Origin of the sequence: Actinokineospora cianjurensis (genome assembly GCF_003663795.1) — a bacterium.
GTDB classification, from domain to species: Bacteria; Actinomycetota; Actinomycetes; order Mycobacteriales; family Pseudonocardiaceae; genus Actinokineospora; species Actinokineospora terrae.
Map to the genome: position 1 here is coordinate 115344 of NZ_RCDD01000009.1, position 57671 is coordinate 173014.

The window sequence follows — 57671 nt, forward strand, 5'->3', positions numbered from 1 at the left end:
GCCGGGCCGACTCGGCTTGCAGGTCCGCTGTGGACAGTCCAGCCGCGGCGGCGTTGTCGAGCAGGAAGTCGAGCTCGGCGATGCTCTTGGCGCGGGTCTTCAACGTGCCCTGGGCGTGGCTCCACTGGTTCTCGTACCACCCGGTGTACTCCACCACCGCGTCGTCGTCGAGCAGCCTCCCCAGGTCGGTCTTGCACCTCGGGCACGGCTCCAACTCGGTGTAGACCCGACCAACCCAGTCCCCGACCCGCGGCCCCCGCGCCCTGGCGATCCCGGTCTTCTTGATCGCGCCGATCTCCGCGTGATCCCCGCCGTGAGCGCTCCACGAGGTGACCGGAGCCGTCTCCGTCCCATCGGGCTTCGTCGGGTACGCCACCGCCACGTTCGCCTCGGACCCCAGTTGGCCCGCGCGGAGCCGGTGCGCGTCATCGTTGTGCGTGACCGGCCGCAAAGTGTAGCGCTGCACGGGCGCGGGCACCGTCACTCCCGACACGGCCCGCGCGGCTGCCCGGTTCCCCACCAGGCGTTGCAGATCGATCAGACCGCTCGCGCGCCGCACACCGGGTGGCCGGGGGAGCGGACGCCGCACCTGCTCCACCTCGCCGCCGCACCGCTGAGCCATACGGCCGATTATCGGCCCGCCGACCGTCCGAGCCAAGCCGCACCCGCCACAGGGGACGTTCGGGCAACCCTGGTTGCCCACAAGGGCAATTGCCGGTTCAGGAGGGGAGTTTGACGCGGAGGGCGTAGACGCGGGTTACCTGCTTCTCCTTGTTGTTGTTGTCGCTGATCAGGTACAGCAGTCGCGCGCCGTTGGGGTCCTCGGGGCGTACGGCCATGCCTTCGACGTTGTCCAGCAAGGGGTTCGGCTGGCGCTGTTTGGCGGTGACCTGACCGGGGCTGCCCGCCGGGCAGTTGGCGAGGTCGAACAGGAGGGTGCGCCGGACGAAGGTGTCGGCCGGGTTGTCGGAGAGCACGTCGTCCCTGGTGACGTCCGGGGCGCCGTCGAGGCGGACGTCGAAGATCCGGATGGAGTTGCCGAGGCCGTCCACGTACTGCCGTTCCAGGGCGAGCAGTCGGTTCTCTCCCACGACGGCGAGTTCTGCCAGGTAGAGGCCGGAGTCGGTCTCGTAGGCGTACTGGTAGTCGGTCGTGTACGCGCCGCCCGCCGTGCCTTGGTAGCGCTGGATCCGAAGCCGGTTCCGCCCCTGGGTGTCGCCGTCGCCGCTGAGCGGGGCCTCCCAGCCCGCGTAGAGGTACTTGCCGTCGGGGGTGGCGGTCAGCGATTCGATGGTGCGGCCGTACTGGGCGGTGCCGAGCGGCGGTTCCAGCAATCTCTCCGGCACCGCGATCGGCGGGCCCACCTCGCGACCGGTGTCGATGTCGTAGCGGCGGATGGTGGGGCCCTTCTCGGAACTCACCAGGAGGGTCTTCTCGCCGCGTTCGACCACCAAGCCCTCGCCGTCGAACCCGTCGGGATACAGCTTGTTGGCGGGATTGCGCAGAGTTCGACCGACCTCGGCGGAGACGGTGAGGTGTTCCGGATCGTTGAGGGCAAGGGGGAAGACCCGGCCGGGGTTGTTGTCGGCCAGGGCGTAGCCCTTGGAATCACCGGTCATCGCGAGCGCCGACAACCCGGTCACCGACTCGCCGCTCACATCAGTGCCGTTGAGCTGGTCGGAATAGCTGAGCAGCGTGGTGTTCGCCGAGCACGGACCACCCGCGGCCACCGGGTTGAGTTCGCGCACCAGGTCGATCCCGGGCCGCACGGCCATTCCCACGCCGATACCCACCACGGTCGCCGCCGCGATCACCAGTGCCCGCCGAGCCAGCCCGCGCCGCGGGGGTGGCGGCTCGACGGCGGCAGGCAGCGGGATCCTCGCGGTGTTGCGCGTGAAGGGCACGTCGCCGACCTGGTTGCGGTCCTGCTCCTGCGGTTCCGGCCTGCTGTCGCGCCGCAGCCGCCGTCGCACCTCCCGGAAGACGACCCCCAGGCTGAGCGTCGGGTCGGGTTCCTCGGGGATGCCGTCGCGCAGGACGTCCACCAGTGCCGCCGTGAAGACGGTGCACTTGTCGGGGTCCGGTGCGAGGGCCTTGCGGTTGGGCGCCGCGGAGCACATCAGGTACGAGCCGCGGACGTCGTCGACACCCGCGTCGGCGCGCATGTCCTCCACCGCCTGCGACATCGCGCCGTCCATCGCGACACCGCTGTAGCAGCAGTCAAGGATGACGATCACGCGCTGCGCGTGGCGACTCTGCGCTATCGCCTGCTTGACCGCCTTGTAGCGGACCGAGGTCTCCGGCTGGCCCGGCACCGAACCCGGCAGGGCGAGGTAGAGTTCGTTCTCCTCAAGGTCTTTCAGGCCGTGCCCGGCGTAGTAGACGATCAGCGTGTCGGTCGCCAACCCGGTCATCTCGCGGATCGGCCGGATCAGTTCCGCGGGCGTTCGCGGGTGGTGGACCTTGCGGATGCGGTCGGTGTCGATGCCCCAGACCTTGTCGTCGGTCAACACGTCGTAGAGCTGCTCGATGTTGTTGTACACCGCGCGAAGTGACGGCAGGTCGTCGTTGTCGTACCGGTCGACGCCGATGAGCACGCAGGCGGAGTTGGCCGGATCGATCCGACCGACCAGCTTGCCGTTCACCGTCGCGGGATCGGGCTGGCGCTGTGCCGCCTCGGAGCCGTGCAACGCCTCGAACACCGCCCTGGCGTTGTCCCGGTACTTCTCGGGGACGACGAGCCTGATGCTCGTGGGCCGGTTGAGCTCGTCGCGCCAGGCCCGGACGGCGACGGCCAGTTGGCCGACCCCCACGACCGCGGACACCGCGGCCAGCACGACCTCCGCCGCGCCCAACTCGCCCGGCCGCACCGGTTCGCGCTGCAGGAGCACCCTGCCGTGCTTGCGGAGGTTGTCGTCGTCGGCCAGGTGCAGGGAGAGGGTCCGCAGATCGTCGTGCGGTCCGCCGTCGTCCGATCCTGCCTCGAACCTGAACTCGATGGTGTCCAACTTCTCTCCAGAGAAGGTCGACGTTACGGGTTTCCCGCGGGCGACCCACTATCCACGGATCCGCTGTGCGGCACCGGCGGAGTGGAACCTCGTCGCCCGTCGTTCACCTCCGCGACCGGGTCGGGTCACCTGGGCCCCGCGGTGATACGACGTACGGTCCCGGTGTGCGGCCGGTGATCACCCGCCGCTACCCTGGTGCGCGAGTCGGGGTCGTGATGCGGTGCGCGACGGAGGAAGTGGACGTGAACCAGGTCCCGCGGCAGGCCGAACCCCACGAGCCGCTGGGGAGGTGGACGGCGGGCTTCGGGTCGTTCGCCGACCTCGCCGGGATCAGCCTGCTCTACAGCGTCGGCTGGCTCGGCGGCGTCATCGGCGGGGCGATCGGGACCCTGCTGGGTGTCGTCCGCCTGGTGCAGCTCCGGGGCCGCCCGCTGGGCAGGTCGATCATCGCGCCGGTGGCCGTCATCGCGGTCGGCTGCGGCGCCCTGGCGTTGAGCGCAGGCCACTACATCGCGCCCGAGCAGCAGGCGGTGGCCAGTGTCGCCGCGCCGGTGACCTCGACGCGGGCGACCCCCAGCACCCCACCCACCGACCTCGCGGGCGGTACGTCCACCACCGTCGACACCCCGCCGCCGGACGCCGCGAGCACGCCGGAACCCTTCTACAGCGGGCAAATCCGACTCACCCTCGAACAGGGCGTCAACCTCGACAGCGGCCCCCGCAAAGCCACCGACGCCACCGGCCCCAGCGGCGCGTCCGACCTGTACTTCGGCCGCAGCACCTCCACCCTCTACGCCAACGGCGGCGACCTCTTCAGCGACAGCGGCCCCGACAAGGACGCCTACGCCGACTGCCGCAAACTCCTCAAGGACCAGACCGCGGGCTCCTCACACGGGATCGCGATCGTCGGCCTGAAGTTCTGCTTCCTCACCTCGGAGAAGAACCTCGCCTGGATCCGCGTCAACGAGTCCAACACCGTCGGCGGCGCCGCAACGGACAACGTGGTCGTGGACGTCAAACTGTGGACCAACCCCCAGCCGTGACCGGCTCCGCCGCCGCTCACCCGGACGTGGTGTGCGGGGTGGGGGGTGGGCAGGCTAGTTTGCTCGGGTGAGTCTCCTTGATGACGTGGCCGAGCGTGATGGCTGGCGGTGTTGGGTGTGTGATGAGGCGGTCGACGCCGGGATGTCGGTGAACGATGCGCGGGGGCCCAGTGTCGACAGCCGGACGGCGGACCGGAAGGCCAAGGTCGCCGAGCGGCTCGCGCACCGCGGCTGCAACACCCGCAAGGGTGCGGTCAAGGTGGTCATCGCCTGGCCGGAGCGCCTGCACGTGGTCGAGCCCGCGCCGCTGATCACCGTCGCCGGGCGGTTGGAGCGCAAGGGCGGCCGCGAGATGGTGGCCCGCTGCCCGACCAAGCAGGACGCCCAGGAGACAGCGGAGTGGCTCGTCGACCGCTTCTCGCGCCTGGTACCCGACCTACCGGTGACCGCCACCATCGAACCGGGCGGCGGCCAGTTCCTCGTCATCCTGGCCACCGGCAGGCGCTGACCACTGTCCTGTGTGGACGCTGGTGCGGTGTCACCGGTTGGTTGCCCTCGCCGAGGCGGCATCCCGGGCATGTCCGCACGTTCGAAGCAATCGTGCACGCCCGTGCTCTCCAGCGGGGGACTCGAAGCGCATTCCCAGCCCCGGCCCCGGCCCTGTCCGCCAGGGCGCAGGTGTCCTCAAGGCCCGCCAGCAGGCGCCCCAAGAGCACTACCGCGACGCGACTCGCAGGTGGCCGGGGGAGCTCCGGTGTGCTTTCGCTCAGGCATTCGAGGCACCACCACGGGGCGCCGCCCAATCCTCGCGGAGTGTGTTGGTAGGGCGTCGCAGGACTAGGTGGTGGGAGTGTTGTCGACGGTACGCGCCTGCAGGTGATCCTGCCGATCGTCCTTTACTGGGCATCGGGCTGGCCGTTACCCCAAACTCGGGAGGACCGCGGCGGTGATTCGGCCTTCGCGGTAGCGCTCTCGCCCTGCTGCCCGCGGATTGGCGGTGGACCAGGTGACCGACGACATGAGCAGGTTCCGCTTCCGGTACATCGGACTGGTGCTCCTCGTGCGCAGCGGCGACGAGTTCGTCCTGATGCCCCGGGGTATCACCGCGACCTCGGATCGTCCGGTCTTCGTCGTGCCGAAGGACGGGGTTCGGGTCGACCTCGGGACGCGGCGATCCGTTCCCTGAGCGCGCGGGTCAGAGGTGGACGTCGTGGCGGGAGGGGGCGTTGAGTTTTCTGCGGACCTTGACCACGTATTCCTCGACGGTGCGGCGGGAGAGGAAGAGGGCTTGGGCAATTTCGCGGTTGGTGTGGCCGCCCGCGAGGAGGCGGGCCACGTCTTGTTCGCGGGGCGACAGCTCGGTGCCGTAGCCGCGGCGGCCGCGGCGGGAGGGGGTGGCTGTGCCGGTGCCGCGGATCCGGTGGCGGCAGCGGGCGGCGTCGACGGTGGCGCCCAGGGAGTCGTAGGACCGGGCGAGGGCGTCGAACACGGCGGTGTCGGTGGGGGAGTCGCCCTCGTGGAGTTCGGCGAGTTGGGTTGCGCGGTAGGGCAAGCCGAGGCCCTGGTGCAGGTCGATGGCCTCGCGGTACAGGTGTGAGCGGTCGGCTGCCTCCGCCAGTCTCGCACGGCACCCGGCCAGCGCTGCCCAAGCCAGTGGGGCATCAACACCTTCAAGGCCCGCAGCGGTCTCCGCCACCAGCAGCCGAGCGGCATCGACGCGCCCGCCCGCCAGGTAGAAGTCCACCGCCTGGGGCAGGATGTCGCCCGACCACGCCCACGCGCCCTTGCGCCGCAACATCGTCACGCCGCGTTCCACGTGTTCCCCCGCCGCGGCGGACTCGCCGCGGCTGAGCAGCATGCCCGCCATCCCCCCGGCCGCCGAGATGCCCACCGGGAAGGTCTGGGTCCCGGCCGCCGCGAGGAAAGCGCCCTCGGCCCGGACCCAGTCACCGCGCGCCGCCGCGAGCCAACCCAGGGTGAGGTTCAGGTCGGCGGTCAGCAGCAGGTTCGCGTAGTTCCCCACCAGGCGGTCGATCCGTTGCTCCAGGCCCGACCACCGCCCGCTCAGCCAGTCGAGCCGGACCGCCGTCGCCTCGGCCGTCCCGACCACATAGGACGCGGCGACCTGCTCGGCCAGGGAGATCCCGGTGCGCAGGAACTCCCGCGCCCGCCGGTAGTGCCCGATCCACGAGCACGCGTCCGCCAGGTTGCAGTGCGCCCGCGCGAGGTGGTGGATCTCGTCCGCGTCGTGGACGTCCGAAGGGGACGGTAGCGCGGCCACCCGGTCCCAGGTGCTCGGGTCGCCGACGATGAGCCGCCCGCCGAGCGTCGTGGCGAGCATGGCGGTGCGCAGGGCCAGCGTCGGCAGGGTCTCGATGATCCGCTCCACCCGGCCGAGCGAGGTCTGGTACTCGGCGATGGACGCGGTGCCCAGGTACGGCCCGGCCATCGCCGCCAGCCCGCGCACGGTGCGTTCCGGCTGGTCACCGAGCAGGTCGATGGCCTGGGCGATCTCCTCGGCGCCGCGGTCGACCTCCCCGGTCTCGCGCTGCAGCAGCAGGCCGAACCACAGGTGCACCTCGCCCCGGACGTCCGGCGCCAGCCGCGGGTCCGACAGCAGGGCCTCGACCCGCGCGGTCAGCGCCCCGCCGGGCAGCCCGGTCAGTGCGTAGCCGCACAGCTTGGTGGCCAACCGGTTCGCGTCCTCGGCGCTGATGCCTGGGTCGACCAGCACCTCGGAGAGCAGGTCGACCGCGGTGGCCGCGTCCTTGGCCTCCTCCGCGGCCTCGGCGGCGAGTTCGCTGTACCGCAACCACTCGCCGGTCATGCCCGCTGCCCTGGCGTGCGCGGCGAGCCGTCCGACCGGCCTGTCGTCCAGAGTGGACAGGACGGCCACCGCCCGCTCGTGCAGCTCCCACCGCCGCGGGCCGGGCAGCGCGGCGCGCACCGCGCGCTTGGCGGTGTCGTGCCGGAAGCCGTACCTGTTCGGTGCCTTCTCCACCAGCACGCCGGACTCCACCAGCGTGACCAGGTGCTCCGCCTCCGCCTTGCCCGCCACCGCCGCCAGGATGTCGACGGACTCCGGCACGTCCAGCACCGCGGCGGCCTCGGCGATCGACCGGGCCGCCACGGGGAGGGTCCCCATCCGGTCCCGCACCGCGTCCGCCACCAGGACCGGCACGTCGATCCCGGCCAGGGCCGCCCCGTCGGCGCGCACGTCACGCACCGGATCGGGCAGCGCACGCACCGTTTCCTCGACCACGAACGGTATCCCCGCCGTCTCGCGCAGCAACGCCTCGGCGAACGGCACGGACGTCACCGCGGCCCCCACGAGCCCGTCGACCATCGCCCGCACACCCGCGGCGCCGAACGGGCGCAGGACCAGGTTGACCCCCATGACCCCGGGCGGGACGTGGAACGCGTGGCCGAGCGGCGCCCCGGTGGGCAGGTCCTCCCGCCGGTAGGTCGCCACGACGGACAGGCCGGGCGGCGGGTTGCCCAGCACGAACCGCAGCACCTGGCGGGTCTCCTCGTCCGCCCAGTGCAGGTCCTCCAGCACGAGCACGGTCGGCCCCAGGCAGCGCAGCAGCTCCCGCACGGCCCGGAAGACCCGGTGCCGCTCGGCCTCGGGATCGCCGAGGGCGCGCGGCGCTGGCGGCAGCCGGTCGGCCAGTTCGGGCAGGTGGTCGCGCAGCGCGCCGGTCACCGGGCCGGGTTCGTCGAGCCGGTCGCCGCACTGGCTCAGGCAGTCGAGCAGCACCCCGTACGGGAACGGGTCGGCCAGCGGCTGGCAGGTGCCCAGCACGACCTGCGCGGCCCCGTCCCTCGCGGCCGCGGCCAGCTCGGTGACCAGCCTGGTCTTGCCCATCCCGGCCTGGCCCTCGACGAACACGGCCGACGGGGGGTGCCGCACCGCGCCGAGCAGCGCGGTCAGCTCCGCGTCCCTGCCGACCATCGGCGTCGCGCTCGACCGGAGGTAGAGGGGCGTCCCGCGGCCATCACCCATGCTCGCTCCCGTCGGTGGTCCACCCGTAGCCGGAATGCCAGACAGAGTAGGTCTACGAGCGTGGCACCGTAACCCCTCCGACGGCGGCGGTCGCGGCACGCACGATCCCGTACCCATACGGGTCCTGGCCACGCTTGTTCCCCTTCCGCCCAGGCCGAAGGGTGATTCCCGAGCGGCCCGATGCCCCAAACACCCTGCCGAGGCCGCTCGAAAGCACGATGGAGGAATCGATGCAAGAGCGCAGGACGCGATGGATATCGAGCCTGTTCGCTGTCGCGGTCGCCGCCGCGGCGGTCGCGACGACCACGGGCGTTGCCGCGGCGCAACAGGCCGAGGCGGATGTCGTCCAGGCCAAACAGCACTACTCCGGGCAGTACATCGTGGTGCTCAAGAACGGTGCCCGCGCCGCGGCCGAGGGCCAGGCCGCCTCGCTCGCCCAGCGCTACGGCGGCCAGGTGAGCGACACGTACTCGGTCACGCTGAACGGCTTCTCGGCCCGAGGGCTCACCGAGCAGCAGGCGCGGCGCCTGGCGGCCGACCCGTCGGTCAAGACCGTGTACCAGGACGGCACCACCAGGGCGACCGACGACCAGCTCAACCCGCCGTCGTGGGGTCTGGACCAGGTCGACCAGCGGACCGCCACCCTGGACAAGAAGTACACCTACCCGAACTCGGGTGAGGGCGTCACCGCCTACGTCATCGACTCCGGCGTGTATGCCGCGCACTCGGAGTTCGAGGGCAGGGCGAGCTACGGCTACGACTTCCTCGACAACGACACCGACGCGACCGACTGCTACTTCCACGGCACGCACGTGTCGGGCACGATCGCGGGCAAGACCGTCGGCGTGGCGAAGAAGGCCAAGATCGTGGCCGTGCGGTCGCTGGACTGCAAGGGCTCCGGCCCGGACTCGGCCACCGTCAGCGCCATGGAGTGGGTGGCCAAGAACGCGGTGAAGCCCGCGGTGGTCAACCTGAGCCTGGGCATGGACACCGTCGGTGTCGGTGACGAGCAGGCCAAGGCCATGGTGGCCAAGGGGATCGTGGTCGCGGTGTCCGCGGGCAACGCGGGCCAGGACGCCTGTGGCGTCAGCCCGGCCCGTGTGCCCGAGGTGATCACCGTGGGCTGGTTCAACAAGGACCGCACCCGCGGCGGGAACTACGGCACCTGCGTCGACCTGTTCGCCCCCGGTGGCAACATCTACTCCAGTGACCACACCGGACAGTTCCGCAACGCCAGCGGTACGTCCATGGCCTCCCCGCACGTCGCGGGCGCCGCGGCGCTGTACCTGTCGGCGAACCCCAGCGCGACCCCGCAGCAGGTCAGCGACGCGTTGGTGCGCAGCGCCACCCCGGACCTGGTCAGCAACCCCGGCACCGGCTCGCCCAACAAGCTGCTCTACGTCGGTGACATCGGTGGCGGGACCCCGCCGTCGCAGTGCGGTGTCAAGACCAACGACGACGACGTGGCCATCCCCGACGCGGGTACGGCTGTCGGCAGCTCCGTGAGCCAGAACGCCTGCCCCGGCAAGGCATCCGCCACGCTCGCGGTGCGCGTGGACATCGACCACGGCTACACCGGTGACCTCGCCATCGACCTGGTCGGGCCGAGCGGGACGTCCTACCCGCTCAAGAAGTCCGGTGACGTCGGCGAGTCCGGCGGTGTCCACAAGAGCTTCTCCGTCGACGCCTCCCGCGAGGACGCGAACGGCACCTGGAAGCTCTCGGTCCGCGATGTCTACAAGTTCGACGCGGGCACGCTCACCGGTTGGTCGATCACGTTCTGACTGTCCCAGCTAGGCAAGAACCCTGTCTTCGAAGGAGAACGATGAGGAAACGACAGCTCGCCGCAGCAGTCACGCTGGCCATGGCCGCCGTGACCGTGGCGATCACCACGAGCGCCGGTGCCGCGCAGACCGAGCGCATCAGCATCGCGGCGAACCCGACCGCCGACCTGCCCGGCCCGGACGCCAGCGCCCAGATCGTCAACGGGACCAAGACCACCGTCAAGGAGCACCCGTTCATCATCGCGGGCATGCGCGTCGGTGGCGGTGGCCCGCAGGGGCAGTCGTGCACGGCGTCCGTCGTCGGCAAGCGCAAGATCATCACCGCCGCGCACTGCATGATCGACGCGGTGGGCGACAAGAGCTACATCTACGGTGACGACGACCTGAACACCCCTGGCGACGAGACCTTCCGCACCAAGCTGGCCTCGTTCAAGACCCACCCCAACTACAGCGGCAACGGCGGCTGGAAGACCGGTTACGACGTCGCTGTCGTCACCACCGCCGACGACCTTCCGGTGCCGGAGGCCCAGTGGGCCAAGGTGGCGGGCTCGGGCGACACCGCGCTGACCGCGCCGGGCAAGTCGGCCCTGTCGCTCGGCTACGGCAAGACCTCGTCGAGCGGTGGTTCCGGTGAGCTGCGCAAGACCACGCTGCCGATCAACGACCCGTCCGGCTGCAACGTGTTCGACATCAAGGTCAACGGCGACCTGATGGTGTGCTCGGGCTTCAACGACGGGCGCACGGCGAACTGCTCCGGCGACAGCGGCGGCCCGCTCATCGTGGACGGCGTGATCGTCGGCGTCTCCTCGTGGGGCTCCAGCAAGTGCGACCGCTACAGCATCTTCGGTCGGCTGACCAACGCGATGGGCGACTGGGCCCGCGGCGAGATCGGCGGCACCACCCCGCCCGGCGACGGCACGTTCTCGGTCGCGCTGTCCCCGGCGACCGGCAAGGTGGACGCGGGCAAGTACCTGTCCACCAGCGTCACCACCAAGGCGGGCGACCAGGGCGCGGAGAAGCTGGACCTCAGCGCCTCCGGCCTGCCCACCGGCGCCACCGCCACCTTCCAGCCCGCGTCGGTCAACTCCGGCGACGTGGCCAAGCTGACCCTGCAGACCGCCGCGACCACCCCGTCGGGCACCTACAAGGTCACCGTCACCGCCAAGGGCACCTCCGGCTCCAAGGCCGCCGAGTACACCCTCACCGTCGGCGACGGCGGCCAGCCGCCCACCGGCAGCCTGAAGGTGACCGTCGCCCCCAACGCCGCCACGGTCGGCCCCGGCGGCTACGCCAACGCCACGGTCACCATCACCGGTGGCACCGGCGCGGTGAAGCTCACCGGCACCGGCGGGCTCTCCGGCCCGATGTTCTCCCCGGCCACCACCAGCAACGGCACCTCGCGGATGACGGTCGCGGGCCCGTACCAGCGCGGCACCCACAAGGTGACCATCACCGCGACCGACAGCACCGGCAAGACCGGCTCTGCCGAATACACCATCACCGTCCGGTAATCCCGGGCTGAAATACTCCTCGCAGGGACCCCTGGAGCCCGTGACCGCCTCGGCGGTCACGGGCTCCACGGGATCGTTCGACGCTTGCCCGGGGTACCCCGCCCAGTTCCTCGGAGCGAGCGAATGGTGCGACCGCCCACGGTGGTCACCGGTCGTGCGTGCGGCTCTTCCGCTTGTCGAACGTCTGACGGACATCGGTTTCGTGGTAGAGCTTCTTGCCCGCCACGGTGTTGCGGCGCCACTTCTGCTCGCTGGCGAGCCGGTACACGCTGCCGGGTGGGATCCGCCAGAGCTGGGAGATGCTCCCGACGCTGAGCCAGCGCGGCGAGGGCCGATCGTCCATGCTGCCGCTGAGCTGGAGCCAGTGCCGTTCCGGCCACCGGTGCGCGACCTGGGTGCCGCAGATGATCTCCGTCGACGGTGCCGCGCCCGGCCGCACCGTCGCGACGAGCGTCCCGTCGCAGCCCGGTTCCACGCAGGGGCCGACGGGGATCCGCCGCGCCCGCTCGGGGGAGATCACGCGCCGCGCCGAGCGGGCCAGTTCCGCGACCTCCCGGCAGAACTCGGCGGCCGTCGGGGACGCCACCAGCCAGCCCACGTGCCTGCCGAGGAATTCGACGAGCGGGCGCACGGCCCGCCGCGGTGCGGCGACCTTCCTCGCGTCGACGACGAGCCCGCTCCAGGAACCGAGCACGCCGAGCATCGAGGCGCGGACATCGGCGGCCGCGGTGTTGAAGGGCATGCCCGGCATCGGCCCACCGGAGGTCCGGTCCCTCGGTTGGGTCGACCCACCGAGCAGGGCGCCGCACTCGTCGTACAGCGCGGGCAGTCCCAGCAGCCCGGCGGCGAGGGCGACGCGGCACTCCCGGCACAGGCGGTACCCCGTGGTCACCGGTCCCCGCCGGTCGTCCCCGCCGACTCTGTTGTCACAGCCGCCCGCAGCGCACTCGGCACTTTCCGCGATAGGACGATCGGTGTGTCGGTTCACCTTTTGTTCCCCCATTTCTCGCTGTCGTCACACTAGTGAGGGCGTCTGTGCTGGACAAGCGATCACCTGGTGGGTGTGTGGAGTTCACCTTTCTCTGACATGCCTGCGAGCAGTTCTGTGATTCGACGGCACTCGGGACCAAACTTCACAGAGATCTGCAGGTGTGGACTTGCGAAGTACGGCGGCGAAGAAGAAGGTGGTTAGTGTGGCGCGGTACCGATGTCCCGAACGGGATCGGTGCGCCGTGGCGGCGGAACACACGGCCCGCACGCCGTCGAACCCGTCTGTGGAGCCGCTGGACGCCGCTGTGCGGCGGGTATCGCCCCGCGCTCGTGATGGCACCCGTGATGAACGCCTGCGCCGTCCGGGGTGGTGCCACGTTCGACGTACCGGTCCTTCTCCAGGGAGGCAGGGATTATGCACAACACGAAGCAGCGCATTCTCGACTTGGTGGCGGAGTACCACCGCGAGAACTCCGAGAAGGAGTTCGTCCCGGGGACTTCGCCTTTGTTGGCTTCGGGGGCGGTGCTCGCCGAGCAGGACCGCGTTGGCCTCGTCGAAGCCGCTCTGGAGATGCGCATCGCCGCCGGGACGAGTTCACAGCGTTTCGAGCGCAGGTTCGCGCGGTACTTCGGCCTGCGCAAGGCCCACCTCACGAACTCGGGTTCCTCGGCGAACCTGCTCGCACTGAGCGCGCTCACCTCACCGCAACTGCAAGACCGGCGACTCGTCCCCGGTGACGAGGTGATCACCGCGGCGGCGGGGTTCCCGACGACGGTGAACCCGATCCTGCAGAACGGGCTCGTCCCCGTGTTCGTCGACGTGGAGTTGGGCACCTACAACACCACCCCGGACCGGGTGGCCGCCGCGATCGGCCCGCGCACCCGGGCGATCATGTTGGCGCACTCGCTCGGCAACCCGTTCGAGGTCCGGGCGATGGCCGAACTCGCCGAGCAGCACGACCTGTTCCTCATCGAGGACAACTGCGACGCGGTCGGCTCGCGGTACGAGGGCAAGCTGACCGGGACGTTCGGCGACCTCGCGACGGTGAGCTTCTACCCGGCGCACCACATCACCATGGGCGAGGGCGGGTGCGTGCTCACCGACAACCTGGCGCTGGCGCGACTGGTCGAGTCGATGCGGGACTGGGGCCGGGACTGCTGGTGCGAGCCGGGGGAGGACGACAAGTGCCTGAAGCGGTTCGACCAGCAGTTGGGCACGCTGCCGCCCGGCTACGACCACAAGTACATCTTCTCCCACGTCGGCTACAACCTGAAGTCGACGGATCTGCAGGCCGCGCTGGGACTGGCCCAACTGGACCGGGTGGACGACTTCGGCTCGGCCAGGCGCCGCAACTGGAGTCGGATGCGCGCCGCGCTCGACGGTGTGCCCGGCCTGCTGCTGCCAGAGCCGACACCGGGAGCGGATCCCAGTTGGTTCGGGTTCGTGCTCACCGTGCTGCCGGAGGCGACCTACTCCCGCCGCGAACTCGTGGCGTTCCTGGAGTCCAGGAAGATCCACACGCGGCGGTTCTTCGGCGGGAACCTGACCAGGCACCCGGCCTACCTCGACACCGGGCACCGCGTGCACGGTGAGCTGACCAACAGCGACATCCTCACCGAGAGCACCTTCTGGGTCGGTGTCTACCCGGGGCTCAGCGTGGAGATGATCGACTACATCATCGAGTCGATCACGGAGTTCGCCGTGCGGCGTTCACCTGCCGCGGCGATGAGCTGACCGGACGGGTGAACCTGTCATGAAGGTTGTCGAGACCGCCCTGCCCGGCGTCTTCCGCGTGCGCCCCGACGTGATCGTCGACGAGCGCGGCGGGTTCTTCGAGTCCCTGCGCACCAGCGAGTTCGAACGGATCACCGGGGCGGTGTTCGCGCCGCGGCAGATCAACTACTCGGTGTCGAGGAGGAACACGGTGCGGGGCATCCACAGCGTGTCGATCCCGCCCGGGCAGGCGAAGTACGTCACCTGCGTGCGGGGTGCCTTGCGCGACTTCGCGGTCGACCTCCGGATCGGCTCGCCGACCTTCGGTGACCACGTCGTCACCCTGCTCGACCCGGCATCGAGTTGGGGTGTGTACATCCCCGAGGGAGTTGGCCACGGGTTCGTGACCCTGGCTGACGACACGTGCATCTGCTACGCGCTCTCCACCGAACACGTGCCGGGTACGCAAATCGACATCAATCCGTTCGACTCCGAACTGGCCCTGCCCTGGGGGTGCGTCGAGCCGCCCTTGATCTCCGCGAAGGACGCTCGGGCGCCGAGTCTGGCCGATGCCCGGTCGGCGGGCGTGTTGGCCGAGTGGATGGCGCCATCTCCGGACGCCGGTTGAGGTTCGCTGATAGGGAGGTATCCGAGTGTTTCGCGACTTGTCGGAGTTCTACGCGTGGTTTTCCGAGCGCAACAAGAACAACCAGTACGAGGTTCACCGAATGCCGCTCGAGGACATGGACGGCTGGCAGGTGGCCGAGGACACCGGCGACATCGCCCACCGCAGCGGCAAGTTCTTCTCGGTGCGCGGTGTCGCGGTCAGCACGGACCACCGGGACACGACCGACTGGACGCAGCCGATCATCGTCCAGCCGGAGATCGGCATCCTCGGCATCATCGTCAGGGTGGTCGACGGCGCCGTCCACTGCCTGATGCAGGCGAAGATGGAGCCGGGCAACATCAACCTGCTGCAGCTCTCGCCGACGGTGCAGGCCACGCGCAGCAACTACACCCGGGTGCACCAGGGATCCCCGGTGCCCTACCTGGAGCACTTCGCCGCCCCGCGACCGGGTGGCGCGGTGTTCGACACCCTGCAGTCCGAGCAGGGGTCGTGGTTCCTCAACAAGCGCAACCGGAACATGATCGTCGAGGTTGCCGAGGACATCCCGGTGCACGACGACTTCTGCTGGCTCAGCTTCGACCAGGTCACCGTGCTGCTCAAGGTGCCCAACCTGGTGAACATGGACTCCCGCACGGTCCTGTCGGGAATCCCGTTCTTCTTCTCCGGCAGCTACGGCGATCGCGTCAGGCTGGCTGCCGGGAGCGGTGTGCCCGGCGGTGCGTTGCACTCCGTCGAGCACCTGCTGAGCTGGTTCACCGAGATCAAGTCGCGGTACTCGCTGAGCCGGGCACCGGTGCCGCTGCGGGACGTGCCCGGCTGGACGCGGTCCGGCGGGGTGATCAGTCGCGCCGACGGGAAGCACTTCACGGTGATCGGTGTCGATGTGCGGGCCAGCAACCGCGAGGTCGGCCGGTGGTCGCAGCCGTTGCTGGAACCCACCGGGCGCGGGGTCATCGCCTTCATCGGCCGGTTCATCCGGGGCGCGTTCCACATCCTGGTGCACGCGCGCACGGAAGCGGGCACGAACGACGTCGTCGAAATGGCGCCCAGTGTCAGCTGCATCCCTTCCAACTACGACGGACTGCCTCCCGCACAGCGCCCGCGCTACCTCGATGTGGTGGAGTCGGCGCAGGACCAGGACATCCTCGTCGACGTCGTGCACTCCGAGGAAGGGGGACGGTTCTTCCACGCGGAGAACAGATATCTGGTCATCGACGCCGGTGACGGATTCGGCCTCGACGCGCCCGATGACTACTGCTGGATGACGGTGGACCAGTTGACCGGCTTTGTCCGGTATGGAAACCACGTCAATGTCGCGGCCCGGTGCCTGCTCAGTTGCCTGATCGGCGAGCCTGCGGCGCTGGCTGCCGCGAGTTCCTGAGTGCGGACGACCGGCCGCGGTGTCGGAGCGCAAGATTTGACTATTCCCTGACCTGGCCCTGTCGACGTCCTGAATGGGTGGCGTTGACATCGGCGAGGTTTTCGAAGAAGCTGGTTGCTAGCGTCCTCGAACTGTGTCGATTGGCCAGCGGGGATATCCGGCAGTCGGTTCGGTGATGATTCCCATTCGATTCCGGGTGAATCCGGCATGGTGATCTCGACCGGCGCCGCGGCGCCGCGGTGGACGTCGGCGAGGGGCCGGGCCGCCACGGGCCGAGCGCCGGTTCAGCGCCTTCCCGGATCCGACTGTCCCGACAAGGAGATGGTGATGCACAGCACGTTGATCGTGGCCCGACTGGAACCGGACTCGGCCGAGCAGGTAGCGGGCCTCTTCGGCGCGTTCGACGGCACGACGATGCCGCACCGGATGGGAACCAGGCGGCGGCAGCTCTTCTCCTACCGCGGCCTGTACTTCCACCTGCAGGACTTCGACGGTGACGACGGCGGCGAGCGAATCGAGCGAGCGCGGACCGATCCCCGGTTCGTCGCCATCAGCGACGACCTGAAGCCGTTCATCACGCCCTACGACCCGGCCACCTGGCGCACTCCGGCCGATGCCATGGCCGAGCGCTTCTACCACTGGACCGCGCGGTGAGTGCGCACCGCGGCAGGAGGGTCGTCATCACCGGCATCGGGGTCACCGCGCCAGGTGGCGTCGGTGTCAAGAACTTCTGGAGCCTGCTGACCGATGGTCGAACCGCCACCCGCAGGATCAGCTTCTTCGACCCGACCCCGTTCCGCTCGCAGGTCGCGGCGGAGGCCGACTTCGACGCCGAGTCGCTCGGGTTGAGCGCCCAGCAGATCCGGCGGATGGACCGGGCCGCGCAGTTCGCCGTGGTGACCGCGCACGAGGCGGTGGCCGACAGCGGGCTCGACCTCGCGGGCATCGACCCCTACCGGGTCGGGGTGACCATCGGCAGCGCGGTCGGCGCCACCACGGGGCTGGACGAGGAGTACCGCGTCGTCAGCGACAGCGGCAGGTTGGACCTGGTCGACCACACCTATGCCGTTCCGCACCTCTACGACTACCTGGTGCCCAGTTCGTTCGCCGTCGAAGTGGCGTGGGCCGTCGGCGCGCAGGGCCCCGCGACCGTGGTGTCCACCGGTTGCACCTCCGGGCTGGACGCCGTGGGGTACGCGACCGAGCTGATCCGCGAGGGTTCGGCCGATGTCATGGTGGCGGGCGCGTCGGACGCCCCCATCTCGCCCATCACGGTGGCCTGCTTCGACGCGATCAAGGCGACCACCTCGCGCAACGACGACCCGGAGCACGCCTCCCGCCCGTTCGACCGCACCCGCGACGGGTTCGTCCTCGGCGAGGGTTCGGCCGTCTTCGTCCTGGAGGAGCTCGACAGCGCCAGGCGCCGCGGCGCGCACGTCTACGCGGAGGTCGCGGGCTACGCCACGCGCAGCAACGCCTTCCACATGACGGGCCTGCGCCCCGACGGGCGGGAGTTGGCCGAGGCGATCCGGGTCGCCATGGACGAGGCCCGGCTCGGCCCCGAGCAGGTCGACTACGTCAACGCGCACGGCTCGGGCACCAAGCAGAATGACCGGCACGAGACCGCCGCGTTCAAGCGCAGCCTCGGCGAGCGCGCCCACCGGGTGCCGGTCAGCTCGATCAAGTCGATGGTCGGGCACTCGCTCGGCGCCATCGGCTCGATCGAGATCGCGGCCAGCGTGCTCGCGATGGAACACGGGGTCGTGCCGCCCACCGCGAACCTGCACGTCCCCGACCCCGAGTGCGACCTGGACTACGTGCCGTTGACCGCGCGCGACTGGCGGACCGACGCCGTCCTGTCCGTCGGCAGTGGTTTCGGCGGGTTCCAGAGCGCGGTGGTGCTGGCCCGCCCGGACAGGAGACCCGCGTGAGCGCCGCCGCCGTCAGGACCGTCGTCACCGGCCTGGGGGTGGCCGCCCCCAACGGGTGCGGCGTGGACACCTACTGGGCGGCGGCTCGCGACGGGGTCAGCGGCATCGGCCGTGTCTCGCGGTTCGACCCGGCGCGGTACCCGGCCCGGCTGGCCGGGGAGATCAGCGACTTCGTCGCCGAGGACCACCTGCCGGGCAGGCTGCTGCCGCAGACCGACCGGATGACCAGGATCGCCCTGGCGAGTGCCGACTGGGCGCTCGCGGACGCGGGCGTCGACCCGGCGCAGCGGTCCGAGTACGACATGGGCGTGATCACGGCGAGCTCGTCGGGGGGATTCGAGTTCGGGCAGCGGGAGCTGCGGGCGCTGTGGAGCAAGGGGAGCCGCTACGTGAGCGCCTACCAGTCCTTCGCCTGGTTCTACGCGGTCAACAGCGGCCAGATCTCCATCCGCAACGGCATGCGCGGCCCGAGCGGGGTCGTCGTCAGCGACCAGGCGGGTGGACTCGACGCGATCGCCCAGGCGCGGCGGCAGATCCGCAGGGGCACCGGGCTGGTGCTCTCGGGGGCCGTCGACGCCTCGATCTGCTCGTGGGGCTGGGTCGCGCAGATGGCGGGCGGCAGGCTGAGCACGAGCGGGGACCCGCGGCGGGCGTACCTGCCCTTCGACGCCGCCGCACGCGGGCACGTGCCGGGTGAGGGCGGGGCACTGCTGGTCCTCGAGGACCTGGCGAGCGCGCGAGCCCGGGGGGCCAAGACCCTCTACGGGGAGATCGCCGGGTACGGCTCGACGCTGGACCCCAGACCGGGCAGCGGTGGATCGCCCGGCCTGGTCAAGGCGATCGAGCTGGCACTGGCCGACGCGGGCACGGCCCCCGCGGAGATCGACGTGGTGTTCGCCGACGCGGCGGCCATCCCCGAACTGGACCGCGTCGAGGCCGAGGCGATCTCCCGGGTGTTCGGTCCGCGGGCAGTACCGGTCGCCGCCCCCAAGACGATGACCGGGCGCCTCTACTCCGGCGCGGCACCGCTGGACGTGGCCGCCGCGGTCCTGGCCATCCGCGACGGGGTGATCCCGCCCGCCGTCGGCGTCGTCCCCGACCCCGGGTACGACCTGGACCTGGTGGTCGGTCGGCAGCGCGCGGCGACGATCCGCTCCGCGCTGGTGATCGCCCGTGGACACGGCGGCTTCAACTCCGCGCTGGTGGTCCGCGCCGTCTGACCCGCCCCGCAGTGACCACCCACCGAGAGGAAGGACAGCCACCATGTCTGCCACCGAGTTCACCGTCGACGACCTCAAGCGCATCCTGCGCGAGGGCGCGGGCGCGGACGAGGGTGTCGACCTCGACGGCGACATCCTCGACACCGACTTCGACTCGCTCGGCTACGAGTCGTTGGCCCTGCTGGAGACCGGCAGCCGCATCGAGCGGGAACTCGGTGTGACGCTGGACGACGACGCACTGGTCGACGCCAGGACACCGCGTGCCCTGATCGAGGTCGTCAACGGCGCGCTGGTGCCCTCCGGCATCGCGTGATCCCCCGGGGCCCGCCGCGCCGGTGACCGGCGACGCGGGTGACCGGCCCACCCGCCGCGCGGCCCGACCCGGGCGTAGCCCACCGCAGCAGTCAGGAGACAGCATGACCGAACAGGTCCAGAAGGTCGCCATCGTGACCGGTGCCACCAGCGGGATCGGTCTCGCGGCGGCCAGGCTGCTCGGCAGCCAGGGCCACCGCGTGTTCCTGTGCGCCCGCACGCCCGACGGGGTGACCCGCACCGTCGAGGAGTTGGTCGCCGAGGGGCTCGACGTCGACGGTGCGCCCTGCGACGTCCGCTCGCCCGCCGACATCCACCGCTTCGTGCGCCAGGCCGTCGACCGCTACGGCCCGATCGACGTGCTGGTCAACAACGCGGGCAGGTCCGGTGGCGGGGTCACCGCGGACATCGCGGACGAACTCTGGTTCGACGTCATCAACACCAACCTCAACAGCGTCTTCCTGATGACCCGCGAGGTGCTCAACACCGGCGGCATGCGGCACAAGAACCGCGGTCGGATCATCAACATCGCCTCCACCGCGGGAAAGCAGGGTGTGGTGCTCGGCGCCCCGTACTCCGCCTCCAAGCACGGTGTCGTTGGTTTCACCAAGGCGCTCGGCAACGAACTGGGCCCGACCGGCATCACCGTGAACGCCGTCTGCCCCGGTTACGTCGAGACCCCGATGGCCCAGCGCGTCCGCCAGGGTTACGCGGCCGCGTACGACACCACTGAGCAGGCCGTCCTGCGGACGTTCGAGGCGAAGATCCCGCTCGGCCGCTACTCCACCCCCGACGAGGTCGCGGGTCTGGTCGGCTACCTGGCCTCGGACACCGCTGCCGCGATCACCGCGCAGGCGCTCAACGTCTGCGGCGGCCTGGGCAACTTCTGACCTTTCGCGGAGAAGAGGACCGATGACCGATCGCCTGGTCGAGCACGAGATCTCCATCGGGGCCCCGGCCACGACCGTCTACCGGTTGATCGCGGAGGTGGCGAACTGGCCCCGGATCTTCCCACCCACCATCCACGTCGACCACGTGTCGCGCGGCGCCGACGAGGAACGCATCCGGATCTGGGCCACCGCCAACGGCGAGGCCAAGAGTTGGACCTCGCACCGCGTCCTCGACCCGGGCGCGTTGCGGATCACCTTCCAGCAGGAGGTGTCGAGTCCGCCGGTCGCGGCCATGGGCGGCACGTGGATCGTCGAGCCGTTGTCCGACAGGGCTTCCCTGGTCCGGCTGCTGCACCGGTACCGGGCGGTCGACGACGACCCCCGGAGTCTGCAGTGGATCGACGAGGCCGTCGACCGCAACTCCCGCACCGAACTGGCCTCGCTGAAGCACAACGTCGAACTGGCCGACGGCGCCGCGGCGATCACCTTCTCCTTCGAGGACACCGTCGAGGTGCACGGCCGGGCCGAGGACGTCTACGACTTCGTCAACGACGCGGGGCGGTGGGCCGAGCGGTTGCCGCACGTGGCGGACGTGCACCTGGTCGAGGACACCGGCGGACTGCAGACGCTGGAGATGGTCACCCGCGCCAACGACGGTTCGACCCACACCACCAAGTCCTACCGGGTGACCTTCCCGCACCACAGGATCGCCTACAAGCAGGTCGTCCTGCCCGCCCTGATGGTGCTGCACACCGGCTGCTGGACCTTCACCGACACCGAGCGTGGCGTCGCCGCGTCCTCGCAGCACACGGTTGTCCTCAACACCGACAACATCGCCCGGGTGCTCGGTCCCGACGCGGGCGTCGCTGATGCCCGCGACTACGTCCGCGCCGCCCTGAGCGCCAACAGCCGGGTCACGCTGGCGCACGCCAAGGAGTACGCGGAGAAGGCGGCCGGGCGGTGAAGGCGGCGGCGGACCACCCCGGACCGGCGGGTGATCACCAGCGGCGCGTGACCGGTGCGCTGCCCTGGCCGCGGCGGGAGGGATGAGGCGGTGCGGACGCGGGTAGTGGTGGTGGGTGCGGGCCCGGTGGGCCTGATGCTCGCCGGTGAGCTCCGCCTCGGCGGGGTGGACGTGGTGGTCCTGGAACGGTTGTCGGCTCCGACGACCGAGTCGCGGGCGTCGACGCTGCACGCCCGCACCATGGAGATCCTCGACCAGCGCGGGCTGGTCGAGGCGCTCGGGCCGGTGCCGGGCGACACGAGCGGGCACTTCGGCGGGATCCGACTGGACCTCGGCGGGCAGGACAGCCGGTTCCGAGGCAGGTGGAAGGTCCCGCAGGCCGATGTCGAACGAGTGCTGGGCAGGTGGGCGGTCGGACTCGGCGCGGTCGTGCGCCGCGGTCACGAACTGGTCGGCCTGCGGCAGGACGGGTCCGGGGTCGATGCCGAGGTGGTCGGCCCGGGCGGTGCGGTCCGGATCCGGGCCGACTACCTCGTGGGGTGCGACGGCGAGGACAGCGCTGTCCGGCGGCTGGCGGGCTTCGCCTTCCCCGGCACGGAAGCGACCCGGGAACTGCTCCGCGCCGATGTGGCGGGCATCGACGTCCCCGACCGCCGGTTCGAACGCCACGAGCGCGGTCTGGCCATCGCCAACCGCGGACCGGACGGGGTCACCCGGGTCATGGTGCACGAGTTCGGCCACGCCGTCGCCGCACGGTCGGGGGAACCGGACTTCGCGGAGGTCGTCGCCGCGTGGGCGCGGGTCACCGGCGAGGACATCGGTGCGGGCAGGCCGATCTGGGTGAACGCGTTCGGGAACGCCCGCAGGCTGGTCGAGCGGTACCGCGTCGGCCGGGTGCTGCTCGCCGGGGACGCCGCGCACGTGCGGTTGCCGGTCGGCGGGCAGGCCATCAACCTCGGCCTGCACGAGGCCGCGAACCTGGGGTGGAAGCTGGCGGCGCAGGCGCGTGGCCGGGCACCTGCCAGCCTGCTCGACAGCTACCACGACGAGCGGCACGCCGTCGGCCGCCGGGTGCTGGCGGCCATCGACGCGCAGACCACGTTGTTGCTCGGCGGCGCCGAGGTCGACCCGCTGCGCGCTGTCGTGGCCGAGTTGCTCGACCACGACCCCGTGGTCGAGCACCTGGCTTGCGTCGTCGGAGGACTCGATGTCCGCTACCCGGACGAGAGTGACACCCCGCTGCTCGGTGCCACGGTGCCGCACTGGGAGCTGACCACCGAGTCCGGCCCGTCCAGCACCGCGCTGCTGCTGCACACCGGCCGCGGGGTGCTGCTCGACCTCGCCTCCTGCCTGCCGCGGGGAGTGGCCGCCGGTTGGGCGGACCGGGTCAGCGTGGTCTCGGCCACGACGCCGGGCGGTCCAGGGGCCTGCCCGCCCCACGAGCCGGGCGGCACCCCCGTCCGGGCGATCCTCGTCCGCCCCGACGGCCACGTCGCCTGGGTCCGCGGCGGCAGCACCCGACTGCACGCCGCGCTGCACCGCTGGTTCGGCGCCCCCGACGCGTGAGCGGGAAGGCCGGGCCTGCTGGGCACTGGTCGACGGGGACGTCATGAGTCCGGCCCGCAACCCGAGGAGGAGACCTGGATGGAAACCACAGTCGACGCCGAGGTCGTCATCGTCGGTGCCGGGCCGACCGGGCTCATGCTCGCGGGGGAGTTGCGCCTGGCCGGGGTCGATGTCGTCGTGCTGGACCGGCTGGCCGAGGCGAGCACCGAGTCGCGCGGCCTCGGCTTCACGCCGAGGACGATGGCGGTGTTCGCGCAACGCGGACTCGTCGACAGGTTCGCCGCGCTCGACGTCGCGCTGCGGACGACGACCCGCGGGCACTTCGGCGGGCTGCCGCTGGACTTCGGGGTGTTCGCCGCGGCGTGCCCCGCCGTGGTGAACCTGCCGCAGGTCAACACCGAGGCGATGCTGCGCGGCTGGGTCGCCGACCTCGGCTGCGAGGTACGCCGGGGCCACGAGGTCGTCGGCGTGACCGACACCGCGGCCGCGGTCGAGGTCCAGGTCGACGGGCCGGGCGGGCGGCTCGGGCTGCGCGCGCGGTACCTGGTCGGGTGCGATGGCGGCCGCAGCACGGTTCGGGTTCTGGCCGGGTTCGACTTCCCCGGCACCCCAGCGACCCTGGAACTGTTCCTCGCCGATGTCCGGGGGTGCGACATCCGGCCCCGGTTCATCGGCGAGTGGCTGCCCGGCGGCGTCGCGATGGCCGCTCCCCTCGGGGGCGGCGTCGACCGGGTGGTGGTCTGCGAACGGGGCGCACCCCCGCGAAAACGCGCCGAGCCGCCCGCGTTCAGCGAGGTCGCCGCCGGGTGGCACCGGCTCACCGGCGAGGACATCAGCCACGGCAGGCCGGTGTGGGTGAGTGCCTTCGGCGATGCCACCCGGCTCGCGACCGAGTACCGCAGGGGGCGGGTGCTCCTGGCAGGCGACGCGGCGCACGTCCACCTGCCCGCGGGTGGTCTCGGCATGAACACCGGTATCCAGGACGCCTTCAACCTCGGCTGGAAGCTCGCCGCGGTGGTGCGCGGCAGGGCTCCGGCCACGCTGCTCGACACCTACCACGATGAGCGGCACGCGGTGGGCAAGCGGTTGCTGGACAACACCCGGGCCCAGGGGCTGCTCTTCCTCGGCGGCGCCGAGATCCAGCCGCTGCGCGACCTCATCGGCGAGCTCACCCACCACGAGGTCGTGCACCGCCACCTGGCGGGCATGGTCAGCGGACTGGAGATCCGCTATCCGGTCGGTCCCGGTGCGCACCCGCTGCTCGGGCTGTGCGTACCCGATCTCCCGCTGGAGCACGGCGCCGCGGCGACCTCGGTCTTCCCGCTGCTGGGCGCGGGACGCGGGCTCGTGCTGGACCTCGCCGAAGACGAGTCGCTGCGGCGGTCGGTTCGCCCGTGGACCGATCGGGTGGACGTGGTGACCGCGCGGCTGGTCGACGGCGGCTCGATCCCGAAGGTGGACGCCGCGCTGGTGCGACCGGACGGGCACGTGGCCTGGGCCGCCCCCGGCGGGCAGGAGGAGTTGTCCGAGGCGCTGGGCCGCTGGTTCGGCCCCCGCACAGCTGAGAGCAGGGAGTGAGGACATGTCGCACGACACGGGGCTGCTGCGCGTGCTCATCGACCGGTTGGCCATCGAGGAGCTCCTGGACCGCTACCTGGCGGGCCTCGACGAAGCCGAGTTCGACGACACCTGGGCGCGGTCGATCTTCACCGAGGACGGGAGGTTCGAGTTCCCGGTCGGTGGCCACGCGGGCGTGACCGGGATGGCCGGGTTCACCGCCGCGATGATGGGCAAGTGGCGGCGGACCCACCACCTGGGCGCCTGCCACCTCGTCGAGCTCGACGGGGACCTGGCGCGGGTGCGGGGAAACCTGATCGCCACCCACCTGCACCCCCAGTCGCCACCGCCGGAGCAGCTGCCGAGAGGCCGGGCGCCCGAGCCGTTCCAGGTCGGGGACCGCTTCGAGGGCGAGGCCCGGCGGACCGACGCGGGCTGGCGCTTCGCGCGACTCGCGTTCGAGGTGGTCTGGAGTCGCGGCACCCCGCCGGGACACCTCGACACCCACCACAGCCAAGGGGCACCCACATGCGGATCCTGATCGCGGTCGCACCGCTCACCGCCCACCTGTACCCCAGCGTCCCGCTGGCGTGGGCGCTGCAGGGCGCCGGGCACGAAGTACGGGTGGGCAGCAACACCGGCCTGGTCGAGCAGATCACCTCGGTCGGTCTCACGGCGGTCGGGATCGGCGAACGCGGCTCGCCCCCCGCCCCGGTCACCGACGCGGAACTGGACCGCTTCACCGACGTGCTCGGGTTCGAGGCGGGCTCCGAGTTCGACCGGCTGTGGCGGGCGACCCGCTACTACATGGCGGCCGCGTACAAGCGGTACCACCCGGACGGGCAGGGGCGGCAGGAACTCGTCGACAACCTGGTCGGGTTCGCCCGGGGGTGGCGACCGGACCTGGTGATCTGGGATCCGGCGTGTCCGGCAGGCTCGGTCGCGGCCCGCGAGTGCGGGGCGGCGTCCGCCCGGCTGATGTGGGGGCCGGACTACTCCGCCTGGGTCCGCGGGCAGTGGCTCGACCGGCGCGAGGACCCGGTGGCCGCCGTGGGTGCGGACACCGATCCGCTCGCCGAACTCCTGGCGCCGGTGTTCGGGCGGTTCGGCCACGACCTCACCGACGACATGGTGTTCGGTGACTTCACGGTGGACCCGTTCCCCTCCCAGCTGCCCAGACCGCGGGGGGTGCGCGTGGTCCCGATGGGCTGGGTGCCCTACGCCGGGGCTGGTCCGGTGCCGGAGTGGCTGACGCGGCCGCCGGAGCGGCCACGGGTCTGCCTGTCGCTCGGCGTCACCGGGCGCGCGGTGCGCGACGGCGGGGACGACAGGGTGGCGGCCGTGTTCGAGGCGGTGGCCGACATGGAGGTCGAGGTGGTCGCCACGGTCAACGCCGACCAACTCGGCGGGAACCTCCCCGTCCCCGCGAACGTGCGGATCGTGGACTACATCCCGTTGACCCAGGTGGTACCGACCTGTTCGGCGATCATCCACCACGGCGGTTTCGGCACGTTCTTCGCCGCCGCCGCCCACCGGGTGCCCCAGCTGATCGTGATGGAGGACCTGGGCAGCGCGCTGCGCAGCACCCGCTACCTGGAGACCATGGGGGCGGGGGTGACCCTGCACTCCGACGGCCTCACCGCGGCCGACGTGGCCGCGCAGTTGTCCAGGTTGTTGACGGAGCCGTCGTTCCGGGATGGCGCGGCCGCCCTGCGGGCGGACATGGCGGCCGCCCCCAGCCCCGGTGAGCTCGTGCCGGTCCTGGAGCGGCTGGCCGCGCGGTACCGCGGCCAGGGCGCCGGATGACGCGCGCGGTCGGGTCCCGCGGTGCCGGGCGCGCGGTGGGCGATGGTGCCGCGGCGGCCGTGCGGATCGGCGTGCTCGGCTGCGCCGACATCGCGCTTCGCCGGATGCTGCCCGCTTTCGCCGCAGGCGGGGGTGTCGAACTCACGGCGATCGCCAGCCGGGACCCGGTCAAGGCCGCGGAGCAGGCAGGCAGGTACGGCGTCCGCGCCCTGCCCGGCTACGCCGAGTTGCTCGACCTCGACGACGTGGAGGCGGTGTACGTCCCGCTGCCCGCCGGACTGCACGCCGAGTGGGTGGCGGCGGCCCTGCGGGCAGGCAAGCACGTGCTCGCGGAGAAGCCGCTCACCACGGACGTGGCGCTGACCGAGGCACTGCTGGACGAGGCCGCCGCGCGCGGCCTGGTGCTGATGGAGAACGTCATGTTCGTGCACCACGCGCGGCACGCCGAGGTGCGACGCCTGGTGGCCGCGGGCGCGATCGGCGAGCCGCGGTCCCTGCACGCCGCGTTCGCCGTGCCCACCCGGACGGACGGCGACATCCGCTACCGGCCCGAACTCGGTGGTGGCGCCCTGTGGGACGTGGGCGTGTACCCCGTCCGGGCGGCACTGCACCTGCTCGGTGCCGACCTGCGGGTGGCGGGCGCGGTGCTGTCGGCTGGTCCCGGTCGAGAGGTGGACACCTCGGGGGCCGCACTGCTGGCGACCGCGTCCGGGGTGACCGCGCAGCTCACCTTCGGGATCGAGGACGCGTACACCTCGGCCTACCAGGTGCGCGGCAGCGAGGGGCACATCACCGTGGACCGGGCGTTCACCCCCGCGGCCGACCACGTCCCGACACTGCGGGTGACCCACGGGTCCGTGGTGCGCGAACTCCGGCTCGCGCCGGACGACCAGGTCGGCAACACCGTGGGCGCGTTCGCGCGGGCGGTGCGCAGCGGGGTCTTCCACGACCCGGATTGCCTGCGGCAGGCCCGGTTGCTGCACGCGGTGCGCGTCGCGGCCACCACCGAGGGCTTGACCTCTATCTAGCTTGAGGTTGTACCTTTCGTGGCCGATCGACTACGCGAGGAGACTTGTTGAGCGGCAACGACGAGATGGCGGCCGCGGCACCGCGGGCGACCCGCAAGCAGTGGCTGGGGCTCGCGGTCCTCGCGCTCCCCACGATGCTCATCGCGATGGACCTGACGGTGCTGCACCTGGCACTGCCCACGCTCACCGCCGACCTGCGGCCGAGCAACACCGAACTGCTGTGGATCGTGGACGTCTACGGGTTCCTCATCGCGGGCTTCCTCATCCCGATGGGTGCGATCGGGGACAGGATCGGCCGCAGGCGGCTGCTGCTGATCGGCGCGGTCGCGTTCGGGGCCGCCTCGGTGCTCTCGGCGTTCGCCACGGGCGCGCCGATGCTCATCGCGGGCAGGGCGCTGCTGGGCGTCGCGGGATCCACGCTGATGCCCTCCACCCTCTCGCTGCTGCGGGTCATGTTCCAGGATCCCCGGCAACGAGGTGCCGCGATCGGCGCCTGGACCGGCTTCTTCGGCCTGGGCACGGTGATCGGCCCGCTGCTGGGCGGGGTGTTCCTGGAGTTCTTCTGGTGGGGCTCGGTCTTCCTGATCGGCGTCCCGATCATGCTGCTGCTGGTGGTGGTCGGCCCGCTCGTGCTGCCGGAGTACCGCGACAGCACAGTCGCCCGTCCTGACTCGATCAGCGTGGCCATGTCCGTCGTCGGTGTCCTCGCCCTCGTCCTCGGCCTCAAGTGGATCGCCGCGGGCGGCCTCGGGGGCGGGTCGGGCACCGCCATCGCGCTCGGACTGGTGCTCGCCGTGCTGTTCGTCCACCGGCAGGGCAGGCTGACCCACCCCCTGGTGGATCTCGGGTTGTTCCGCGACGGCGCGGTCGGCGTCGGTCTCGCCATGCTGGTGCTCGCCACCCTGCTCCTGGCCGGGTCGCAGTTCCTCGTCATGCAGTACCTGCAGTTGGTTCGGGGGTTGTCCCCGATCCAGGCCGGGCTCGCGTCGCTGCCGATCATGGTCGGGATCACGATCGGCGCCATGGGCGGGCCCGCTCTCGTCGGACGCCTGGCGCTGCGCACCGTGCTCGCCGCCGGGTGGGTGGTGGCAGCCGTGGGAATGGTGCTGGTGAGCCGGGTGAGCGGAGCACCGGACCTGGTGCTCGCGGTGGCGGGCACGGCCGTCGTCGGTCTCGGTCTCGGTCCCACGATCTCGATGGGCACCGGGGTGATCGTGGGGGCCGCTCCGCCGCAGCGGGCCGGTTCGGCGTCGGCACTGGCCTCGACGAGCACCGAACTCGGTAGCGCGCTGGGGATCGCGGTGCTCGGCAGCGTCGCCTTCGCGGTGTACCGGACGGGTCTGGCGGGCGGCCTGCCCGCGTCGGTGGGCGCGACGGCGGGGGAGACCCTCGCCGCCGCCGTGGACGTCGCGGGCACGTTGCCCCCCGCGGAGAGCACCCGACTGCTGTCGGCGGCCCGCGCCGCCTTCGTGCACGGCTTGGTGACGACCGGGCTCATCGGGGCGGCGATCGCCGCGCTGTCGGCAGTCGCGGTCGCGTTCTTGCTGCGCGCGCCCCGGACGCCTGACGCCCCGCCCGCGACCGGGGTGGACAACTCGGAGCGGTCCCTAGCGGAAGCAGAAGACTGAGGAGAGAGAGTGGACATGGTGCTGGACACGAGTTCCTCCGCCGACGCGCCCCAGACCCCGGTAGGGGTCTGGCGGGGCGTCGTGCGCCACGACGGCCAGACGGACGACTACACCATCTCCTTCGCCCAGGACGGCACGATCGCCTTGCGCACCTCCGCCACCGTGGGCACCGGGACCTGGGTCGCCGGGCAGGCGGGTCGGTTCACCTACGCGCTCACCGAGACCTTCACCGAGGCGAGCGGTCACGCGGGGCGGATCCAGGCCGAGGTCGAGTCCCGGATCGAGGGTGCCGCGATCAGCGGCGCGGGGACTGCCAGGATCTACTCCGCCGACGGCGCCCTGGTGCACACCACCAGGGCCGAGATCACCGGCGAACGAGTCGGCGCCCGACCTGCCGCCTGGCACGAGGTCGGGTGAGCGGGGCTCCCCGCCGAGCCCCCCGCGCGCCAGTCGATGTGGGAATCCGGACCGTCACCGGTCCCGATTCCCTTTTTTTGTCGGCACTTCCACACCCGATCATCCGGGAACCCCTGCTGCTGCTCGGGTCTGGTGGAGTCGACCGCGTGAACTCTTCCGCACCAACCACATCACGACCCCCGTCGTCGACGGGGGTGAGAGGGGCAGGGACATGGCACTGTCTACAGCGGCACCGACGGGACTGGCCGAGGTCGCCGAGCTGGCCGGGGCGCAGGCCGCGCGGGCCGACCTCGAGCGCGGGGTGAGCGCGGAGGTGATCCGCGCGCTGGTGGACGTCGGGTTCGCGCGGTGGCGGGTACCCGCCCGCTGGAAGGGCGACGACCGCAGCCACGCGAGCCTGACCGCCGCGGTGGCCGCGCTGGGGGAGCAGTGCCCCTCGACGGCGTGGCTCGCCAGCGTCGCCGCCTACTCCGCGCGCTACGTCGGGTGCCTGCCGGAGCAGGGGCAGGCCGACGTCTGGGCGGACGGTCCCGACGCGCTGGCGGCGATCGTGTTCAAGCCGCTCGGCTCGGTGTCCCCGGTGGCGGGCGGGTTCCGGCTCACCGGCGCGTGGACCTACGTCAGCGGCGTCGAGCACTTCGGGTGGGCGTTGGTGACAGGCCCGGCACCCGGTCCCGGGTCGGCCGGGCAGCCGGTGCGGCTCTTCGCGATCCCGAGGCAGGACTACACCTTCGAGGACACCTGGGCCTCCCTCGGTATGCGGGGCACCGGCAGCCACACGCTCGTCCTCGACGACGTGTTCGTGCCCGAGCACCGCGTCTGCCTGCGCGAGGACGCGATGCGCGGCGCGATGGTCGGCCTGCCGGGGCACACCCAGCTGTCGAACCCCGCCGTGAGCGGGCTGATGTTCGTCAGTCCCGTGCTGGGTGCCGCGCGGGCGGCGCTCGCGATCACGGCGAAGTTCGTGGCGATCGCCCCGACCGGTCCGCGAGCGGGGGCGGCCCAGCCGTACCAGGTGGACTTCGCCAGGGCAGCGGGGGAGATCGACGCCGCCCAGTTGCTGCTGGAGCGGGCGGCCGCCGTCGCGGACGGCAGCGCCGTGCCGCCGCAGCTCGCCCGCCGCAACCGCCGGGACTGCGCGATGGCACTGGAGCTGCTGGTCGCCGCGACCGATCGGCTGTTCCGGATCGGGGGCACCAGGGTCCAGGAGGACGGGCACCCGCTGCAGCGGTACTGGCGGGACGTGCGCTCGGTCGCCAGCCACGCGGTCATGCAGTTCGAGCCAGCGGCGCTCGATTTCACCCAGGGCCTGATCGCGACGTCCTGAAGGAGCTGGGGATGATCCTGGTAACCGGAGCCACCGGGCACGTCGGCAGGCCGCTGGTGGACCAACTGCTCGCCGCGGGCAGGCGGGTGCGGGCGCTGAGCCGCGACCCGGCCGGGGCGCGACTGCCCGCCGGGGTCGAGGTGGCCGCCGTCGCCGACCTGCCGCTCGGGGGCATCACGTCGGCCTTCCTCGTCATGGCCGCGTTCCCCGGGGGTGTCGCGGAGCCGATCGCCCGGATGCGGGCGGCGGGGGTGCGCCGCGTCGTCGCCCTCTCGTCCTACTCGGTGCTCGACGAAGACCCGGAGAACGCGATCGGCGTGCGGCACCGGGAGATGGAGCGCCTGGTCGAGCGGGCCGGGGTCGAGTGGACCTTCCTGCGGCCCGCTGGCGGGTTCGCCGCGACCGCACTGGAATGGGCCGAGGGGATCAGGACCGACGGTCTCGCGCGGTCGCCGTTCCCGGACGCGCGGACCGCCCCGGTCCACGAGCGCGACATCGCGGCCGTGGCCGCCCGCGCGCTGCTGACCGACGACCTCGTTGGCGTGGCGCCGCTGTTCAGCGGTCCCGAGTCGCTGAGCTACGCCGACCGCGCCCGGATCATCGGTGAGGTCATCGGTGAACCGGTCCGCATCGCGGAGCTCACCCCGGAGCAGGCGCGGCAGGAGTGGCTCCGCGCGGGCATCCCCCCGCACGCGGTGCGAGCACGGTTGGGGATGTTCGCGAAGCTGGTCGGCCGCCCGCACGAGATCTCCCCGATCGACCAGTTCCTCGGCAGGCCCGGTCTCGACTTCGCCCAGTGGGTCGCCGATCACACCAGCACATTCCGGAGGGTTTCGTCATGATTCTTGTAGCCGGTGCCACGGGCAACGTCGGTGGCGAACTGCTGAGGCAACTGCGTGCCGACGGTGTCGCGGTCCGCGCGCTCACCCGCGACGCCGCGCGGGCCGGGTTGCCCGCGGGTGTCGAGGTGGTGGAGGGGGACTTCGCGGTGCCCCGATCGCTGGCCGGAGCCTTCGCAGGCGTGGCAGCCGCCTTCATCGTGGTGTCCGGGCACGAGGCAGCGGTGCTCGCGCAGGCGGCGGGTGCCGGGGTGCGGCGGGTCGTGCTGCTCTCCAGCATGGCGGTGCAGACCCGGCCGGAGTCCTTGATCGGCGTGATGCACCGGGACGCCGAACGCGCCGTCGCGGAGTCCGGGCTCGAGTGGACGTTGCTGCGCCCAGGTCAGTTCGCCTCCAACACCCGGTCCTGGCGGACCCAGATCGCGGCGGGCGACGTGGTGCGCACGCCGTTCGCACGGGTGGGCCTGCCCGCCATCCACCCCGGCGACATCGCGGCGGTGGCCAGGGCGGCGCTCGTCGAGGACGAGCACGTCGGCGCGTCCTACTCGCTCACCGGCCCCGAGTCGATCACACCGGTCGAGCAGGTGGCGGCGATCGGCCGGGCGATCGGCCGCGAACTCCGGCACCAGGAGATCACCGCGGGGCAGGCCGAGGCGCAGATGCTCGCGCACATGCCCGCCGGGATCGTGGCCGCCTCGTTGGAGTTCCTCGGCAGTCCCACCGCGCAGGAGACCCAGGTCTTGCCGACGGTCGAGACGGTGACCGGGAAGCCCGCGCGGACGTTCGCGCAGTGGGCCGACGACAACGCGGGCGCGTTTCGCTGATGCGCGGCAGCGCGGCACCGCACCGCACGTCGGTACCGCACAGCACCTCGGCGGCGCGTTCGCCTGGCGCGCCGCCGCACCCGCGATCGCGAGATCCCTTGGAGGACCGGTGTTCTTGGTGACCGGGGCGACCGGCACCGTCGGTCGCCTCGTCGTTGATCAACTCATCGCCGCGGGCCACGCCGTCCGCGCGCTGACCCGTGATCCCGCGCGAGCCCGCCTGCCCGCGGCGGTGGAGGTGGTGGGCGGCGACCTCGCCCTACCGGGGACGGTGGAGCCCGCGTTGCGGGGTGTGTCCGCGCTGTTCCTCTTCCCCGCCCCGGGTACGGCGCGGCCGGTGCTGCGCGCCGCGGGTGAGCTCGGCGTGCACCGGGTCGTCCTGCTCTCCTCGTCGGCCGTGGAGTACCGCCACGCCGGAGCCGACAACGCGATAGTGGCCTACCACAGGGAGATCGAGCACGAGGTCGAGCAGTCCGGTCTGGAGTGGACCCTTGTCCGCCCCGGCGCGTTCGCCACCAACGCCAGGCAGTGGGCGCCGCAGATCCGTGCGGGCGACGTGGTGCGGGGACCGTTCGCCGAGGCCGAGATGGCGCCCATCCACGAGCGCGACATCGCCGACGTCGCCACCCGCGCGCTGCTCGCGCCGGGGCACGGTGGCGCCAGGTACACGCTGACCGGGCCGGAGTCGCTCACCCAGGCCGAGCAGGTCAGCCGGATCGGCGCGTGCCTCGGGCGCCCGGTGCGGTACGAGGAGGTGCCGCGGGAGGCCGCGGGCCGCTTGATGATCCAGAACGGGGTGCCTGCCGATGTCGTGGCGATGACCCTGCGGTTCCAGGCCGAACTCGTCGGTGTCAGGGCGCGGGTCAGCTCGACGGTCGAGGACATCACCGGCCATCCCCCGCGCACGTTCGACCAGTGGGTCGCCGATCACCTGGCCGACTTCCGTTGACCGAGGAAGACATCCACCCCCGCGGTACTCCCGCGGGGTGAGAGGGGTACCCCGATGGCAGAGGTGATAGTCGCGGGAGCGGGCCCGACCGGGCTGATGCTCGCCTGCGAGCTGCGGCTCACCGGCGTGGACGTGCTGGTGCTGGAACGGCTCGCGGCGCGCAGCGGCGAGTCGCGGGCAGGCGGGCTGCACGCTCGCAGCGTGGAACTGCTGGACCAGCGGGGGATCGTGGACCGGTTCCTCGCCGCCGGTGGCACGGGGCCGTTCGCGCACTTCTCGTTCCTGCCGCTCGACATCGGCGATCTCCCGACGAGGCACCCCTACGCGCTCGCCATCCACCAGTCGCGGGTCGAGCGGCTCCTCGAGGAGCGCGCCGTCGAGCTCGGCGTGCGGCTGCGCCGGTCCGCCGAGGTGACCGGGCTGCGCCAGGACAGGACCGGGGTCGAGGTGCGGGTTGTCGGTGCCGCGGGCACCGAGTGGCTGCGCGCGGACTACCTGGTGGGCTGCGACGGGGGCCGCAGCGCCGTGCGCAAGCTGTCCGGCATCGGCTTCCACGGCTCCCCGGCCACGTTGACCGCGCTGCTCGGCGACGTCAGGCTCGCCGACCCGCCCCCGGGGCTCGTGTTCGGCGCCGAGGGCAGGCGGGACCGGGGGTCGTTCATGGTCTTCCCCGCCGAGCAGCCCGGCGTGCACCGCGTGATCACCATGGAGTTCGACACGGTCGCCGACCGGGACGCGCCGGTGACCGTGGAGACCCTCCGCCAGGCGTGCCGCACGATCGCCGACACCGACTTCGGCATGCACAGCCCGCAGTGGATCAGCAGCTTCACCGACGCCGCCCGGCAGGCGGACAGGTACCGCGAGGGGCGGGTCCTGCTGGCCGGGGACGCGGCCCACATCCACTTCCCCTCCAGCGGGCAGGGGATGAACCTCGGGATCCAGGACGCGGCCAACCTGGGCTGGAAGCTCGCCGCGGTCGTCCGCGGGCAGGCCCCCGCCGACCTGCTCGACACCTACCAGGCCGAACGGCACCCGGCCGCCGAGCGCATGCTCGCCAGCACCCGCGCCCAGACCGCGCTCTGGCGCCCCGGTGCGCAGACCGACGCGTTGCGCGAGGTGTTCGGCACCCTCATCGGGTTCGAGGACGTCAACCGCCACCTCGGCGGCGCCTGCACCCAACTCGACATCCGCTACCCGCTCGGCGACGGCCACCCGGCGCTGGGCCGCCGCCTGCCCGACCTCGACCTCACCGCACCCACCGGACGAACCCGCGCCTTCGAACTGCTGCACGCCGCGCGGCCCGTCCTGCTCGACCTCACCGGCCTGCCCGACCTGCGTGCCGCGATCGAGGGGTGGACCGACCGGGTGGACCTCGTCGAGGCGCGGTGCGACGCCGAGCACTGGGTCTACCCGGTGATCGGCGAGGTCCCGGCGCCCGCGGCGGTGCTGCTGCGCCCCGACGGTCACGTCGCGTGGGTCGCGCCCGCGTCCCGACCCATCGCCTCGGCGCTGCGGGCCGCGCTCACCGCCTGGTTCGGCCCCGCCCGCGACCGTTGACCCCGTGACCCGCGACCACGACGTGCCGCGGCAGGGCACCCGACGTCCACCCCGATTGGAGAACCCGTTGTCCACCGATGAGCTGACGACCCCCGGGACCACCGCCGAGCCCGGCCAGGAGGCCGCCGCCCTGATGCGGCTCGGCGACCTGGTGACGCCGATGTCGCTGCGGGTGGCCGCGAGCCTGCGGCTGGTCGACCACCTGCGCGACGGCGTCCACGACCTCGAGTCGCTCGCGCGGCTGACCGGCACCCACCAGGACGCGCTGAGGAGACTGATCCGACACCTGGTCGCCATCGAGGTGCTGGCGGAGCCGACGCCGGAGCACTACGCGCCTACCGCCGTCGGTGAACTGCTGGCGCACGGCCACCCGGCGAGCCAGGTGGGGTGGCTCGACCCGGCGCACATGATCGGGCGCGCCGATCTGGCGCTGGTCCACCTCGCGGCGGCGGTCCGCAGCGGCGGCGCTGTCTACGAGCGGCAGTACGGCAGGCCGTTCTGGGACGAGGTCTCCGCCGACCCGGTCCTCGGCGCCACTTTCTACGACCTGATGGCGCACGGCCAGAAGGTCATCTTCGACGAGGTCGCCAGGCGGCACGACTGGGCCGGGGTACGGCACGTGCTCGACGTCGGTGGCGCCGACGGCGACCTGTTGAGCACCGTGCTGGCCGCCCGGGCCGAGATCAGGGGCACCCTGGTCGAGCTCCCCGGCCCGGCGGCCCGGGCGCGCGCGAAGTTCGCCGATGCCGGGCTCTCCGGCAGGGCCGAGGTGGTCGCGGGCAGCTTCTTCGACCCGCTGCCGGTGTCCTCCGATGTGATCACCCTGTCGTTCGTCCTGCACAACTGGTCGGACGAGGACGCCGTGCGGATCCTGCGCAACTGCGGCGCGGCGCTGGAGCAGGGCGGGACCCTGCTGGTCATCGAGCGCGCCGACGACTCCCCCGCCAAGCCGGAACCGGGTTTCACCAGCGGCGACCTCCGGATGCTGGCCTACATCGGGGGACGCGAACGCACCTACGACGAGTGGCGGGAACTCGCGCGCACCGCGGGTATGGCGATCGACTCGGTGTCCCCCGCCCTCGCCTACGGCGCCCGCGTGCTCACCCTCGTGGGATCACCCGCCTGACGGTCTCGCCCGGACAGCGGGGCATCGCCGCGCCGCGGGCGCGCCGTGGACGCCGTGCGACCGCGGGCGATCGCGCTACCGAGAAACACATCGAGCAGGAGTCACCTGGTCCACGCGATCGGCCCCGGCGGCCTGCTCGCGCTGGCAGAGCGGAAGGAAGACATCGTGGCGCACGACGAAGGGCGAACGGCTGTGGACGATCGCGGGTACGTCGTCCAACTCGTGTTCGGGAGCCTGGCGGCGCACGCGCTGCGCGCGGCTGTCGACTTGCGGATCGTCGAGCTGATCGGCGACGGGGAGCGCTCTGCCACCTCCGTGGCCGACGCGGCGGGAACCGGTGCCCAGCCGACGCTGCGGTTGCTGCGTGCGCTGGCGGGCCTGCGCCTGCTGGTGGAATCCGCGCCGGGTGCCTTCTCGGTGACCCCGGCGGGTGCCCTGCTCGACCCGGGCAAGCCGGGCTCGATGGCCTCGCTGATCACCTCCTCCGGGATCATGGAGCAGATGATGCGGCCGGGCTGGGAGTACCTGGTCGACAGCGTCCGCACCGGGAACACCTCGTTCGAGAAGGTCTTCGGCAAGGACTTCTTCGGCTACCTCAAGGACAACCCGGAACGCTCCGCGAGCTTCAACGCGGCGATGAGCCAGGCCACCCGGAGCACCGCGGCGGTGCTGCCGGGTGCCTTCGACTTCGGCCGCTTCGGCACGGTGGTCGACATCGGTGGCGGTGACGGCACCCTGCTCGCCGCCGTCCTGCGGGAGCACACCGACCTCACCGGCATCCTGTTCGACACGCGGGAGGGCTTGGCCCAGGCCGAGGAAACGCTGCGCCTCGGCGGTCTCGCGCACCGCTGTTCCCTGGTGGCGGGGGACTTCTTCGCGTCGGTTCCCGAGGGCGCCGACGTCTACCTCGTCAAGAGCATCCTGCACGACTGGTCGGACGAGCGCGGTGTCACGATCCTGCGCCACTGCCGCGACGCGCTCCGGGCGGACGGCCGCGTGCTGATCGTGGAGCCGGTCCTGGCCGAGACGGTCGACCCCCGGGCCGTGGGGCTCTACCTCGGTGACCTCAACATGTTGGTGAACTGGGGCGGTCGGGAACGCACCCGCGCGGAGTTCGAGCAGTTGTGCGGCCGCGCGGACCTCGAGGTCGTCTCGGTGACCCCCCTCGCGGGACCCGGTTTCAGCCTCGTCGAGGCCAGGGCTCGGTGACCGGCGTCGCGGAGCGGGGCGTCGCCGAGCCGCGGCACCAAGTCCTGACAGTCCTCTGACGTGAGTTGTCGAAGCTCTGTCATTCCCCTGACAGTGGCGGGAGTTGCGCGCGCGCCGGGGTGATTCGGTCTCGCTAGGCTGGGTTTCCTCACGACCGAGCCCGCTCTGCTCGGAGATCGGTCCGTATCAGCCGGGTAGACCGGCGGCGGATATCAGCACGTTAGGAGTCACTCTGTGACAACACCCCTCGGCAAGGCCCCGCTCGCGATCAGGGGACTCACCGATGAGCAGTACGGACGGGTGATCAGGCCCGGTGACGCCGAGTACGACCTCGCGCGCGCCGTCTACGCGGGAGACGTGGACCGCGAGCCCGCCGTCATCCTGCGCCCCAGGACCGCCGCACAGGTGGCGCTGGCCGTGGCCCTGGCCAGGGCCACCGGCCTCGACCTGGCTGTCCGCAGCGGTGGCCACAGCGCGGCCGGGCACGGCGTCTGCGACGCGGGCGTCGTCATCGACCTCGTCGACATGCGGGGTCTGGAGATCGACGTCGACGCGGGCACCGCGTGGGCCGAGGCGGGCATCTCCGCGGGTGAGTACACCAGCATCGCCGCGGAGCACGGCCTCGCGACCGGTTTCGGCGACGGCACCACTGTCGGTCTCGGGGGATTCACGCTGGGGGGCGGGATCGGTTACCTGACCCGCAAGCACGGGATGACCGTCGACGACCTGCTGGCCGCGGAGATCGTCACCGCGGACGGGGAGTTGCTCTCGGTGGACGAGCACGACCACCCGGACCTGTTCTGGGCCATCCGGGGCGGTGGCGGCAACTTCGGTGTGGTGACCCGGTTCAAGTTCCGGTTGCACGAACTCGACGGCGTCTACGGCGGGATGATGGTGCTCCCGGTGACCGCCCCGATCCTCGAGGCGGTCATCGCCGAGGCCGAGGCCGCTCCCGACGAGCTCTCCACGATCGTGAACGTGTGGACGGCACCCCCCTTCCCGTTCGTCCCCGAGGAATACCACGGCAAACCGATCATCCTCGCGATGCTGTGCTACGCGGGACCCGCGGCGGCGGGCAAGGTCGTCGTCGACCGGTTCCGGGCGATCGCCCCGCCGCTGGCCGACATGGTCAAGGCCATGCCCTACCCCGGGATGTTCCCCCCGGCCGATCCCCTGGCGCACCCCATCATCGCGGCGCGCAACATGTTCCTCGACCGGGTCGACCTGGCCACCGCAGAGACCATCCTGGACCACGTCACCGCGTCGAGCGCGATGGTCGCCGGGGCGCAACTGCGGGTGCTCGGCGGGGCCATGGCGCGGGTCGCGGTCGAGGCCACCGCGTTCGCGCACCGCCGGAGCAAGGTCATGGCCCACCTGACCGCCGTCTACGCGGATCCCGCCGAAGCCGACCTGCACGAGACCTGGGTCGAGGGGTTGATGACCGCTATCCGGCAATCCGACTCGGGTGCCTACGTCAACTTCGTGGCGCACGCGGGGCAGGAACAGATCCGCTCGGCGATCTACCCGGGGGCCACCGGGGAGCGGCTCGCGCGGATCAAGGCGAGGTACGACCCGACGAACCTGTTCCGCTCCAACCACAACATCGTGCCTGCCACCGGCTGAGCGGCCGCCGGTCGTGCCCGTCCGCGTCGCCGCGGCGGGCTCGGGGCAGGTGAGCGCTTCCTGTCCGGCGGTGTCGCGGTGAGGCGTACGACAAAAGGGAACCTCGGGGAGGCGTGACCTCCCCGAGGTTCCCTTTTGTCGTACCTCGGCGCTCGAGCACGACGTTCACGCCCGGCAGGCACGGACCACGAACCGGGAGGACCTCTCGATGAAGGCTCTGGTGCTCGCAGGTGGATCAGGTACCCGCCTGCGGCCGTTCAGCTACTCGATGCCCAAGCAGCTCGTCCCCATCGCGAACACGCCGGTACTCGGGCACGTCCTGCGGGGCGTCCGCGAACTGGAGGTCGGCGAGGTCGGCGTCGGCGGCGAGGTGCTGGGGCTGGTGGCGAAGCCGCGGCAGCCGACCAGTGACTTGGCGGTCGTGGTCGAGGCGGGGGCCCGCGTGCCGCGGTCCAGGGTCGAGGGGCCCGCGATCATCGGCACCGGGGCGAGCCGTGCGGCCTGACGCCCGTCCGGTGGTCGGGCTCTCGGTCGTGGTGCTCGGCGGCACCGGGTTCCTCGGCCGCCACATCGGCGCGGCCTTCGCCGCACTCGGCGCCCGGGTGCACCCGGTGGCCCGGTCCCTCGGCCACGCCCCCGCGCGGGACGGGACGGTCATCGGCATGGACCTGCTCGAGGCGGAGCCGGGGGCGATCGCCGAACTGGTGCGCGCGACCGGCGCCGACGTGGTCGTCAACGCGGCGGGCCAGGTGTGGCACGGCACCGGGGAGCAGATGGCCGCGGGCAACGCCGTGCTGGTCGAGCGCTTGGTCGCGGTGCTCGCCGAGCTGCCGGGTCCGCCGGTACGACTGGTCCAGCTCGGCAGCGTCCACGAATACGGAGCGGGCGCGGTCGACGCACCCACCGGGGAGGACCACGTGCCCACCCCGGTCACCGCGTACGGTCGCTCCAAGCTCCTGGGCACGCGGGCCGTCCTGCGCGCCGCGGCCGAGCGGGGTGTCGACGGCGTCGTGCTCAGGCTCGCCAACGTGATCGGTGCCGGGGTGCCGGAGGGCAGCCTCTTCGGCCGCGTCGCTGCCCACCTCGGTGCGGCCGCGCGGGCGGCTGCTCGTGGTGAGCAGGTCGCGGATCTGCGCCTCCCGCCCTTGAGCGTGGCCCGCGACCTGGTGGACGCGCGCGACGCCGCCGCCGCCGCACTGGCGGCCGCGACGACACCGGGGGCGGTGGTCACCGGCCAGGTGATCAATGTGGGCCGCGGCGAGGCGATCTCGATGAGCGGGCTGGTGCGGCGGATGGTCTCGCTCAGCGGTCTCGCGGTCCCGGTCGTCGAGCAACCCGTCGGCCACGGCGCGCGCTCCGATGTCGCGTGGCAGCGGCTGGACATCACCTCGGCCGAGCGGCTCCTCGGGTGGCGGCCGCGCCGGGACCTCGACGACTCCCTGCGCGACCTGCTCGCCGGGGTGATGCCGCCGGGGCACCCACCCCTCGGTGCCGCGGCCACCACGTCGGATCGGGTGGATCCGTCCCGGTGAGCGACCGCGGGGAAGTGGTGCGGGGAGGTGGTGTGCGGGCGCGGTGCCGCGCACCGACCTCGAACTCGGCCCATACCCGGCCCGAGACCGGCTGGACGGTGCCGACCGCCCAGGCACGATCAGCCTGCCTGACCGAGCCGGAACCCCACGCCGCGCACGGTCAGTATCCAGCCCTTGCCGCCCAGTTTGCCGCGCAGACTGCTCACGTGGGTGTCGACCGTGCGCGGCGACCAGGAGTCGTCCCACACCTGACTCATGATCTGCTCGCGCGGGACGACGGAATCCGGGTGGGACGCCAGCAGGAGCAGTAAGTCGAATTCCTTGCGGGTGACCGTGATCCGGCGACCGCCGACTTTCACTTCGCGCAGTCTCGTATCAATGGTGAGTTGGCCGTGTGAAACCACACGGGGTGGTCCGGGTGATGAACTGGGTCGCGGCCCTGCTCGGCGCATGACTGCTTCCATTCTGGCCATCAGCTCACGAAATCCGTAGGGCTTGACAACGTAATCATCGACCCCCGCCTGGAAACCCAGAACGGAATCCAGTTCAGTGCCGCGCGCGGTGACCGCGATGATCGGGATGTTGCTGGTCTGCCGGATCGTTCGGCAGACCTGCAACCCGTCCAGATCGGGGAGTTCCAGGTCGAGCAGCACGAGTTCGGCGCCGTGGTACCGCTCGAGCGCCTTGGCGCCCCGCTCGGCGCCCTCGGCGGTGTGCCCGTGCCGCCGGAGTTCTCGAATCAGTGCATCCAGTGCTCGTGGATCGCAGTCGACGACGAGAATCTTGTATGCCGACTGGTGATTCTGCTGATGCCCCAGTTCTGTTGCAGATTCCGACAAATCGGCCAAAACGGCCGTCCTCTCTATCACTGCGTCTCCCCAGAGAAGCGCTTCCGAAGTGTGCTCGCCTCAACACTCCATGATAAGCGTGAAACTACTGAAGATCAACCTGAACTGTCAAGGAAAGGGGGGCCGCGGCGCGCTCGATGGTAAGGTGGAAATTCTGCGTGCACGATCACCGGTCGTGTGCTGTTCGCCGTGGTCCCGATCGCGGCGAACTCGCCGGGCTGGTCAGGATCGGGATCGTCGCGATCGCCAGGCGAACGGGCGGTGGCCGAGCAACCTGCCTGTCGGGCAACGGCATCGGCAGATTGGTCTGGCCCAGTACGCCGGGAATCCGGCGGTGGCGGGGCACTTCCGTCGAACGTCGGAGGTGCACGGGGTGGATTCCCCGATCGGGCAACACCTCCAGCGCGGTCGAGCACTCGGCGCGACAGCGTGTCCGGTCCCCGTCGATCACCGAAGCCCTGGCGGCGCGGTGGTTCGACTGCCCAGCCGTCGTGTGCCACCCCGGGAGTACGGGACATCTCCGGAGGATTCCCGAAGCGGGCGGGTGGGGGTGTCCGGTGTGCTTGCGCTACGGAAATCCTGGTGAGAGGGGACGTTCGGTGCGTAAGTGGATCACGGTGGCGGTCGCGGCCGTGTTGGTGGGGGTGCCGTCGGCTACCGCGATGGCGAAAGGGGCGGGTGATGGTGAACTGCGGGAGTCGTTGGACGCGTTGGTGCGGGCGGGGGTGACCGGGGCGGTTGTCCGGGTGGATGACGGGCAGCGGGTGCGGACCGTTGCCAGTGGGGTGGCTTCCCTGGAGTCGCGTCGGCCGGTTGGTGGGGCGGACAGCTTCAGGATCGCCAGCGTCACCAAGTCGTTCGTGTCGACGGTGATGTTGCAGTTGGTGGGGGAGGGCCGGGTTCGGCTGTCGGACTCTGTGGAGCGGTGGTTGCCGGGTGTGGTGCCGGGGGGTCGTGGGATCACGGTGCGGCAGTTGCTCAACCACACCAGTGGGCTGTACGACTACTCCGAGGACCAGGGGTGGCTCGCGATCGCGATGGCCGATCCCTCGCGGAGTTGGGCTGCGCGGGAGTTGGTCGCGGCGGCCACCGCGCACCCGCCGGTGTCCGAGCCGGGTGCGCAGTGGAAGTACAACAACACCAACTACATCCTGGCCGGGCTGATCGCCGAGACGGTGGCCAAGCGGCCGTTGGCGCGGTTGGTGGCGGAGCGGATCACCGGTCCGCTGCGGTTGCGGGACACCTTCCTGGCGACCGACCCGCGGGTCGGCCCGAACCACATCCACGGCTACCTGCGGTCCCCCGAGGGCGAGTACACCGACACCACGTCCTGGTCGCCGACCATGCAGGGTGCCGCGGGGGCGATGGTGTCCACACCGGCTGACGTGTCCCGCTTCTACCGCGCGCTGCTCTCCGGTGAACTCCTGGACCAGCGCCAACTCCAGGAGATGCTGACCACCGTCCGCGTCGAGGAGCGGCACGGCGGCTACGGCCTGGGCATCTACTACATCGACACCCAGTGCGGCCGGGTCTGGGGCCACGCTGGCGACTTCCCCGGCCACCACACCATCGCCTACCAGGACCGCTCCGGCCGCCGCAGCGCGGTGCTGGAGGTGGCGACCGATGTGGACCAGGAGCCCGGGTCGTTGTTCGACAACACCGTCACCACCATGGTGTGCCAGATGATGGGCAAGCGGCACTGACCCGAAACCGTGATGCCCCAGGACAACTGGGGCATCACGGTTTCATGTGGACCAGCGGGCGGCTACGTGGTGAGACCGTGAGCGATGGCGCGCAGTCCGGCGGTGATCCGCTCGGTCGAGAGGCCGCGTTCCTCGCGTTGGTACCGGAACACCTCCGGGGCGAGGGGGGCGAGGGCGGCGTCGACGAGGGCGTCCGGGTCGGCTGTTCCGGCCTCGACCAGCAGCGCTCGTACGTGGGCGCGCCAGAAACCGTAAGCGCCAGTGGCGAACCGGGAGTGGCCGACCTCGGCGCCGAGCGCCAGGTGGCTGTGGCGGTCGAGGAGGTCGACCATCGCGGCGTAGAACGCGGCCAGCCGCTCCCGCGCCTGCGCGCCAGGACCCAGCGGGGGGTCGCCGCGCATCAGGTTCTCCTGCAGGACGCGCTCGTGCTCGTCGAGCAGGGCGATCGCGATGGCGGCGCGGTCGGGGTAGCGGCGGTAGAGCGTGCCCCGGCCGACACCCGCGGCCTTGGCGATGTCGTCCATCGTGACGTTGTGCGCGCCCCGGTCGGCGAACAGCTCCTCGGCCGCGGCCAGCACGCGGGCGCGGTTGCGGGCCGCGTCGGCGCGTTCTCGGGGGGCGGGCACGCGTCCAACCTAGGGAACAACTGGACAACGCGTCCAGTTGACGGTTATAACTGGACACAGTGTCCGCTTATCTCCGGAGGTCCCGCGATGCCGCACCTGCTCCACCTCGATGCCAGCGCTCGTAGCCGGTCGTTATCCCGCGCGTTGACCGCGAGGTTCGCCCACGCCTGGCGCGCCGCCGACCCGGACGGCGGCTACACCTACCGCGATCTCGCGACCGATCCACCGCCCCCGATCGACCAGGCGTGGACGGAGATCTGCGATGACCTGCTGCGGCGGGGAATCACCGAGCCCGCGCGCTACCCCGAGGTGGTCACCACGCCCGAGCGGGCCGCGGCCTGGGCGATCATCGCGCCGCTGCTGCACGAGGTGCTGGCCGCGGACGTGGTCCTGATCGGCAGCCCGATGTACAACTACTCCGTCCCAGGTGTACTCAAGACCTGGATCGACCAGATCACGTTCCCCCGGATGTCGTTCAAGGGCAAGGGTTTCGTCGTCATCAGCGCCCGCGGCGGCGCGTACGGCCCAGGCGCCCCGAAGGCCCGGTTCGACCACCAGGAGCGGTACCTGCGTGACTTCTTCGCCGGGCACTTCGCCGTCGAGGACGCGGAGTTCCTCAGCGTCGAGTTGGGCAACACGCGGGTCGACCCGGTCCTGGGCCACCTGACGGCGGACCACCGCGAGTCGGCGGCACGCGCGGAGACCGCGGTGGACGAGTTGGTGGCCAGGCTGTGGGCTGGCTGACGCTGGTCGCGGCGGGCCTCGTGGAGATCGCGTGGGCGTCGAGCATCCGGCCAACGGAGAACTTCACCCGCCCACTGCCGACCCTGGTGTGCCTGGTCCTCGGCGTGACGGCGGTGTACCTGCTGTCCCGCGCGATGAGCACGATCCCCGTCGGCACGGCGTACGCGGTGTTCACCGGGATCGGCGCGGTCGGCACGATCGCCGTGGGCGTGCTGGTCGGCAAGGACCCGCTGACCCTCGGCCGGATCGCCGCCCTGTCCCTGATCGTCGGCGGCGTCGTGCTCGCCAGGGTCACGGCGTGACCGGCGGGCTCAGTCCCGCGACGGCCAGCCTGAACAACCGGTCTGCGCGGGTGGCGTGGCGGGCCCCGCCGTTCAGCGTCGATCATGGAGGAGAGCCGTGTCCGGTGATCGCGTGCTGGTGACCGGTGCTACCGGTAGGCAGGGCGGTGCCACCGCCCGAACCCTGTTGGCGGCGGGTATCCCGGTCCGTGCGGCCTCTAGCGCACACTCGGGATCCCCTTGCCCGCCCCGAACATGACCGAGGCGCAGGCCCTCGCCGCGGGCGTGCCCCCGATGGGCGCCAGCCATGAATGGCTCGACGCCACCGGCCAACCAGGCCGCCCGGAGTTCGCCCGAGCACTCGGCATCCCCCTCACCGGCTTCGCCACCTGGGCACGGCAACACCTGCACCCCGAGGCCCGATCCTGGTGACAGCAAAGAAATAGGTGGGGCGGGACGATGTCCCACCCCACCTACTCAGCTGTCACGAGGCGGGATCAGCAGGTCGGCTCGCCGGGCTGGGCCGGGAGCGAGATGGCGTTCCAGGCGGCCTTGGTCTTGTTGTAGAGGTTGCAGGTGCTGTCGAGGCCCTTGGCCGCGGTCAGGGTGGTGACCCGGTACTTCTTGTAGGTCATGCCCGAGGTCTTGAGGAGCATGCCGCCGTAGAAGATCTTGCCCGCGTTCTGGATGCCGACGCCGGTGACGGCGGTGTTGTTGCAGGTGGGGCTGTTCGGCTTGCCGCCGCCGGGGGCCGAGCCCTCGGCGAGCAGGTAGAACCAGTGGTTGAGCGGGCCCGCTGCCTTGTGCACCTCGGTGTTGGGGATCGAGGCGCTGTAGCAGTTGGGGTCGTTGTTGACCAGCGACGGGTTGTACATGTTGCGGATCGGGCCGCTGCCGGTCAGGTTGACGGTCTCGCCGACGGTGTAGTCGGGGCGGTCCTTGGCGTTGTTGGCGTAAGCCTCGGTCAGCGCGCCGAAGATGTCGCCGGTGGCCTCACCGAGACCGGCCTCGCGGGACGTGCCGCCCGGGGTGTTCTGGTCCAGGCCGTGGCCGTACTCGTGGCCGACGACGTCCATGGACGCGATCCACTTGCCCGCGGAGTTCTTGCCGATGGTGACCGTCGAGCCGTCCCAGTACGCGTTGAGCTGGTTCAGGCCGACCTTGGCGGGCCAACTGCGGCCGGACCCGGTGTGCCCGTTGCGGCCCAGCCAGGTCTTGAGCATGTTCCACTCCTGCTGGGCGGCGTAGAGCACGTCACCGCAGCCGGTCTCCTTGGAGGTGCCGTTGCCGGTGCCCCAGGAGTCCGTGGCCTTCGAGAACACGGTGCCGGTGCTGTAGTCCGCGCACTGCAGTCCGGGGCGGGTGGTGTCGAGGAGCTTGTAGCTGCCGCTGGAACCGCTGGTGGTGATGGTGACCTGGCCGTTCCACTCGCTGTTGAGCGACCCGGCAGCGGCGTCCTCGACCTGGTCGAGCACGGCGCCGGTGGTGGCGTCGACCCAGACGGTCAGGTGGCTCGGGCTGCTGTCCTTCTTGGTGCCGACCAGCAGGTGTTCCCACGCCAGCGCGGACTTGTCGTCGGTGACCTTCACGACCAGGCGGGCGGACTCGACCTTGCCGGTGCTCGCCTGCAGGCCGCGCGCGGTCTGCTCGGCGGACGCCTTGGTGACCTTCGCCGTGGTGGACGCGACGGCGACCCCGGCCGTGGTCCCGGCGACGGTGGCCCGGACGGTGCCCTGGCCGTCGACCAGCACGGTCGCGTCACCGCCCACGACCGGGACGCCGCGCCAACTGCGCTGGTAGCTGACCGTGTACAGGTCGTTGAGGTACGGGGTGACCATCTCCCGCGCGTAGACCTCGTCCGGCCCCTTCGCCAACGCGTTCAGACCACCGGCGGCGGCCCGGTCGGCCGCGGAGACCGCGCGTGCCTGTCGGTCCTGCACTTGGTTCTGCTGGTCTTGTCCGGCGAACGCCTGCGGCGCGGTCAACGTCACCACACCACCGGCCAGGACGGCGAGGGCCACACCGGCCGTCATCGCTGTGCGCTTCATGAGTTCTCCTCATCGGCAGGGTTGCGCGCTCGGTGTCACCCGCCAGGGACCGGCGGCTGTCACCGAGCGCAACCGAGCTTTCACAGACGGCCATGGGACAGTCAACGGCCATCGTGGTGGGAACGCCGGTTTGTCAACATCAGGCAAACTCGCCGCAGGGGCCTGTTTCCCTTAAACCACCAGGTGATCGCGCGGGTCGACGGCACGCGGGCGCCACACTGGTGAAATCTGTTATGCGGACCCGCGATGGCCACTCCAGGGCGATATGCCCGAATGGTCGCGATCTCGACGCATGCCTGCCGACCGTCCTCTATGGACAGTCAGGCGGGCGTGCGGGTCCGGTAACGACGACTGCCGGTGGTGACAGGACAAGACACTGTCACCACCGGCAGTCCGGTAGCGGATTAAGCCTTGGCCGGGACGATGTTCACCAGGTTCGGCGCGCGCACGATCACCTTGAGCACGGCCCGCCCCGCGAGGTCCTTCACGATCTTCTCGGAGTTCAGCGCGAGATCGCGCAGGTCGGTCTCGGTGATGTCCGTGGCCACGGTCAGCCGGTCGCGGACCTTGCCCGCGACCTGGACCGCGCACACCACGGTCTGCTGGAAGACCAGCGCCGGGTCGGCCCGCGGCCACCCGTGTTCGATGACCGAGGACGGCAGCCCCAGCCGCGACCACGCCTCGTCGGCGGTGAACGGCGCGAAGCAGGACAGCATCCGCAGCAGGGCGCTCATGCCCTCGTGCACCGCCGGGTCGGCCGGGCCGGCGCCGCTGTCGCATGCCTTGCGCAGCAACGAGGTCAGCTCCATGAGCCGGGCCACCGCGACGTTGAGCCGCCGCGTCTCGAACAGCGTCGTGATCTCGTCGACCAGCCGGTGCGTCTGCTGGCGCAGGTCGCCGTCGCCGTCGGTCGCGTCCGCTGTGGTCAGGTCACCGGCGAGCCGCCAGATCCTGGCCAGCCACTTCACCGCGCCGGTGGGGGAGACGTCGGCCCAGTCGATGTCCTCGTCCGGCGGACCGGCGAACAGCATCGTGACCCGCACCGCGTCCGGCCCGTAGAGGCCGAGCTGCTCTTGGAGGTTGACCAGGTTGCCGAGCGACTTGCTCATCGACCGGCCGTTCATGATGACCTGACCCTGGTTGGTCAGCTTCGCGAACGGCTCGGTGAACCCGACCATGCCCAGGTCGTGCAGGACCTTCGTCATGAACCGCGCGTACATCAGGTGCCCGGTCGCGTGCTCCTTGCCGCCGATGTACTCCGCGACCGGGAACCACCTGGCCACACCCTCGGGGTTGAACGGCCCGTCGGTGTAGGTGGGGTCCGGGTAGCGCAGGAAGTACCACGACGAGTCGACGAAGGTGTCCATCGTGTCGGTGTCGCGGCGGGCGGCGCCACCGCAGGACGGGCAGTCGACGGCCGCCCACTCGGTCGCGCTCTCCAGCGGCGACGCGCCGTCGGCGGAGCGCAGCTCGTAGCCCGTCTCCGGCAGCCGCACCGGCAGCTGGTCGTCGGGGACCGGGACCTCGCCGCAGGACGGGCAGTGGATGATCGGGATCGGCGTGCCCCAGTACCGCTGCCGCGACACCAGCCAGTCCCGCAGCCGGTAGATGACCGCGCGCTCGCCCGCGCCGCGCTCCTCCAGGTCGGCGGTGACGGCCTCGATCGCGTCGGCCTTGGCCAGCCCGTCGAACCGACCGGAGTTGACCAGCGTGCCGTCCCCGGCGGTGGCGACCCCGGTGGTGGCCGGGTCGTCCTCGCCGGTGTCGAGCACCGCGACCACGGGCAGGCCCATGGCCTTGGCGAAGTCGAGGTCGCGCTGGTCGTGCGCGGGCACGGCCATGACCGCGCCGGTGCCGTAGGTGGCCAGCACGTAGTCGGAGGCGTAGATCGGGATCTGCTGACCGGTGACCGGGTTCAGCGCGTGCCGACCCAGCGGCACACCGGTCTTGGGGCGGTCGGCGGCGAGGCGGTCGATCTCGGTCGCGGCGCGGACCTGGTCGCGGTACGCCTCGAACTCGGCCTTGTTCTCGGGCGCGCACAGCTCGGCGGCGAGCGGCGCGTCGGCGGCCACCACGAAGAACGTCGCGCCGAAGATGGTGTCGGGGCGGGTGGTGAACACCCGGACCGGCTCGGCGCGGTCCTCGACCGCGAAGTCGACGTAGGCCCCCGTGGAGCGGCCGATCCAGTTGCGCTGCATGGCCAGGATCTCCGAGGGCCAGTTGCCCTCGAGCTGCGCCATGTCGTCGAGCAGCCGCTGCGCGTACTGGGTGGTGCGGAAGAACCACTGGGTCAGGTCCCGCTGCTGCACCGTGCTGCCGCACCGCTCGCACTTGCCCTGGATGACCTGCTCGTTGGCCAGCACCGTCTTGTCCACCGGGCACCAGTTGACCGGCGCCGACTTGCGGTAGGCGATGCCCTTCTCCAGCAGCCGCAGGAACAGCCACTGGTTCCACCGGTAGTAGTCGGCGTCGGAGGTGTGCAGCCGGGTGCGCCAGTCGAAGGAGACCCCGAGCCTGCGGAAGGACTCGGCCTGCACCTCGATGTTGGCGTAGGTCCACGTGGACGGGTCGAGGTCGCGCTTGAGCGCCGCGTTCTCCGCCGGGAGCCCGAACGAGTCCCACCCGATCGGGTTGAGCACGTTGTCCCCGCGCAGCCGCAGGTAGCGGGCGATGACGTCGCTGATGGAGTAGACCTCGGCGTGGCCCATGTGCAGGTCGCCGGAGGGGTACGGGTACATGCTCACCACGCAGGACCGCGGCCGGGTGTCGCCCTGGCCCGCTGCTCCGGCGTCGACGAGGCCGTCGGCCTCGAAGAGGTGCTTGTCGTCCCAGACCCGCAACCACTTGTCGATCGCCAGGTTCGGGTCGTACTTGTCCGGCGCGTCGATACCTGGCTCGGTCATGTCTCCCTAGTCCCGCTTCCCTGGTTGCGTCATCGACCAGTTCGCGCCCAAGACGTGGATTCGGTCGGTGTTAGCACGAAAGATAGCAAAGTGGCAATGCCGAAGCCGACCTCGGGTGGGCGCTCGCGCGCGCGTCCTGCGGCCCTGGTGACCCGGCCGCTGGTCAGCGGCGGGTCGGCCGGTGGTGCCACCCGGCGCGGGGCGCCCTGAGCAGCCAGGACCGGCCGCCGCCGGGTCGCCGCACCCCCTTTGTCGAGTCCGCCGCGAAACGCGCGACAATGAGCGGGCTCGTATCGCTGTCGATATCGCCGAGTGTCGTGAACAGGAGAAGACGTTGTCCCCGAATACGCCGTTCCGCGTCGTGCCAGCGAAGGTTGACCTGCCGGCGATGGAGCGGCGGATTATCGAGTGGTGGCGGGACAACGATCTGTTCGGGCAGAGCCTCGCGCGGACCGCCGACGGGCCGCGGTGGACGTTCTACGAGGGGCCGCCGACCGCGAACGGCACGCCGGGGACGCACCACATCGAGGCCAGGGTCTTCAAGGACGTGCTGCCCCGGTTCAAGACCATGAAGGGCTACTCCGTGCCCCGCCGCGCGGGCTGGGACTGCCACGGCCTGCCGGTGGAACTGGCGGTGGAGAAGGAACTCGGCATCAGCGGCAAGTCCGACATCGAGAAGATCGGGGTCGCCGAGTTCAACGCCCGCTGCCGCGAGTCGGTGCAGCGCCACGTCGGTGAGTTCGAGGCGCTCACCGAGCGGATGGGCTACTGGGTGGACATGTCCCAGCCGTACCGCACGATGTCGCCGGAGTACGTCGACAGCGTCTGGTGGGCGCTCAAGACGATCTTCGACAAGGACCTGCTGGCCGAGGACTACCGGGTCGCCCCGTACTGCCCGCGCTGCGGCACCGGGCTGTCCGACCACGAGGTCGCCCAGGGCTACGAGACGGTGGCCGACCCGTCGGTGTTCGTCCGCTTCCCGGTCGTCGGCGACCTCGCCGGGCACAGCGGGGTCGACCTGCTGATCTGGACCACCACCCCGTGGACCCTGGTGTCCAACACCGCCGTCGCCGTCCACCCGGAGGTCGACTACCAGGTCGTGCGCGCCGAGCAGGGTGTCTTCCTGATCGCCGCAGCGCTGCGCGAGGCCGTCCTCGGGGCCGACGCCGAGGTGCTGGCCGAGGTCGTGGGCAAGGACCTCGCGGGGCTGCGCTACCAGCGCCCGTTCGACCTGGTCGACATCCCCGGCGCGCACTTCGTGGTGCTCGGCGACTACGTCACCACCACCGACGGCACCGGCCTGGTCCACCAGGCGCCCGCGTTCGGCGCCGACGACCTCGCCGTCTGCAAGGCCAACGGGCTGCCCGTGGTCAACCCGATCGGCCCCAACGGGCACTTCCTCGACCACGTCCCGGTCGTCGGCGGCGTGTTCTTCAAGGACGCCGACCAGACCCTCGTCGACGAGCTCAAGGCGCGCGGGCTGCTGTTCAAGTACACCAGCTACGAGCACCCGTACCCGCACTGCTGGCGCTGCCACACGCCGCTCATGTACTACGCGCAGCTGTCCTGGTACGTCCGCACAACGCAGATCCGCGACGCCCTGCTGCGCGAGAACGAGCACACCAACTGGTTCCCGGAGCACATCAAGCACGGCCGCTACGGCGACTGGCTGACCAACAACATCGACTGGGCGCTGTCGCGGTCGCGCTACTGGGGCACGCCGTTGCCGCTGTGGCGCACCCCGAGCGGCAAGGTCATCGCGGTCGGGTCGCGCGAGGAACTCGGCGAGCTGTGCGGGCGCGATCTGTCCGAACTGGACCCGCACCGGCCGTTCATCGACGACATCACGTTCGTGGACAAGGAGACCGGCGAGACCGCGACCCGCGTCCCCGAGGTCATCGACGCCTGGTTCGACTCCGGATCGATGCCCTTCGCCCAGCTGGGCTACCCGCACGTGCCCGGCAGCGAGGAGGAGTTCGCCCGCGCGTACCCGGCCCAGTACATCGCCGAGGCCATCGACCAGACCCGCGGCTGGTTCTACACGCTGATGGCCGTCGGCACGCTGGTGTTCGACAAGTCGTCCTACGAGAACGTCGTCTGCCTCGGGCACATCATGGCCGAGGACGGCCGCAAGATGAGCAAGCACCTGGGCAACATCCTCGAGCCCATCCCGCTGATGGACAAGCACGGCGCCGACGCGGTGCGCTGGTTCATGCTGTGCTCGGGCTCGCCGTGGTCGCCGCGCCGCATCGGCGACACCCCGCTGGAAGAGATCATCCGCAAGGTCCTGCTGACCTACTGGAACACGACCTCGTTCTTCACCGTCTACGCCAGCATCGCCGACTGGGACCCGGCCGCCGCCGCGCCGGTCGCCGAGCGGCACGTGCTCGACCGGTGGGCGCTGGCGAGCGTGCACCGCCTGGCCGAGACCGTCGACACCGCCATGGAGGCGTTCGACACCGCGGGCGCCGGGCGGGCGATCACCGCGTTCGTCGACGACCTGTCCAACTGGTACGTCCGCCGCTCCCGGGCCCGCTTCTGGAGCGGCGACATCGACGCGCTGACCACGCTGCACGAGTGCCTCGACGTCCTCACCAGGGTGATGGCGCCGTTCACGCCGTTCATCACCGAGCAGGTGTGGCGGGAGGTCATCGCGCCGGGTCACTCGGACGCGCCCGAGTCCGTGCACCTGGCGACCTGGCCGCAGCCGGATCCGGCGCTCATCGACACGGACCTGATCAACCGGATGAAGGTCGCGCGGACCCTGACCGAGGCGGGCCGCGCCGCGCGCAAGGCCAGCGACATCCGCATCCGCCAGCCGCTGGGCCGGGCGCTGATCGGGCTGCCCGAGGGCGTCACGCTGCCCGACGACCTGGTGGCCGACGTCGCCGAGGAGCTCAACATCCGCGCGTTCGAGCCGCTGGGCGCCGCGGGCGAGGTCGTCGACGTCACCGTCAAGCCCAACTTCCGCGCGCTGGGCAAGCGCTTCGGCAAGCAGACCCAGCAGGTCGCCAACGTCGTCAACGCCGCAGAGCCGGGTGCGCTGGTGCGCGACCTGCGGGAGCACGGGCACGCGACGGTCGAGTTCGAGGGGCGGCCGGTCGAGTTGACCCACGAGGACGTCCTGATCAGCGAGATCCCGCGCTCGGGGTGGGTGGTGCAGAGCGACGGCGACGTCACCATCGCCCTCGACACCGAGATCACCCCGGAGCTCAAGCGCGCCGGTGACGCCCGCGAGGTCATCCGGTTCGTCCAGGACTCGCGCAAGCAGGCGGGCCTGGAGGTCGTCGACCGCATCGACCTGCGCTGGTCAGCGGGGGAGGACCTGCGCGCGGCCGTGCTGGAGCACAGCGCGGACATCGCCGAGGCCGTCCTCGCGACCTCGGTGGCGGAGTTCACCGGGGAGGCCGCCGACGAGGGGTACGCCGCCTACCAGGACGACGCGCTCGGGATCCGGGTGCGGCTTCGCCGAACTGGGGGGTGACTTCGCGGTCGGTGGGGACAGAATGAGGGGGGACACCCACCGACTGTGAGGACGTGGCCGTGACTGATGGTGATTGGCTCGCGGCTCGACGACGCGACCTGGTCGGGTTCGCCAAGAACGCGGCGGACCCGGCAGGCGGGTTCGGCTGGCTCGACGCCGAGGGCGACCTCGACCGGGACAAGCCGGTGGCCACCTGGATCACGGCGCGGATGACGCACGTTTTCGCGCTCGAGGACGGGCTGGGCGACCCGGGGGCGGCGGCGTTGGCCGATCACGGCATCGCGGCGTTGCGGGGCGTGCTGCACGACGACGAGAACGGAGGGTGGTTCTCGTCGGTAAGCGACACGACCAAGGCCGCTTACGAGCACTCCTTCGTCCTCTTGGCAGCGTGCAGTGCGCAGGCAGCGGGAAGGCCGCACGCGGAGGAAGTACTTACCGAAGTACTCGAAGTTATCGAGACGCGGTTCTGGGACGCCGAGATAGGACTGCCGTTCGAAAGCTGGGACAAGGCGTGGACGGCCACAGAGGCATATCGCGGCGCGAACAGCACCATGCACTTCGTCGAGGCATTCCTCGCGGCGGGCGACGTCACCGGCGACAAGATCTGGCACGAACGCGCGTTGGGGCTTTCCGAGCGGATCGTGCACGTCACCGCGGCCGCGCACGGGTGGCGGGTCCCGGAGCACTTCACCGAGGACTGGCGCACCGACCTCAACTACAACCGCGACGACCAGCGGCACCCGTTCCGGCCCTTCGGCGCGACCGTCGGGCACTGGCTGGAGTGGGCGCGGCTGCTGCTGCACGTCGAGGCCGCGCTCGGCGACCGGGCCCCGGCCTGGCTGCTCGCCGACGCCAGGGCCCTGTTCGACTCGTCGGTGCGCCGGGGGTGGGGCGTGGACGGGCACCTGGGGTTCGTCTACACGCTGGACTGGGACGACCTGCCCGTGGTGCGCCAGCGGATGCACTGGGTGATGGCCGAGGCGATCATGGCCGCGTCCGCGCTGCACCGGCGCACCGGCGAGGACCCCTACGGGGACTGGTACGCGACGTTCTGGGAATACGCACGCAAGAACCACATCGACCCGATTGGCGGATGGCGCCACGAACTCGCGCCGAACGGAACGCCGAGCGCCGGGGTGTGGGCGGGCAAGCCGGACACCTATCACGCCTATCAGGCCACCCTGTTCCCGCTGCTCCCCCTGGCCCCGGCGGCCGCGCTGACCTGTCGAACCCTGCGGAAGTAGGTAAGTAGACATATCGGATATCGGGGCGGTTTCGTGGCCATAGGTGGTGGCGATAGTACTGCGCTTATGTCTGGATAACTGGTAAAAACCGTCCCACCAGGTGGTGGTGTCGGGGTTGCGGGCAGATCACGAACGGGTGCATATTCGGTTGGCGAAATCGAGTCCCGAGATTTCGCACAGACAGCTGCCATATGTCCTCACAACCCCTGCATTGGACGGCTCTTATGCGCAGAATCCTCGCCGCACTGGCAGGCGCCGGTCTGGTGCTGCTCTCGGTCATCGCGATGACCGGCACCTCGAACGCCGCCGAGCAGCAGCCCGCCATCATCGGTGGCCACGGCGCCACCGAGACCTACTCGTGGATGGTCTCCCTCAGCAACGGCTGCGGTGGCAGCCTCGTCGCCCCCCAGTGGATCGTCACCGCGAACCACTGCGGCAGCGCCTCCCAGGGCCGCGTCGGCTCCACCAACAAGAACTCCGGCGGTGAACTGCTGCGCATCGACCGGCGGATCACCAAGTCCGGCACCGACCTGACCCTGATGCACACCAGCACCGCCTCCACCAAGGCGCCGGTCAAGCTCGCCACCTCGAACCCGGCCGCCGGTTCCGCCGTCCGCCTGCTCGGCTGGGGCTGCCTGAGCTGGCCGTCCTGCTCGACCCCGAGCACCCTGCAGGAGATCGACCTGACCATCCTGGCCAGCAGCCGCTGCTACGCGGGCGGCGGCGCCTCCACCGACGTCTGCGTCTCCGGCGACCGCACCCACTCCGCCTGCCACGGCGACTCCGGCGGCCCCGCCGTCGTCGGCACCCGCGGCAACTGGACCCTCGTCGGCGAAACCCACGGCCCCGGCGACAACAACGGCGAATGCGCCACGACGACCCTCTACACCGGCATCGCCGCCAACCTGAGCTGGATCAGGCAGCAAACGGGAATCTGATGAGCCCCGGGTCATCCGCCGCCCAAGCACGCGACAGGTGGTGATCCGGTAGACCGGCGCACGCAGACAGGACGGTGTCTGCGCGCGCCGGTCATTTCCGTTGTGGGGGGAGTTGTCCACAGGGCTTCGGGTCGCTCTGGCTGGTTTGTCGGGGTGGCTCGGTAGGCTGTATATCGGGGGCTGGTGTGGCGGGTTTGATCTTGAGCTGGGGGACTGGCGGCTCTCGTGCTCGGCTGCGCCGTCGACGGTCAACGGCTCGCCTTCGGCATTGCGGTGGGGCGCGAGAAAGCGAAGAGCTCGATGGGGCGAACTTGTTTTGCGCGGGGCCCCTACGATACCCGGGCAGAACCACAAAGCAGGGGCCGAAAAGCAGGCCCTGCCACGTGAGCGACGCTATGGGCATCGTCCCCCCGCACAAAACAAGTCCGCCCCATCGAGCCGGCCTGGCACCAGCGGATCCGAGGAGCGCGTGGTTGGCCAACGCCTGAGAGGGGCGCGGTTGGGCCAACGTCGTCGAGGGGCACATTGAGGAGCAATACCTGCGATGGGTGCGTTGCTCGGTTCTGGCTATGGGTGCCAGGTGCGTTGCTGGGGAAGGGTTACCGGCCTCGGGCTGGTGAGCGCTTCGGCGGTGGCGAGGATGGTGTGGGCGGCGGAGGCCAGGGTCATGTGGCGGTGCCAGCCCGCGAAGGAGCGGCCGGTGAAGTCGCGGGTGCCTGCTCGGTCGGCGTAGCGGGTGAAGTCGTGGTCGACTCGGGTCAGCAAGAGGCTGGTGCGGACCAGGTCGGCGGCGGGGATGTCGGGTTGGTTCGAGAGCCAGAGTTGGGTGGGCCAGGTGTGACCGGCTGGGCCGACGCCGAGTAGGAGTAGGTCGTCTGAGTCGGTGGCGGTCACGCGGGTGGTGGCGGCCAGGAGGGGCCAGCGACCGGCGACCGGCCTGCGGGCGGCGTGCAGGGCGGACATGATCTGCCTGGCGGGCAGGGGGTCCTGGCCCAGGAGCGGGGCGGTGAACCGGTGGGTCCCGCTCACCCGCATCAGCAGCGGCGCGCCCGCGCGGCGTAATCGGGTCAGCGCGGTGCTCACGTCGTGGCCGCGGGCGTCGATCACCAGCGGGCGGTCCCGGAAGCGCGCCACGCCCAGGTACGCCTCCACCCCGCACTCCAGCAACGACTCCGCGCGCACCCCGTCCGGGATGGCCGCCCGGCTGCGCCGTCCCGCGTCGCCGACCCACGCGGGGGAGAGCCGCAGTCGCCAGTCGACCGGGGCGGTGAGTTCCTCGGCGGCCGACCACACGCCGAGGGCCTGCTGGGCGTTGAGGGTGTGGCCCAGGTCCGGGGCGAAGCGCTTGCCGACGCCGACCGAGTGCCTGCCCGCCTTGGGGATGAGCAGCGGTCGGACCACCCAGGCCCGGGGTGGGGCCACCCGCCACACGTGCTCGGCCAGTGCCCGGCGCACCGGGACCGCCTCCCAGGTCGAGTCGCAGATGAAGTGGTGCAGGTACTGCTCGGTCGCCTGGTCGCCGATGGCCAGCGCGATGTTGCGGATCGACTTGCGCCCGGTCGCGCGCAGCAGCCCGGTGAGGTACTCGACGCCCTTGCGCCGCTGGTCGTGGCGGGGCAGTGACGCGAACAGGGTCGCGCACAGCTGCTCCAGCACCGATTCCTCCGCCGCCCGCTCGGCGACCTGGCTCCCTGACGACATGGTTCCCCCTGGTGTCGTGGTGTGCGCTGGACCGGACCCTGTCCACCGTGGCCGGGAAACGTGAGCGTGCCTAGGTTTGTTGAACACCAACATCGAGGGTTGTGTGGTGCTCGGACGCCACCCCGCCCACCCCGGCCGCCCGCCCACCGGCGCCGGTTGTGCTCCGCGCACGCGCCCGTTCGGCGCAGCGCCTTGGTCCCCGCCGCGGCCGGGGGTGAACTTGACGGATCCCCACCCGGTTCGTTGCCCGGGTGCGCCGCGCGCCAGCACGATCACAGACGTCGACCGAGTGGTGCCCGGCCGCGTGCCGAGCCGGGGCGCGGTCGGCGGTGCCGCCGGGGAGACGGCGGTCGTCCCCCGCGATTGGAGTCAGCTGTGCGACACGACACCGTGCCCAGGACGGCCCTGCAGCAGCCGGAGTGGCCGGACCCGGTCAGGCTGCGCGAGGTCAGGACCGAACTCGCCACCCGACCCGGCCTGGTCACCGCGGACGAGGTGCGGCAACTGCGCGCCCAGTTGGCGGTGGTCGCCGCGGGCGAGGCCGTGGTGGTGCAGGCCGGTGACTGCGCCGAGGACTTCGCCGAGTGCGAACCCGGTTACGTCGCCCGCAAAGCCGGGCTGCTCGACCTGCTCGCAGGCGCGCTCAAGATGACCACCCACCGGCCCGTTGTCCGAATAGGACGGATCGCGGGCCAGTTCGGCAAACCCAGGTCCAGCCCGGTCGAGGTGGTCGGCGGCGTCGAGCTCCCGGTCTACCGCGGGCACATGGTCAACAGCCCCG

Annotated in this window: 48 protein-coding genes (2 of these 48 cut by a window edge); 39 read left to right on the forward strand and 9 right to left on the reverse strand. The window is 71.2% G+C overall.

Features of this window, described 5'->3' with window-relative positions:
* Positions 1-622, reverse strand: the start of a protein-coding gene (locus tag CLV68_RS31300; RefSeq protein WP_121394601.1) for a nucleic acid/nucleotide deaminase domain-containing protein. Its footprint begins 635 nt before the window's first position; only the first 622 of its 1257 coding nucleotides appear in the window; it begins with the start codon at positions 620-622; the stop codon falls past the left edge of the window.
* Positions 623-719: 97 nt separating this feature from the next.
* On the reverse strand, positions 720-3008 hold the full coding sequence (locus CLV68_RS31305; RefSeq protein WP_121394602.1) for an effector-associated constant component EACC1: 2289 nt from the start codon (positions 3006-3008) through the stop codon (positions 720-722).
* Between the two features lie 242 nt (positions 3009-3250).
* Here CLV68_RS31305 and CLV68_RS31310 point away from each other — a divergent pair, with 242 nt between their 5' ends.
* The 3 genes from CLV68_RS31310 (at position 3251) to CLV68_RS31320 (ending at position 5237) form a co-directional block, all read left to right on the forward strand.
* Positions 3251-4051 (forward strand): hypothetical protein, encoded by an 801-nt coding sequence (locus CLV68_RS31310; protein WP_170224699.1) that lies wholly within the window; start codon positions 3251-3253, stop codon positions 4049-4051.
* A gap of 67 nt (positions 4052-4118) precedes the next feature.
* The gene (locus tag CLV68_RS31315; protein WP_121394604.1) at positions 4119-4559 is read left to right on the forward strand and encodes a hypothetical protein; all 441 of its coding nucleotides are present in this window, start codon (positions 4119-4121) and stop codon (positions 4557-4559) included.
* 489 nt (positions 4560-5048) lie between these two features.
* Positions 5049-5237 (forward strand): hypothetical protein, encoded by a 189-nt coding sequence (locus CLV68_RS31320; protein WP_147460243.1) that lies wholly within the window; start codon positions 5049-5051, stop codon positions 5235-5237.
* 9 nt (positions 5238-5246) lie between these two features.
* Here CLV68_RS31320 and CLV68_RS31325 read toward each other — a convergent pair whose 3' ends face one another.
* The gene (locus CLV68_RS31325) at positions 5247-8057 is read right to left on the reverse strand and encodes an ATP-binding protein (protein ID WP_246010211.1); all 2811 of its coding nucleotides are present in this window, start codon (positions 8055-8057) and stop codon (positions 5247-5249) included.
* Between the two features lie 230 nt (positions 8058-8287).
* Between CLV68_RS31325 and CLV68_RS31330 the strand changes: the two genes are divergently transcribed.
* Both CLV68_RS31330 and CLV68_RS31335 read left to right on the forward strand, forming a co-directional pair.
* Positions 8288-9841, forward strand: coding sequence for a S8 family peptidase (locus CLV68_RS31330; RefSeq protein ID WP_121394607.1), 1554 nt, complete (start codon positions 8288-8290; stop codon positions 9839-9841).
* 41 nt (positions 9842-9882) lie between these two features.
* On the forward strand, positions 9883-11352 hold the full coding sequence (locus tag CLV68_RS31335) for a trypsin-like serine protease (RefSeq protein ID WP_121394608.1): 1470 nt from the start codon (positions 9883-9885) through the stop codon (positions 11350-11352).
* A gap of 145 nt (positions 11353-11497) precedes the next feature.
* On the opposite strand, the gene CLV68_RS31340 is transcribed toward CLV68_RS31335, so the two are convergent.
* Positions 11498-12244 (reverse strand): hypothetical protein, encoded by a 747-nt coding sequence (locus CLV68_RS31340; RefSeq protein WP_121394609.1) that lies wholly within the window; start codon positions 12242-12244, stop codon positions 11498-11500.
* Positions 12245-12757: 513 nt separating this feature from the next.
* Between CLV68_RS31340 and rfbH the strand changes: the two genes are divergently transcribed.
* From rfbH to CLV68_RS31470, 26 genes are all read left to right on the forward strand, one after another.
* Positions 12758-14077, forward strand: coding sequence for a lipopolysaccharide biosynthesis protein RfbH (gene rfbH / locus CLV68_RS31345; RefSeq protein ID WP_121394610.1), 1320 nt, complete (start codon positions 12758-12760; stop codon positions 14075-14077).
* 19 nt (positions 14078-14096) lie between these two features.
* Positions 14097-14684: a dTDP-4-dehydrorhamnose 3,5-epimerase family protein gene (locus tag CLV68_RS31350; protein WP_121394611.1), complete on the forward strand. Its 588-nt coding sequence runs from the start codon at positions 14097-14099 to the stop codon at positions 14682-14684.
* 25 nt (positions 14685-14709) lie between these two features.
* Positions 14710-16065 (forward strand): NDP-hexose 2,3-dehydratase family protein, encoded by a 1356-nt coding sequence (locus tag CLV68_RS31355; protein WP_121394612.1) that lies wholly within the window; start codon positions 14710-14712, stop codon positions 16063-16065.
* Between the two features lie 327 nt (positions 16066-16392).
* Complete coding sequence (locus CLV68_RS31360; protein ID WP_121394667.1) at positions 16393-16719, forward strand: TcmI family type II polyketide cyclase; 327 nt, start codon at positions 16393-16395, stop codon at positions 16717-16719.
* Positions 16716-17996, forward strand: coding sequence for a beta-ketoacyl-[acyl-carrier-protein] synthase family protein (locus CLV68_RS31365; protein WP_121394613.1), 1281 nt, complete (start codon positions 16716-16718; stop codon positions 17994-17996). The genes CLV68_RS31360 and CLV68_RS31365 overlap by 4 nt, the downstream gene beginning before the upstream one ends.
* Positions 17993-19216, forward strand: coding sequence for a ketosynthase chain-length factor (locus CLV68_RS31370; RefSeq protein ID WP_121394614.1), 1224 nt, complete (start codon positions 17993-17995; stop codon positions 19214-19216). Before CLV68_RS31365 ends, CLV68_RS31370 begins: the two co-directional genes overlap by 4 nt.
* 43 nt (positions 19217-19259) lie before the next feature.
* A complete protein-coding gene (locus CLV68_RS31375) occupies positions 19260-19529 on the forward strand; it encodes an acyl carrier protein (protein ID WP_121394615.1) in 270 nt (89 codons plus the stop codon).
* Positions 19530-19632: 103 nt separating this feature from the next.
* Positions 19633-20418 (forward strand): 3-oxoacyl-ACP reductase FabG, encoded by a 786-nt coding sequence (gene fabG / locus CLV68_RS31380; RefSeq protein ID WP_121394616.1) that lies wholly within the window; start codon positions 19633-19635, stop codon positions 20416-20418.
* A 22-nt stretch (positions 20419-20440) separates the two neighbouring features.
* Positions 20441-21382 carry an aromatase/cyclase gene (locus CLV68_RS31385; RefSeq protein ID WP_121394617.1) on the forward strand — a complete coding sequence of 314 codons (942 nt, stop codon included), beginning with the start codon at positions 20441-20443 and terminating at the stop codon, positions 21380-21382.
* Between the two features lie 90 nt (positions 21383-21472).
* Positions 21473-22948: an FAD-dependent monooxygenase gene (locus CLV68_RS31390; RefSeq protein ID WP_121394618.1), complete on the forward strand. Its 1476-nt coding sequence runs from the start codon at positions 21473-21475 to the stop codon at positions 22946-22948.
* Positions 22949-23026: 78 nt separating this feature from the next.
* Positions 23027-24526 (forward strand): FAD-dependent monooxygenase, encoded by a 1500-nt coding sequence (locus CLV68_RS31395; RefSeq protein WP_121394619.1) that lies wholly within the window; start codon positions 23027-23029, stop codon positions 24524-24526.
* Between the two features lie 4 nt (positions 24527-24530).
* A complete protein-coding gene (locus tag CLV68_RS31400; protein ID WP_121394620.1) occupies positions 24531-25046 on the forward strand; it encodes a nuclear transport factor 2 family protein in 516 nt (171 codons plus the stop codon).
* Positions 25034-26311: a nucleotide disphospho-sugar-binding domain-containing protein gene (locus tag CLV68_RS31405; protein ID WP_121394621.1), complete on the forward strand. Its 1278-nt coding sequence runs from the start codon at positions 25034-25036 to the stop codon at positions 26309-26311. Before CLV68_RS31400 ends, CLV68_RS31405 begins: the two co-directional genes overlap by 13 nt.
* The gene (locus CLV68_RS31410) at positions 26308-27339 is read left to right on the forward strand and encodes a Gfo/Idh/MocA family protein (RefSeq protein WP_121394622.1); all 1032 of its coding nucleotides are present in this window, start codon (positions 26308-26310) and stop codon (positions 27337-27339) included. The genes CLV68_RS31405 and CLV68_RS31410 overlap by 4 nt, the downstream gene beginning before the upstream one ends.
* Positions 27340-27404: 65 nt before the next feature.
* A complete protein-coding gene (locus CLV68_RS31415; RefSeq protein ID WP_121394668.1) occupies positions 27405-28967 on the forward strand; it encodes an MFS transporter in 1563 nt (520 codons plus the stop codon).
* A gap of 9 nt (positions 28968-28976) precedes the next feature.
* Complete coding sequence (locus CLV68_RS31420; RefSeq protein ID WP_121394623.1) at positions 28977-29384, forward strand: hypothetical protein; 408 nt, start codon at positions 28977-28979, stop codon at positions 29382-29384.
* A 211-nt stretch (positions 29385-29595) separates the two neighbouring features.
* Positions 29596-30711, forward strand: coding sequence for an acyl-CoA dehydrogenase family protein (locus CLV68_RS31425; protein ID WP_121394624.1), 1116 nt, complete (start codon positions 29596-29598; stop codon positions 30709-30711).
* 11 nt (positions 30712-30722) lie between these two features.
* Positions 30723-31553: an SDR family oxidoreductase gene (locus tag CLV68_RS31430; protein ID WP_121394625.1), complete on the forward strand. Its 831-nt coding sequence runs from the start codon at positions 30723-30725 to the stop codon at positions 31551-31553.
* Entirely contained in the window at positions 31550-32374 is an 825-nt protein-coding gene (locus CLV68_RS31435; protein WP_121394626.1) for an SDR family oxidoreductase, read from the forward strand. The genes CLV68_RS31430 and CLV68_RS31435 overlap by 4 nt, the downstream gene beginning before the upstream one ends.
* A 109-nt stretch (positions 32375-32483) precedes the next feature.
* Entirely contained in the window at positions 32484-33323 is an 840-nt protein-coding gene (locus CLV68_RS31440; protein WP_121394627.1) for an NAD(P)H-binding protein, read from the forward strand.
* Between the two features lie 54 nt (positions 33324-33377).
* Entirely contained in the window at positions 33378-34880 is a 1503-nt protein-coding gene (locus tag CLV68_RS31445; protein ID WP_121394628.1) for an FAD-dependent monooxygenase, read from the forward strand.
* Positions 34881-34884: 4 nt separating this feature from the next.
* Positions 34885-36006, forward strand: coding sequence for a methyltransferase (locus CLV68_RS31450; RefSeq protein ID WP_147460244.1), 1122 nt, complete (start codon positions 34885-34887; stop codon positions 36004-36006).
* Positions 36007-36171: 165 nt separating this feature from the next.
* A complete protein-coding gene (locus CLV68_RS31455) occupies positions 36172-37215 on the forward strand; it encodes a methyltransferase (RefSeq protein ID WP_121394670.1) in 1044 nt (347 codons plus the stop codon).
* A gap of 234 nt (positions 37216-37449) precedes the next feature.
* Positions 37450-38838, forward strand: coding sequence for an FAD-binding oxidoreductase (locus CLV68_RS31460; protein ID WP_121394630.1), 1389 nt, complete (start codon positions 37450-37452; stop codon positions 38836-38838).
* A gap of 208 nt (positions 38839-39046) precedes the next feature.
* Positions 39047-39343: a sugar phosphate nucleotidyltransferase gene (locus tag CLV68_RS34410; RefSeq protein ID WP_170224700.1), complete on the forward strand. Its 297-nt coding sequence runs from the start codon at positions 39047-39049 to the stop codon at positions 39341-39343.
* Positions 39333-40370 (forward strand): NAD-dependent epimerase/dehydratase family protein, encoded by a 1038-nt coding sequence (locus CLV68_RS31470; RefSeq protein WP_170224701.1) that lies wholly within the window; start codon positions 39333-39335, stop codon positions 40368-40370. The genes CLV68_RS34410 and CLV68_RS31470 overlap by 11 nt, the downstream gene beginning before the upstream one ends.
* A gap of 119 nt (positions 40371-40489) precedes the next feature.
* On the opposite strand, the gene CLV68_RS31475 is transcribed toward CLV68_RS31470, so the two are convergent.
* Positions 40490-41239: a response regulator transcription factor gene (locus tag CLV68_RS31475; protein WP_246010214.1), complete on the reverse strand. Its 750-nt coding sequence runs from the start codon at positions 41237-41239 to the stop codon at positions 40490-40492.
* 578 nt (positions 41240-41817) lie between these two features.
* Here CLV68_RS31475 and CLV68_RS31480 point away from each other — a divergent pair.
* Complete coding sequence (locus tag CLV68_RS31480) at positions 41818-42921, forward strand: serine hydrolase domain-containing protein (protein WP_170224702.1); 1104 nt, start codon at positions 41818-41820, stop codon at positions 42919-42921.
* Between the two features lie 62 nt (positions 42922-42983).
* On the opposite strand, the gene CLV68_RS31485 is transcribed toward CLV68_RS31480, so the two are convergent.
* Positions 42984-43547 (reverse strand): TetR/AcrR family transcriptional regulator, encoded by a 564-nt coding sequence (locus CLV68_RS31485; protein WP_170224703.1) that lies wholly within the window; start codon positions 43545-43547, stop codon positions 42984-42986.
* A gap of 87 nt (positions 43548-43634) precedes the next feature.
* Between CLV68_RS31485 and CLV68_RS31490 the strand changes: the two genes are divergently transcribed.
* The 3 genes from CLV68_RS31490 (at position 43635) to CLV68_RS31500 (ending at position 45004) form a co-directional block, all read left to right on the forward strand.
* Complete coding sequence (locus tag CLV68_RS31490; RefSeq protein ID WP_121394633.1) at positions 43635-44291, forward strand: FMN-dependent NADH-azoreductase; 657 nt, start codon at positions 43635-43637, stop codon at positions 44289-44291.
* Complete coding sequence (locus CLV68_RS31495; RefSeq protein ID WP_121394634.1) at positions 44279-44593, forward strand: DMT family transporter; 315 nt, start codon at positions 44279-44281, stop codon at positions 44591-44593. The genes CLV68_RS31490 and CLV68_RS31495 overlap by 13 nt, the downstream gene beginning before the upstream one ends.
* Positions 44594-44827: 234 nt before the next feature.
* Positions 44828-45004, forward strand: coding sequence for a hypothetical protein (locus tag CLV68_RS31500; RefSeq protein ID WP_246010215.1), 177 nt, complete (start codon positions 44828-44830; stop codon positions 45002-45004).
* 65 nt (positions 45005-45069) lie between these two features.
* Here CLV68_RS31500 and CLV68_RS31505 read toward each other — a convergent pair whose 3' ends face one another.
* Both CLV68_RS31505 and leuS read right to left on the reverse strand, forming a co-directional pair.
* A complete protein-coding gene (locus CLV68_RS31505) occupies positions 45070-46620 on the reverse strand; it encodes a M4 family metallopeptidase (RefSeq protein WP_121394635.1) in 1551 nt (516 codons plus the stop codon).
* Positions 46621-47024: 404 nt separating this feature from the next.
* Entirely contained in the window at positions 47025-49523 is a 2499-nt protein-coding gene (gene leuS / locus CLV68_RS31510) for a leucine--tRNA ligase (RefSeq protein WP_121394636.1), read from the reverse strand.
* Between the two features lie 361 nt (positions 49524-49884).
* Here leuS and ileS point away from each other — a divergent pair, with 361 nt between their 5' ends.
* The 3 genes from ileS (at position 49885) to CLV68_RS31525 (ending at position 55189) form a co-directional block, all read left to right on the forward strand.
* Positions 49885-53007 carry an isoleucine--tRNA ligase gene (gene ileS, locus CLV68_RS31515; RefSeq protein ID WP_281274717.1) on the forward strand — a complete coding sequence of 1041 codons (3123 nt, stop codon included), beginning with the start codon at positions 49885-49887 and terminating at the stop codon, positions 53005-53007.
* A gap of 59 nt (positions 53008-53066) precedes the next feature.
* Positions 53067-54251 (forward strand): AGE family epimerase/isomerase, encoded by a 1185-nt coding sequence (locus CLV68_RS31520; RefSeq protein WP_121394676.1) that lies wholly within the window; start codon positions 53067-53069, stop codon positions 54249-54251.
* A 224-nt stretch (positions 54252-54475) separates the two neighbouring features.
* Positions 54476-55189: a S1 family peptidase gene (locus CLV68_RS31525; protein WP_092784164.1), complete on the forward strand. Its 714-nt coding sequence runs from the start codon at positions 54476-54478 to the stop codon at positions 55187-55189.
* A gap of 567 nt (positions 55190-55756) precedes the next feature.
* On the opposite strand, the gene CLV68_RS31530 is transcribed toward CLV68_RS31525, so the two are convergent.
* Entirely contained in the window at positions 55757-56890 is a 1134-nt protein-coding gene (locus CLV68_RS31530) for an IS701 family transposase (RefSeq protein ID WP_246010216.1), read from the reverse strand.
* 375 nt (positions 56891-57265) lie between these two features.
* Between CLV68_RS31530 and CLV68_RS31535 the strand changes: the two genes are divergently transcribed.
* Positions 57266-57671 carry the 5' portion of a 3-deoxy-7-phosphoheptulonate synthase gene (locus CLV68_RS31535; RefSeq protein ID WP_121394637.1) on the forward strand. The gene runs 758 nt beyond the window's last position, so only the first 406 of its 1164 coding nucleotides appear in the window; its start codon is at positions 57266-57268; its stop codon lies beyond the right edge, outside the window.

Coding starts and splice junctions, on each gene's coding strand:
- CLV68_RS31435 (WP_121394626.1), top strand. CDS start 31,550: ATGATTCTTGTAGCCGGTGCCACGGGCAACGTCGGTGGCGAACTGCTG.
- CLV68_RS31410 (WP_121394622.1), top strand. CDS start 26,308: ATGACGCGCGCGGTCGGGTCCCGCGGTGCCGGGCGCGCGGTGGGCGAT.
- CLV68_RS31360 (WP_121394667.1), top strand. CDS start 16,393: ATGCACAGCACGTTGATCGTGGCCCGACTGGAACCGGACTCGGCCGAG.
- CLV68_RS31500 (WP_246010215.1), top strand. CDS start 44,828: ATGACCGAGGCGCAGGCCCTCGCCGCGGGCGTGCCCCCGATGGGCGCC.
- CLV68_RS31405 (WP_121394621.1), top strand. CDS start 25,034: ATGCGGATCCTGATCGCGGTCGCACCGCTCACCGCCCACCTGTACCCC.
- CLV68_RS31375 (WP_121394615.1), top strand. CDS start 19,260: ATGTCTGCCACCGAGTTCACCGTCGACGACCTCAAGCGCATCCTGCGC.
- CLV68_RS31350 (WP_121394611.1), top strand. CDS start 14,097: ATGAAGGTTGTCGAGACCGCCCTGCCCGGCGTCTTCCGCGTGCGCCCC.
- CLV68_RS31505 (WP_121394635.1), bottom strand. CDS start 46,620: ATGAAGCGCACAGCGATGACGGCCGGTGTGGCCCTCGCCGTCCTGGCC.
- CLV68_RS34410 (WP_170224700.1), top strand. CDS start 39,047: ATGAAGGCTCTGGTGCTCGCAGGTGGATCAGGTACCCGCCTGCGGCCG.
- CLV68_RS31395 (WP_121394619.1), top strand. CDS start 23,027: ATGGAAACCACAGTCGACGCCGAGGTCGTCATCGTCGGTGCCGGGCCG.
- CLV68_RS31490 (WP_121394633.1), top strand. CDS start 43,635: ATGCCGCACCTGCTCCACCTCGATGCCAGCGCTCGTAGCCGGTCGTTA.
- leuS (WP_121394636.1), bottom strand. CDS start 49,523: ATGACCGAGCCAGGTATCGACGCGCCGGACAAGTACGACCCGAACCTG.
- CLV68_RS31430 (WP_121394625.1), top strand. CDS start 30,723: ATGATCCTGGTAACCGGAGCCACCGGGCACGTCGGCAGGCCGCTGGTG.
- CLV68_RS31425 (WP_121394624.1), top strand. CDS start 29,596: ATGGCACTGTCTACAGCGGCACCGACGGGACTGGCCGAGGTCGCCGAG.
- CLV68_RS31415 (WP_121394668.1), top strand. CDS start 27,405: ATGGCGGCCGCGGCACCGCGGGCGACCCGCAAGCAGTGGCTGGGGCTC.
- CLV68_RS31525 (WP_092784164.1), top strand. CDS start 54,476: ATGCGCAGAATCCTCGCCGCACTGGCAGGCGCCGGTCTGGTGCTGCTC.
- CLV68_RS31385 (WP_121394617.1), top strand. CDS start 20,441: ATGACCGATCGCCTGGTCGAGCACGAGATCTCCATCGGGGCCCCGGCC.
- fabG (WP_121394616.1), top strand. CDS start 19,633: ATGACCGAACAGGTCCAGAAGGTCGCCATCGTGACCGGTGCCACCAGC.
- rfbH (WP_121394610.1), top strand. CDS start 12,758: ATGCACAACACGAAGCAGCGCATTCTCGACTTGGTGGCGGAGTACCAC.
- CLV68_RS31400 (WP_121394620.1), top strand. CDS start 24,531: ATGTCGCACGACACGGGGCTGCTGCGCGTGCTCATCGACCGGTTGGCC.
- CLV68_RS31335 (WP_121394608.1), top strand. CDS start 9,883: ATGAGGAAACGACAGCTCGCCGCAGCAGTCACGCTGGCCATGGCCGCC.
- CLV68_RS31325 (WP_246010211.1), bottom strand. CDS start 8,057: ATGGGTGATGGCCGCGGGACGCCCCTCTACCTCCGGTCGAGCGCGACG.
- CLV68_RS31330 (WP_121394607.1), top strand. CDS start 8,288: ATGCAAGAGCGCAGGACGCGATGGATATCGAGCCTGTTCGCTGTCGCG.
- CLV68_RS31445 (WP_121394628.1), top strand. CDS start 33,378: ATGGCAGAGGTGATAGTCGCGGGAGCGGGCCCGACCGGGCTGATGCTC.
- CLV68_RS31530 (WP_246010216.1), bottom strand. CDS start 56,890: ATGTCGTCAGGGAGCCAGGTCGCCGAGCGGGCGGCGGAGGAATCGGTG.